The following is a 55,250-nucleotide window of genomic DNA, read 5'->3' on the forward strand; positions in this document are numbered from 1 at the left end:
CCCCCTGGCCCGCACCGGCGCTCGCCTACGGGTTCCAGAGCGCCAGCAGGAGCGCCACCAGCAGGCACAGGCCCGCCGCGCCGAAGCACAGCCGCACCGCCGTCGGCCGGGAACGCGGGGTCACTGGTCGCCGCCCTCGCCCCGACGGCCCCGATGCTCCGTCTCCGTACCCTCTCGGCGGTAGCGGTAACGCAGCCACAGCCCGGTCGCCACGGCGGCCGCGGTCGTGACCCCGATGGCCAGCGCCACGTCGGCCGGCCCGTCCGCCGAGCCCACCGGGCGGGCCCAGGCCGCCGCGGCCGGGGTGAGCACGAGCAGCAGCGTCCAGCAGAGGGCGGCGAGGGAGCGTGCGGTACCTGGCATGGAACCAGCGCAACCGCTCCCGGGGCCCCCGGCCAGCCGGGACGTCCGAACGGAGGAGGGAGGGAAGGAAGGAGGGAGGGAGGGGGATTCCGCGCTATCCCGAGGTGTGTCTGCCGGCGTCCCTGCGGGCCAGGTCACGGGAGCGGCGGGCCGGCCCCGTCCAGCCGCAGCTGCACACGGCCAGGCAGAACGAGCCGCGTTCCGCGGTGCTGGTGGAGTGGCCGACGGGCGGCTGAGCCGGTTCCGCGTGGTCTCGCGGGTCGGGCACAGCGGTAAGCGGAGCGACCGGGGTCGCCTTGGTGTGCGGGTCCACCCCTCCACGGTACCCGGGCCCGGGCGCGCCCGGTACGACCCCCGGAACTCGGCGGCCCGTTACGGGAAACCCCGGACCTCGTTAACCGGAGCGGGTGGGGGCCTCGGGCAAACAGCGGTCACGCGTTGGGGGTTGGCAGGCGATGGTGGTGCACCAGCACAGGCGACGGAGAAGGCGTGCGGGTGAGGCGGTGCTCGCCGTCTGTGCGGCCGTGGCCGTGGCGGCGCTCAGCGCGTGCGGCGCGGCGAGCGGCACGGGCACCGACGGCGGCAGCGGCCCGGGCGGCGGCAGCGCGAAGGGCGCCCGCGACGACCGGCCGCCGGGCGACCCGGCCGCCGCGGTCCGCGGCGCCGCCGACGCGCTGACCGCCGCCGGGAGCGCGCAGACCCGTACCGCCATGGAGATGGCCACCGGCGGCACCCGGGTGACCATCCGGGGCGAGGGCGGGGTCGACTTCCGCAAGCGGATGGGCCAGCTGCTGGTGATGCTCCCCGCCGACGTGAAGGGGCAGCCCGAGCACCGGCCCATCACCGAGCTGCTCGTCCCCGGCGCGCTCTACATGAAGAACCGGGGAGCCGGAGTCCCCGACGACAAGTGGGTCCGCCTCGACACCGCCACCCTCTCCGACGGGAACCTCGTCACCGGCGGCGCCACCGACCCGGTGGCCGCGGCCGAGCTGCTGCGGGGCGCGCAGGAGGTCACGTACGTCGGCGAGACCGACCTGGCCGGCACCAAGGTGCGCCACTACCGGGGTACGACGGACATCGCGCGGGCCGCGCAGAGCGCCTCGCCGGGCGTCAAGGGAGCCCTGGAGGCAGCGGCGAAAGGGTTCAGCAAGGACAGCGTCCCCTTCGACGCCTACCTCGACGAGGAGGGTCGGCTGCGCAAGGTCCGGCACCGCTTCACCTACGTCAAGAATGGCGTGATCGATGTCTCCTCGACCACGCTGCTCTACGGGTTCGGGACTCCGGTGACCGTCGTATTGCCCCCAAGCGGGGACATTTACGCCGGGAAGATCGCCGAGTAGCCGTCCGGGCGGGCTCAAGCGGTGCCTCCGGGCCATGGCGCCGCTATCCGGAAATGGTCCATCCGTGTCATGCGCGGAACGGGGCCCGCTCCCTAGGCTGGGATGCCGAGCGCCGACGGGCGAGGACGGCAGAGAGGGGTGACACGCGTGACTCCCGCAGGCGGCATGTCGGTGCACGATCACGTGGCGCTCGCCGAGATCGAGCTGTGCGGTGAACTGATCATCGCGGCCTCGGCGGCGGCCGAGGACCGGCTGAGCCAGGACCGGATCGACGAAGTGCTGATGAGCGTCTGCCCATAGCCGCGGTGGCCTCCGGGGCTGCGCCCCCGGACGGTGTCCGGGGGGCCGGCGCGGGCGGGAGGCCGTCAGCTGCGCAGCAGGCGGGCGATGGCCTTCGTGGCCTCCTCCACCTTCGCGTCGATCTCCGTGCCGCCCTTGACGGCGGCGTCCGCGACGCAGTGGCGCAGGTGCTCCTCCAGCAGCTGGAGGGCGAAGGACTGGAGGGCCTTCGTACTGGCCGAGACCTGCGTGAGTATGTCGATGCAGTACACGTCCTCGTCGACGAGGCGCTGGAGGCCGCGGATCTGGCCCTCGATCCGGCGCAGTCGCTTGAGGTGCTCGTCCTTCTGGTGGTGGTAGCCGTGGACGGCTCCGGAGCCCTCCGCCTCGATGGTGGTCATCGGTCCTCCCGTGGTCCGGAAAGAGGGGGTTATACCCCTCATGGGTATAGGGTACTTCGCCCAGGCCGGGGGGACAGGGGTCCGTAACGCCCACTCTGCCTGATGGAGGACACTGGGGAACCGCCGGTTAGCCGTGGCCGGGGGATGCGCCTAGCATCAGCCTGACCGAATCCAATGCACCCCGAGGACCTCACGTGCGATTTCGTCTGACCCCCAGGGAGACGAGCTTCTACGACATGTTCGCCGCATCCGCGGACAACATCGTCACGGGCTCCAAGCTCCTGATGGAACTGCTCGGAGCGGATCCCTCCGCCCGGGCCGAGATCGCGGAGCGGATGCGGGCGGCGGAGCACGCGGGCGACGACGCCACGCACGCGATCTTCCACCAGCTGAACTCGTCCTTCATCACGCCGTTCGACCGCGAGGACATCTACAGCCTCGCCTCCTCGCTCGACGACATCATGGACTTCATGGAGGAAGCGGTCGACCTGGTCGTCCTCTACAACGTGGAGGAGCTGCCCAAGGGCGTCGAGCAGCAGATCGAGGTGCTGGCGCGGGCGGCCGAGCTGACCGCCGAGGCCATGCCGCACCTGCGGACGATGGAGAACCTCACCGAGTACTGGATCGAGGTCAACCGTCTCGAGAACCAGGCCGACCAGATCCACCGCAAGCTGCTCGCACAGCTCTTCAACGGCAAGTACGACGCCATCGAGGTGCTGAAGCTGAAGCAGATCGTCGACGTCCTCGAAGAGGCCGCCGACGCGTTCGAGCACGTCGCGAACACGGTGGAGACCATCGCCGTCAAGGAGTCCTGAACCTCGTGGACACCTTTGCGCTGGTCGTGACCATCGGTGTCGCGCTCGGCTTCACGTATACGAACGGCTTCCACGACTCGGCGAACGCCATCGCGACCTCCGTCTCGACGCGGGCCCTGACGCCGCGCGCGGCGCTGGCGATGGCCGCCGTGATGAACCTGGCCGGTGCCTTCCTCGGCAGCGGAGTGGCCAAGACGGTCAGTGAGGGCCTGATCGAGACGCCGCACGGCAACAAGGGCATGTGGATCCTGTTCGCGGCCCTGATCGGCGCGATCGTCTGGAACCTGATCACCTGGTACTTCGGTCTGCCCTCGTCCTCCTCGCACGCCCTGTTCGGCGGCATGGTGGGCGCGGCGCTGGCCGGGGGGACCGAGGTGATCTGGTCGGGCGTGGTCGAGAAGGTCGTCATCCCGATGTTCGTCTCGCCCGTCGTCGGCCTGGTGGTCGGCTACCTGGTGATGGTCGTCATCCTGTGGATGTTCCGGCGGGCCAACCCGCACAAGGCCAAGCGCGGCTTCCGTATCGCGCAGACGGTCTCGGCGGCGGGCATGGCGCTCGGCCACGGTCTCCAGGACGCGCAGAAGACGATGGGCATCGTGGTGATGGCCCTGGTCATCGCGGACGTGTCGGCGGCCGGCGACCCGATCCCGGTGTGGGTGAAGATCGCCTGTGCCGTGATGCTGTCGCTGGGTACGTACGCGGGCGGCTGGCGCATCATGCGTACGCTCGGCCGCAAGATCATCGAGCTGGACCCGCCGCAGGGCTTCGCGGCGGAGACCACCGGTGCCTCGATCATGTTCGGCTCGGCGTTCCTCTTCCACGCGCCGATCTCCACCACCCACGTGATCACCTCGGCGATCATGGGCGTGGGCGCGACCAAGCGGGTGAACGCGGTCCGCTGGGGCGTCGCGAAGAACATCATCCTCGGCTGGTTCATCACGATGCCGGCGGCTGCGCTGGTGGCGGCGGTCAGCTTCTGGATCGTGAACCTGGCGTTCGTCTGAGCGCGGATGTGAAAGCGGGCCGGCTCCCCCCACCCAGGGGGAGCCGGCCCTTTTCTTTCGCCCTGCGGTGGCACCGCCATGCAGCACCGCAGGACGTCCAGGCGGGGTTCGGTGCTTAGCCGAAGCGGCCCGAGATGTAGTCCTCGGTCGCCTGGACGGACGGGTTGGAGAAGATCCGGTCCGTGTCGTCGATCTCGATCAGCTTTCCGGGCTGGCCGACGGCGGCGAGGTTGAAGAAGGCGGTGCGGTCGGAGACGCGGGCCGCCTGCTGCATGTTGTGCGTCACGATGACGATCGTGAAGCGCTCCTTCAGCTCCCCGATCAGGTCCTCGATGGCGAGGGTGGAGATCGGGTCGAGGGCGGAGCAGGGCTCGTCCATCAGCAGGACCTGCGGCTCGACCGCGATGGCGCGGGCGATGCACAGGCGCTGCTGCTGGCCGCCGGAGAGGCCGGAGCCCGGCTTGTTCAGGCGGTCCTTGACCTCGTTCCAGAGGTTGGCGCCCTTGAGGGACCGCTCCACGACGTCCGTGAGCTCGGACTTCTTGTAGCTGCCGTTGAGGCGCAGGCCCGCCGCCACGTTGTCGAAGATCGACATGGTGGGGAAGGGGTTGGGGCGCTGGAAGACCATGCCGACCGTGCGGCGGACCGCGACCGGGTCCACGCCGGGGCCGTACAGGTTCTCGTCGTCCAGCAGCACCTTGCCCTCGACGCGGCCGCCGGGGGTGACCTCGTGCATGCGGTTCAGGGTGCGCAGGAAGGTGGACTTGCCGCAGCCGGAGGGGCCGATGAAGGCCGTCACGGAGCGGGGTTCCACGGTCATCGAGATGTCGTCGATGGCCTTGTGGGTGCCGTAGAAGGCGGAGAGGCCGCTGACGTCGATTCGCTTGGCCATGAGGGGTCACTTCGCTTTCATACAGTCGCGTCAGCGACCGGTCTTCGGGGCCTTCCAGCGGGCTATGCCGCGGGCCACCAGATTGAGGATCATGACGAAGGCGATCAGGACGAGCGCTGCGGCCCATGCCCGGTCGTAGGAGGCCTCACTGCCGACCTTGTACTGCTCCCAGATGTAGAGGGGGAGCGAGGACTGGGCGCCTTCGAAGGGGTTGCCGTTGATCAGCTGGGTACCGAAGACCAGCAGCATGATCGGGGCGGTCTCGCCGGCGATGCGGGCGATGGCCAGCATGACGCCGGTCGCGATGCCGCCGATGGCGGTGGGGAGAACGACCTTGAGGATCACGCGCCACTTCGGGACGCCGAGGGCGAGGGCGGCCTCGCGCAGCTCGTTCGGGACGAGCTTGAGCATCTCCTCGGTGGAGCGGACCACGACGGGCATCATCAGGATCGACAGGGCCATCGAGCCGGCGAAGCCGGAGGGGCCGAAGCCGAGCGCCAGGTTCCAGGTCGTGAGGATGAACAGGCCCGCGACGATGGAGGGGATGCCGGTCATGACGTCGACGAAGAAGGTCACGGCCTTGGCGAGGCGGCCCTTGCCGTACTCGACCAGGTAGACGGCGGTCAGCAGGCCGATGGGCGCGGCGATCAGGGTGGCCAGGGCGACCTGCTCGATGGTGCCGAGCAGCGCGTGGTAGACGCCGCCGCCCTGCTCGAAGCTGGTGACGCCGTTCATCGAGTGGCTGAGGAAGGCGCCGTCGAGGGCCTTGGCGCCGCGGCTGATGGTGGTCCAGATCAGCGAGAGCAGCGGGATGACCGCGAGGACGAAGCAGACCCACACGAGGGAGGTCGCGACGCGGTCCTTGGCCTGGCGGCGGTTCTCGACGACCGAGCTGGCAACGTACGTGACGGCGACGAACAACAGCGCCGAGATCAGGCCCCACTGGACCTTGCTGTGCAGGTCGGCGGCGACGCCGGTGCCGCAGCCGAGGGCGACCGAGAGGGCCGCGATGCCGGCCGGTGCCCAGCGGGGCAGGCCGCCGCGGGTCAGGCCGGCGGGGGAGGAGGACTTGCGGGCCGGAGCGGGCCGGTGGTCCTGGAGTGCGTGGCTCATCAGGCGTTCGCCCCCGAGAAGTCCTTGCGACGGGCGATGATCAGGCGGGCTGCGCCGTTGACCAGCAGGGTGAGCAGGAAGAGGACCAGGCCGGAGGCGATCAGCGCGTCACGGCCGAACTCGTTGGCCTCGTCGAACTTCGCGGCGATGTTCTGCGCGAAGGTGCCGCCACCGGGGTTCAGGACGTGCAGCGAGATCAGGAAGCTCGGGGAGAGGACGGTGGCCACGGCCATGGTCTCGCCGAGGGCGCGGCCGAGGCCGAGCATCGAGGCGGAGATGACGCCGGAGCGGCCGAAGGGCAGCACCGACATGCGGATGACCTCCCAGCGGGTCGCGCCGAGGGCCAGGGCGGCCTCCTCGTTCATGCGCGGGACCTGGAGGAAGACCTCGCGGCTGACGCTGGTCACGATGGGCAGGATCATGATCGCGAGCAGGATGCCGACGGTGAAGAGCGAGCGGGCGACGCCGACCTGGGTCTTGTCGAAGACGTAGGTCCAGCCGAGGTACTCGTCGAGCCAGAGGTTCAGCCCGTTCAGCTGCGGCACCAGGAAGAGGGCGCCCCAGATGCCGTAGATGATCGACGGCACGGCGGCCAGCAGGTCGACCACGTACGCGAGGGGCGCGGCCAGCTTGCGCGGCGCGTAGTGCGAGATGAACAGGGCGATGCCGACGGCGATCGGAACCGCGATGGCCATCGCGATGATCGAGCTGACGACGGTGCCGAAGAGCAGGACGGCGATGCCGAAGACGGGCGGGTTGGCCGACGCGTTCCAGTCGAAGGTGGTGAGGAAGTTGCCCTCGTTCTTCGACAGCGCGATCGAGGCGCGGTAGGTGAGGAAGACGGCGATCGACGCCATGATCGCCAGGAGCAGGACGCCGGAGCCCTTGGAGAGGCCGGCGAAGATCTTGTCACCGGCACGGCCGGTGGACCTCGCGCTCCTGGAGACCGGCGGAGCCGGTTCTATGCGGGTGGGTGTGGTGGAAGCCATGGTCTTTCCGGTCTGTGTGGGGGGCGGGCCCCCTGGCGGCGGTGCACCGGATTTCCCCCGGGTGGAGGGGGAGGGTCCCGGGCCCCGGGCCGATCAGCGGATCGGCCCGGGCCGGGCGGGTGTTGCTAGGCCAGCGACTTGATGACTTCGCGGACCTTGGTGTTGATCTCGGCCGGGATCGGCGCGTAGCCGTTCTCGGTGAGGACCTTCTGGCCCGCGTCCGAGGCGGTGTACTCGAGGAAGGACTTCACGGTGCCGAGGGTCTCGGCCTTGTTGCCCTTGTCGCAGACGACCTCGTAGGTGACCAGGACGATCGGGTACGCGCCCTCGGCCTTGGTGGTGTAGTCGAGCTTCAGGGCCAGGTCGGAGCCGGTGCCGGTGACCTTGGCGGCGGCGATGGCCTTGGAGGCGTTCTCCGGGGTGGCCTTGACCGGGGCGCCGGCGCCGGTGTTGACGTCGACGGTCTTGATGCTCTGCGAGGTGGCGTAGGAGAGCTCGAAGTAGCCGATCGCGCCGTCGACGGCCTTGACCTGGGAGGCGACACCGGCGGAGCCGGAGGCGGCCTGGCCACCGGGGGCCGGCCACTTCTTGGCGGCCTCGTAGGTCCAGGCGTCGGGGGCGGCGGCCTTGAGGTACTTGCCGAGGTTCTCGGTGGTGCCGGAGTCCTCGGAGCGGTGGAAGGCCTGGATGGCGGTGGAGGGAAGCGTGACGCCGGGGTTCAGCTTCTTGATCGCCTCGTCGTCCCACTTCTTGATCTTGTCGTTGAAGATGTTCGCGAGGGTCGCGGCGTCCAGGTTCAGCTTGTCCACGCCGGAGACGTTGAAGCCGATGGCGATCGGGCCGCCGACCATCGGCAGGTTGATGCCCTGGCCGCCGGTGCAGACCTTCTTCGAGTCCTCGACCTGCTCGGGCTTCAGCGCCGAGTCCGAGCCGGCGAAACCGACGGTGCCCTGGTTGAAGGCGACGATGCCCTCACCGGAGGAGGAGGACTTGTAGTTCACCTCGACGCCGGAGCAGGCGGCCATGTAGTTCTTCACCCACAGGTCCACCGCGTTCTTCTGCGCGGAGGAGCCGGAGGCGAGGAGCTTGCCCTTGGCGCCTTCGCACTTGATGTCGCCGGGCGCCGGGGCCGAGGCCTTGGTGGTGCCGTCGGCGCCGGTCTTCGTGTTGTCGTCCGAGCCGCACGCCGTGAGGACCAGGGCGCCGGACACGACGAGGGCCCCGAGGGCGGAGGCACGAAGCCGGTTCTTGCGCTGAAGCTTCACTTTCGGGTGTTCCTTCCGAGGAGCCGCCGGCCGGTCTCTGTTTCGGGGCGGCGTGCGAAGAGGACTACGGGCTGCTGTGGTGCGGCGCCGTGTAATCCCGTTCGGCTCGCACCGTGCGCTACCGAAATTAGGCAGAACAGGTGAAGCGGTCGACCGCGCTTGGTGAACGGGGGGTGAACCATGGCGGACGGCCCGGTGCGGATGGGGTGGTTTGTACCCGGGCGCAATCGGGCGTTATCCGGCCGTTATGCCGCTGTTACCCGCTCGGGGCCGTTGCCCTGGCCGGGCGGGGTGGCCGGATTTCGCCGGTGTCCGGGGCGCCGCCCGCCCCGTCCAGCGTCTCAGACCGGGGCGGGCGGCGCCGGGCGCGGGCTGCCGCTGCGCGGGGCCGGTCCCCTACCCGCCCTTCCACCGTTCCCCGGGGCTCCGCCCCGGACCCCGGTACCGGACGCTCCGCGCCCGGTGCGCTCAAACGCCGCGCGGGCTGGAATTCCGCTGCGCGAAATGGCAGCGGCCCCGGGCAGTGGGGCGGCTACGGGACCGCGGGGGCCGGGTGCCAGATGTGGTGGAACGAGCGGCGGGCCGCCTCCACCGCGTGGCGCTGGTCGGCATGGAGCACGCCCAGCGCGTACGCCGTCGCCGGCGCGATCCGCGGGGTGCGGGCGGCCGCCGCCGAGGCGGTGGCGGCCTCCGAGGCGTCCCGGTGGAGGTCCAGTGCCTCTCCCGCCGCCGAGAGCCGGGCCACGTCCCCGCCCAGCACCTCCCGCGCGTACCGGTGCACCCGCAGCAGCCGGCGCACCTCGTGCCAGGATGCGTCCTCGTGTGCCGCGTACGGGGTGCCCTGCGCGGCGGGGAGCGCGGAGACGGCCCCCGCGAGCCGGGTGGCGGTCACCTCCGCCAGCGGTTCCAGCACGTCCGCGACCCGGCCCCGCGCCGCCACCGCGTCCAGCGGCACCTCCGAGGCCAGCACCGCCACCGCGTCCGCGACCGCGTGGAAGCGGGAGGACCCGAGGGCCTGGAGGGTGGCCGAGTGCGCCCGCGTGCGCGCCAGCGTGAGCTGCCGCTCCAGCAGGGCGCCGGCCCGCGCCGAGCCCACCGTGAGGGCGCCCGGCGCGCCCGCCGCGCCCCGCGGGGCCGGCAGGTCGGGGGACCCCGACAGCCGCTGCAGGGCCTCCATCAGCCGGGACAGCCGGGCGGCGTAGGCGTGTTCGTCGGCCAGCGTGGACGACAGCCAGACCAGCTCCGTGCGCAGCGAGTCCGCCCAGCGCGTCTCGGTGACCGCCCGGAACGTGCTCAGCGATCCGGCGATCCGGCGCGCCGCGCCCCGCAGCCCGTACGCCGCCTCGCTGCTCTCCGCCGCGTCGGCGGCGGAGCCGCCCGCCGCGCCGGCTTCGTGCAGGCGCAGCGCGCGCAGGAAAGCGGTGGCCTGGGACCGCAGGTAGACGCCGAGCACGTCACCTGCGGTCAGGTCGTCATGGTTTGGCAGAGCCACGCCGGCGCCTCCGGGCGTCTATGAGCATCTCCTGTACGTGCCGCAGCGGCTGGCCTTCGGCGTCGGTGCTGTGCCGGGTCCATTCGCCGTCCGGGCCCAGGTGCCAGGAGGAGGTGGCGTCGGACATGCCGGTCTCCAGCATCCGGTCCAGGGCCGCGCGGTGGGCCGGGTCGGTGACCCTGACCAGTGCCTCGATGCGGCGGTCGAGGTTGCGGTGCATCATGTCGGCGCTGCCGATCCACACCTCGGGCTCGCCGCCGTTGCCGAAGGCGAAGACCCGGGAGTGCTCCAGGAAGCGGCCGAGGATCGAGCGGACCCGGATGTTCTCCGACAGGCCGGGGACGCCGGGGCGCACGGCGCAGATGCCGCGCACCCAGATGTCGATGGGCACGCCCGCCCGGGAGGCCCGGTAGAGGGAGTCGATGAGGGCTTCGTCGACGATCGAGTTCATCTTCAGCCGGACCGACGCCGGGCGGCCGGACCGGTGGTGGTCGGCCTCCTTGTCGATGCGTGAGATCAGCCCGTCGCGCAGGGACTTGGGGGCGGTCAGCAGCCGGCGGTAGGTCTCGCGGCGGGAGTACCCGGACAGCCGGTTGAAGAGGTCGGACAGGTCCGCGCCGACCTGGGGGTCGGCGGTGAGCAGGCCGAGGTCCTCGTAGAGGCGGGCGGTCTTGGGGTGGTAGTTGCCCGTGCCGACGTGGCTGTAGCGGCGCAGGGTGTCGCCCTCCTGGCGGACGACGAGGGAGAGCTTGCAGTGCGTCTTGAGGCCGACGAGGCCGTAGACGACGTGGCAGCCGGACTCCTCCAGCTTGCGTGCCCACTTGATGTTGGCCTGCTCGTCGAAACGGGCCTTGATCTCGACGAGTACGAGGACCTGCTTGCCGGACTCGGCGGCGTCGATCAGTGCGTCGACGATGGGGGAGTCGCCGGAGGTGCGGTACAGGGTCTGCTTGATCGCGAGGACGTCCGGGTCCGCGGCGGCCTGTTCCAGGAAGGCCTGTACGGAGGTGGAGAAGCTGTCGTACGGGTGGTGCAGCAGCACGTCGCGCTCGCGCAGCGCGGCGAAGATGTCGGGCGCGGACGCGGACTCCACCTCGGCGAGGTCCCGGTGGGTGCCGGCGACGAACTTCGGGTACTTCAGCTCGGGCCGGTCCAGGGAGGCGATCCCGAAGAGGGCGGTCAGGTCGAGCGGGCCGGGCAGCGGGTACACCTCGGCGGCGCTGACGTTCAGCTCCTGTACGAGGAGGTCCAGGACGCCGGGGTCGATGGACTCCTCGACCTCCAGGCGGACGGGCGGCCCGAAGCGGCGCCGCATGAGCTCCTTCTCCAGGGCCTGGAGGAGGTTCTCGGCGTCGTCCTCTTCCACTTCGAGGTCTTCGTTGCGGGTCACGCGGAACATGTGGTGCGCGAGCACCTCCATGCCGGGGAACAGCTCCTCCAGGTGCGCGGCGATGACGTCCTCCAGGGGGACGTAGCGCTGCGGGGAGGCCTCCAGGAACCGGGAGAGGATCGGCGGCACCTTGACGCGGGCGAAGTGGCGGTGGCCGCTGACGGGGTTGCGTACGACGACGGCCAGGTTGAGGGAGAGGCCGGAGATGTACGGGAACGGGTGCGCGGGGTCCACGGCCAGCGGGGTGAGCACCGGGAAGATCTGGTTGCGGAACAGGGTGAAGAGCCGCGCCTGCTCCTTCTCGGTGAGGTCGGGCCACCGGATGAGGTGGACGCCCTCCTCGGCGAGCTGGGGGGCGATGTCGTGCTGGAAGCACGCGGCGTGGCGGGCCATGAGCTCGCGCGAGCGGGTCCAGATCAGGTCCAGCACCTCACGGGGCTGGAGGCCTGAGGCCGAACGGGTGGCGACGCCGGTCGCGATGCGGCGCTTGAGGCCGGCGACGCGGACCATGAAGAACTCGTCGAGGTTGCTCGCGAAGATCGCCAGGAAGTTGGCGCGCTCCAGCAGCGGGGTCGCGGGGTCCTCGGCGAGTTCGAGCACCCGCTCGTTGAAGGCCAGCCAGCTGCGCTCCCGGTCGAGGAACCGGTTCGCGGGGAGCTCGCCGGTGTCGTCCTTGTCCTCGTAGGCGTCCAGGTCGGCGTCGAGGTCGGGATCGAGGTCGACGTGGCCGGTCACGCGGGCGGCGTGGGGCCGGTGGGCGGCTATGGAGCCGAGGCGGGGCTTGGCGCCGCTGTCGCCGCCGGCCTCTTTGCCGGTGCCGGTGCCGGTGGCGTTTCCGGTCGCGTTTCCGGTTGCGGGAGCGTGAGACGAGTGCTGTGCGGGGACCTCGGTGGGGCCTGCGCTGGGCTGGTGGCTCATGACTCCATTCTTCCGCGCACGCGGCAGGACAGGCGCGTCGGAAGGGTCTGCCGTGAGGCGGAGTCGGGGCTGCATGACGTGAGGCTCGCAAGCACGTCTGAATGCCCGGTTAATGGCGTATGGCTTCTAGGGTCGGGGGCGGCGACCGCTGACCGGCGGCCGTCCGCCCGGGCCGTGAGCGGATGCTCCCCGCTGGTTTGAACGTGTTCGGAACATCGCGCGGCCGGGTGCGGTGCACCGGTCCTTATTTCGGGCATACGCGGTTCTGTCGGGCTTCTCAGCCGGGATTCAGAAAGCTTTCATGATCCGTGGGCAGAGTCGGAGACATGACCGAGAGCTTCCGCCGCGAAGGCGAGTACCCCCAGGAGAACGGCCCGGCCCGGAACGCGCCCTTCGGGGACGACTGGCAGCGGGGGCGCGAGCGGCTGGCGCGGGACGCCGGGGCCGCCGGCTATCCGCCGCCGCCCCCGTACCCGCCAGCGGCGGCCGCCCCCGCTCCGGGGTGGCACGAGGCGCACCAGCCGCCCGTCATCCAGGGCGAGACCGTCCCGGCGGACGGCGGCAGCGGCAGCGGCAGGGGTGGCGGGTGGGACGCCTGGGGCTCCGCGGCCGCCGCCGGCCCGGCCGGCCCCGCGCACGCGGCCCGCGCCAAGCGGCCCGTCGCGCTGCTCGCCGCCGTCGCCCTCGCGGCGGCCGTGGTCGGCGGCGGAACGGCCGTCGCCGTGCAGCAGTTCCTCGGCCAGGCCGGCGCCGTCGTCGGCGGCGTGAACGGCACCAACGTCTCGCAGTCCAGCAACGGCACCGTCTCCGGCGTCTCCGAGCAGGTCAGCCCGTCCGTCGTCCGCATCGACACCCGCACCGGCTCCGGCCAGGGCACCGGCTCCGGCATCGTGCTCACCGCCGACGGCGAGATCGCCACCAACAACCACGTCGTCAACGGCGCCTCCGAGATCCAGGTGACGACGAGCGACGGCAAGAAGTACCCCGCCAAGATCGTCGGGACCGACCCCGGCAAGGACCTCGCCCTCATCAAGCTCCAGGGCGCCAGTGGACTCAAGCCCGCCAAGCTCGGCGACTCCGACCGGCTCAAGGTCGGCGACCAGGTCGTCGCCATCGGCTCCCCCGACCGCCTCACCGGCACCGTCACCAGCGGGATCGTCTCGGCGCTGAACCGCGAGGTGAACGTGCCGAAGTCCGAGGACGGCCGGCAGCAGAGCCCGCAGCGGCAGCGCGGCGGCGGCTGGCCGTTCTCCTACGACGGGCAGCAGTTCAACGGCGACACCGGCTCCAGCACCACCTCGTACAAGGCCGTCCAGACCGACGCCTCCCTCAACCCCGGCAACTCCGGCGGCGCCCTCGTGAACATGAACGGCGAGATCGTGGGCATGCCCTCCGCGATCTACTCGCCCTCCAGCGACGGCGCCGGTGCCGGCAGCGTCGGCCTCGGCTTCGCCATCCCGGTCAACACGATCAAGGCCGACCTCGACTCCCTCCGCAAGGGCGGCAGCGGCGGCGGCGGGAGCAGCCAGAACAACGGCTCCGACGGCAGCGGCAGCGGCAACGGCTTCGGCATCTCCTTCTGACACCCTGGGACGTGCCCCGCGCACCGACCACCACCCCTGGGGGACCCCGACCATGAATCCCGCCGAAGGCGACCCGCAGCGCATCCTCGTCGTCGACGACGAGCCGGCCGTGCGCGAGGCCCTGCGCCGCAGCCTCGCCTTCGAGGGGTACGAGGTGCGGACCGCCGTCGACGGGCTCGACGCCCTCGACCAGGCGGCCGCGTACGCCCCCGACCTGATCGTCCTCGACATCCAGATGCCCCGGATGGACGGCCTGACGGCCGCCCGCCGGCTGCGCGCCTCCGGCAGCGTCACCCCGGTGCTGATGCTGACCGCCCGCGACACCGTCGGCGACCGCGTCACCGGCCTCGACGCGGGCGCCGACGACTACCTCGTCAAGCCGTTCGAACTGGACGAGCTCTTCGCCCGCGTGCGCGCCCTGCTGCGCCGCAGCTCCTACGCCGCCCCCGCCGCCGGCCCGGAACCGGCCGGGGACGCCCTCGCCTTCGGCGACCTGCGCATGGACCTCGCCACCCGCGAGGTCACCCGGGGCGGCCGGCCGGTGGAACTGACCCGTACGGAGTTCACGCTGCTGGAGATGTTCCTGGCCCACCCGCGCCAGGTGCTGACCCGCGAGCAGATCCTCAAGACCGTGTGGGGCTTCGACTTCGAGCCCAGCTCCAACTCCCTGGACGTGTACGTGATGTACCTGCGCCGCAAGACCGAGGCGGCCGGCGAGCCGCGCCTCGTGCACACCGTGCGCGGGGTCGGGTACGTCCTGCGCGCCGGCGAGGGCGGACCCGAATGACGGGTCCCGCCGACCGGTTCCGCGCGCTGCCGCTGCGCTCCCGGCTGGCACTGCTCGTCACCGTCGCGGTCGCCGTCGCCGTCGCGGCGGTGGCCGGGGCGTCCTGGGTGATGGTGCGGGCGCAGCTGAACGACCAGCTCAACCAGTCCCTGATGGCCACCGACCCCAGCGAGCAGGTGCTCCGCACCCTGCGCGAGGGCTGCACGCTGCGCCCACCGCCGAACCAGATGGACATCGCCGGCGACCTGAACGCGACCGTGCAGATCGTCACCGCCGAGGGCGGCCGCTGCTGGGTGAGCGGACGGACCGACCTGCCCGCCACGCAGACCGACAAGGACGTCGCGGCGGCCCGCAGCAGCGCCCGGCTGCACGACGCCACCACCGCCGACGGCGACAGGATGCGCGTCTACACGATCGGCCGGCGCCTCACCACCGGCGGGCCGACCTTCGGGATCTCCATCGCCAAGCCCCTCGCCGACATCGACAAGCCCCTGTCCACCCTGGCCTGGGTGCTGCTCCTGGTCTCCGGCATAGGGGTCGTCGGCGCGGGCGCGGCCGGCCTGTGGGTGGCCCGGACGGGGCTGCGGCCCGTGGACGAGCTCACCGGTGTCGTCGAGCACGTCGCCCGCACCGAGGACCTGACCGTGCGCATCCCGGACGAGGGCGACGACGAGATCGCCCGCCTGTCGCGGTCCTTCAACGCGATGACCGCCGCGCTCGCCTCCTCCCAGGAACGCCAGGCCCAGCTGATCGCGGACGCCGGACACGAGCTGCGTACGCCGCTCACCTCGCTGCGCACCAACATCGAGCTGCTCGCGCGCAGCGAGGAGACCGGCCGGGCCATCCCGCCCGAGGACCGCCGGGAGCTGCTCGCCTCGGTCAAGGCGCAGATGACGGAACTCGCCGCGCTGATCGGGGACCTCCAGGAGCTGTCCCGCCCGGACGCGGCCCCGCACGCCCCGCTCGGGGTGGTGGCCCTGCACGACATCGCCGCCTCGGCGCTGTCCCGGGCCCGGCTGCGCGGACCCGAGCTGCGGTTCGGCTCCGCCCTGCAGCCCTGGTACGTACGGGGCGAGGCGGCGGCGCTGGAACGGGCGGTGGTCAACCTGCTGGACAACGCCGTCAAGTTCAGCCCGCCGGGCGCTGCCGTCGAGGTCTCGCTGCGCGCGGGCGAGCTGACCGTACGCGACCACGGGCCGGGCATCCCGCCCGAGGACCTCCCGCACGTCTTCGAGCGGTTCTGGCGCTCCGAGACCGCCCGCGCCCTGCCCGGCAGCGGGCTGGGCCTGTCCATCGTGGCCCGTACGGCGGCCCGCTCGGGCGGCAGCGCCGAGCTGCGCGCCGCCGCGGACGGCGCGGGCGGCACGGAGGCGGTGCTGCGCATCCCGGGCGCGCCGTCGCCGCCGCCGTCGGAGCAGCCGTCGCCGGGGCAGCCGTCGCCGGGGCCGCCGGGGCCACCGGGGCCGCCGTGGCCGTCAGTTGTGCCGGAGCAGTGAGGCGACCAGGCCGGAGCGGGTGTTCGGGAAGTCCATCGGGACGATGCCGAGGCCGGTGCGGCCGGTGAGTTCGGAGCCGTCGACGAAGCCGTGGACCTGCGGGTTCAGCCGGTCGGAGTTCCAGCGCGGGGGCATGTACGCGGCGGTGCTGACGTAGTTGACGAAGAGCCGGCCGGGCTCCCGGACGGCCTTGCGGAAGTGGTCCTCGATGCGGACGCGCTTGGCGAAGGGCTCGGTGTTGTAGTCGTCCTGGATGTCGAAGACGCCGCCGTCGCCGTAGCGCAGGCCCGGCAGGCCGGCGTTGTCGGCGAGGAGGACGACCCTGCCGCGGGCCTGCCCGAGGGTGGGGAGGGTGTCGGCGATCCGGAAGAGGGGGCGCCAGCCGCGGTGGTCGAGGTAGTCGTCGAAGACCGCGCGGAAGGCGGTGTCGGAGTCGGTGGAGTACTCCTGCTTGACGCGCATCAGGACCGTCTCGGAGGGGTGCGCGGCGAGGAAGTCCCGGCAGGCGGCGAGGACGTCGCCGAACATCAGGTCCTGGAAGAACGCGCCGTGGTGGATGGCGAACGAGCCGCCCGTGACCCGGCAGCGGACGTCGAGGAAGCGGATGCCCGAGTCGAGCTGCTGGGCGATGGAGGTGTTCTGGCAGGCGACGTAGAGGCCGCCCTTGGTGGCGCCGGAGTCGTGGGTGCCGGGGATGGTCATCCGCTGGAGGGCGGTGGAGTCGGCGAGGCCGGCCATCCAGTCCTGGGTGCCGAGGGCCTTGGCGGCGGGGGCCGGGGCCGCTGAGGCCGGTGCCGCCGCGCCGAGTCCGAGGAGAGCGCCCGTTCCGACGGCCGCGGCGCCGGCGAGGAAGGCCCGCCGGTCCGGTGCCGTGCGTGTGCCCGTGGCCGCGCGTGCTCCCGGACGCCTACGCGTACGCGTACCCGTGCCTGCATCCGTGCCCGTGCCCGTGCCCGTGCCTCTGCCCATGTCCATGCCCCGCCCCTTCGCCGACCCGTCGATGGGACCGGATTATGGCGTGCGGGACCGGTGTTTGCTACCCGTCGGTAGGTGCGGGCTCTTCCAGCAACTCGACCATCCTGCGCAGCCCTTGGGTGAGCTCGGCCCCCGTCGGCGCCTGCCCGGGGTCGGTCAGGGCCTGCACCATCACCCCGCTCAGCAGTGCGAGGTGCACCGACCCGAGGGCCCGTACGTCCTCGTCGGTCACCGCCTCCTCGGACACCCCGGCCAGGTGCGCGGCCACCATCCGCCGGGAGCGGCGCTGCCCCTCGGCCAGGATCGCCAGCAGCTCGGGCGAGGACTGGGCGTGGACGAAGGCCTCGATGTTGGCGATCCACAGCCAGCGCATGTCGAGGAAGTCGCGGATCTTGCGGTCCCAGGTGTCGCCGTACCGCTCCGCCGGGGTGTCGCCCTGGCCGGTGAGCCGGCCGGAGCCGGCGGCCCAGTCGTCCATGGCGGCGAACAGTGCCTGGTTGAGCAGCGCCTCGCGGGACCCGAAGTGGTAGCCGATCGCGGCCATGCTCACCTGGGCCGCCGTGGCGATGTCGCGCACGGTCGTGCGCGAGTAGCCCTTCTCCTCAAGGCAGCGGCGCGCGCCGGCCAGCAGGTCCTCGCGATTTCCCATGGTCCGGATGGTATCCGCGCCCCTCCCGCCCAGGGTTGGGCACGCGCCCAAGACGAGCGTATTGCGCGCCTGCCCAAACGCTGGCAGAGTGAGGCCCGCAACCACCACGGGCAACGGAAACGGGGACAACGAACCATGCGCGACACGCTGGACATCGACGGCCGCACCCTCTCGTACCTGGACTTCGGCGGCACCGGCCGACCGCTCCTCGCCCTCCACGGCGGAATGTCCGAAGCCGCCGCCTTCACCGGCCTCGCCGCCGCCCTGGGCGACCAATGGCGGGTCATCGCCCCCGACCAGCGCGGCCACGGCGACTCCGACCGCGCCCCGCACTACCGCCGCGAGGGGTACGTCGCCGACGCCGTCGCCCTCCTCGACCACCTCGGGCTCAGCGAGCCCGTCACCGTCCTCGGCTACTCCCTCGGCGGTCTCAACGCCTACCACCTGGCCGCCGCCCACCCCGACCGGGTCGGCGCCCTGATCGGCGTCGACGCCACCGTCGCCGTCGACATCCCCGCCGGCCCGCAGTGGTTCGACTTCCTCGGCGCCCTGCCCTACTCCGCGCCCACCCGCGAGGAACTCCTCGGCGCCGTCGACCCGGCCGCCCTGCCCTTCGTCGCCGACGGCGTACGCCCGCTCGCCGCCGGCGGCGGCTGGCGGCTCGCGTTCCACGGGCAGGACATGCTCGACTCCATCCGTGCCTGCGCGGGCGACCACTGGGACACCTGGACGGCGAGCCCCTGCCCGGCCCTGCTCGTCCACGGCCGCCAGAGCCAGGCGCTGACCCAGGACGTCGCCGACGCCATGGTCAGCCGGCGCCCGGGCACCTCGTACACGGCCCTGGAGGGCGACCACTTCGTCCCCTTCACCGACCCGGAGGGCTTCCACGCGGCCGTCGGGAAGTTCCTGGCGACCCTCTGACACCCCGCACCGCCAAAGCCCGAGGGGGCGGCGGGCCGATACCGGCCCACCGCCCCCTCGGGACGTGCGTACTGCTCGTACTGCTCGTGTCCTGCTACTTGACGACCTTGATGCGGTCCGCCGCCGGCGGGGCGATCGGGGTCGCCGCCGTCGACTTCGCCAGGTAGGCGTTGAAGGCGTCCAGGTCCGACGCGCCCACCAGCTTGTTCTTGTGCTCCTTCAGGACGGTGAAGCCGTCACCGCCGCCCGCGAGGAACTCGTTCATCACGACCCGGTAGGTCTTGGCGGGGTCGATTGCCGCGCCGTTCAGCTTCACCGAGTCCACGACGATCCGGTCCGCGCCCGTCTTCGTCATGTCCAGGGTGTACGTGAAGCCCTTCGAGACCTGGAGGATCTTCGGGTTCGGGCCGTTGACCGTACCGCTGACCTGCTGCTGGAGCGCGGTGATCAGCTGCGCGCCAGTCAGGTCCACGACGTTCATCAGGTTGTTGAACGGCTGCACCGTGTACGACTCGCCGTACGTCACGACACCGTCGCCCTCCTCACCCGCGGCCTTGTAGGCCAGGTCGGCACGGATGCCGCCCGGGTTCATGATGGCCAGCTGCGCGCCGCCCTTGTCCGCCGGAGCCGTGGCCTCCAGCTGCGCGTCCGCGATCAGGTCGCCGAGCGGCTTCTCCGGCGACTCCGAACCGCGGCCCGGGATGTCGGCCGAGATGTAGCCCATCGGACGGTTCGCCACCGGAGCGGCCAGCGCCTTCCAGCGGGTGATCAGCTCGGACATGTCCGCGGCCTTCGGCTGCTCACGGCCGACGATCTTGTTCACCGGCTTCGGCGACAGGACCGGCGTCCGGACGATGTCCTTCGTCGCCCGGTCGTACGTGAGGGTGGTGTCCGTGAACAGCCGGCCGTAGGAGGCGGCCGAGGTCACCGTACGGGGGTTGCCCGCCGGGTCCGGGATGTTGCAGCTGTACGCCTGGTGCGTGTGGCCCGTCACCAGCGCGTCGACCTTCGGGTCGACGTTCTTGGCGATGTCCACGATCGCACCCGAGATGCCCGCGCCGGCGCCCGGCACGTCGCAGTCGTAGTTGTACGCGCCGCTCGCGGGCAGACCGCCCTCGTGGATCAGCGCCACGATCGACTTCACGCCCTGCTTGTTCAGCTCGGCCGCGTACTTGTTGATCGTCTCGACCTCGTCGCCGAACTTCAGGCCCTTGACGCCCTCGGCGGTGACGACGTCCGGCGTGCCCTCCAGGGTGACGCCGATGAAGCCGATCTTCACGTCCCCCTTCTTCCAGACGAAGGTGGGCGACATCAGCGGACGCTTGGTCTTCTCGTCCGTCACGTTCGCGGCGAGGTACTGGAACTGCGCCCCGGTGAAGGTCTTGCCGTACTCGAAGCAGCCTTCGGTCGGGTGACAACCGCCGTACGCCATCCGGCGCAGCTCGGTCCTGCCCTCGTCGAACTCGTGGTTGCCGACGCTCGACACGTCGAGGTTCAGCTTGTTGAGCGCCTCGACGGTGGGCTCGTCGTGGAAGAGACCGGACAGCATCGGGCTGCCGCCGATCATGTCACCGGCTGCGGCCGTGACGGAGTACGGGTGGCCCTTGCGGGCCTCGCGCAGGCTGGTGGCGAGGTACTCGACGCCACCTGCGGGTATGGCCTTGGTGGTGCCGTCTGCCTGACGTTCGCTCACGGTGCCGGACGAGCCCTGCGGGGGCTCCAGCGTGCCGTGGAAGTCGTTGAACGAGAGCATCTGTACGTCGACGGTGCGCGCCTTGGGAGGCGTACCGCCACCACTCGCGGCACCGGCCGGCAGTGCGGCGGCGACCATCGCGCCGGCGCCCGCCGTGAGGGCGAGAGCGCCGATGGTCAACCGGCGGGCCGTACGGGGCCGTTGTGGCTTCGCTGACATTTATTCCCCTTTGTGGACAGCGAGACAACATTTTGGGAGGTGCCCGCAGCCTATGGTCAACGCGCGTAGCACGACAGGGGGTAGCGGGTTGCGAGCTGGTTACGCGCGGCCGTCGGGCGGCGCGCCGTAGGCTCGGAGCATGACTGACGCAGCAGCGGCCCTGGAGCCGGGACGGCAGATTGAGATCCTCGACGAGCTGACGGAGGAGCAGGCCGACTCCGTACTGGACCTGATCGGAGAGGCGGCCCGCACCGACGGCACCACCGCCGTCTCCGAACAGGGCCGCCTCCAGCTGCGCGGCGGACCGCGCGAGGGGATCCGGCACTTCCTCCTCACCGACGGCGGGCGGCTGTGCGGGTACGGGCAGCTGGAGGACACCGACCCGGTGGAGGCCCCGGCCGCCGAACTCGTCATCCACCCCGCCCTGCGCGGACGCGGCTACGGCCGGGCCCTGGGCACCGCCCTGCTGCACGCCTCCGGCAAGCGGATCCGGGTGTGGGCCCACGGCGGCAAGTCCGCCGCACGGCACCTGGCCCAGGTGCTCGGGCTGACCCTCTTCCGCGAACTCCGACAGCTGCGCCGCCCCCTGGGCCCCGACGCCGCCCCGCTGCCCGACCCGGTCCTCCCGGCCGGCGTGACCGTCCGCACCTTCGTGCCCGGCCAGGACGACACCGCCTGGCTCGCCGCCAACGCCGCCGCCTTCGCCCACCACCCGGAGCAGGGCGCGCTCACGCAGCGGGACCTGAACGACCGGATCGCGCAGCCGTGGTTCGACGCCAAGGGCTTCTTCCTCGCGGAGCGGGACGGCGAACTGGTCGGCTTCCACTGGACGAAGGTCCACGCCGAGGAGCAGCTGGGCGAGGTCTACGTGGTCGGCGTCCGCCCGGGCGCCCAGGGCGGCGGCCTGGGCAAGGCCCTCACCGCCATCGGCCTCCGCCACCTGGCGGAGTCCGGCCTGCCGACGGCGATGCTGTACGTCGACGCGGACAACCCGGCGGCCCTGGCGGTGTACGAGGGCCTGGGCTTCGCGACGCACGAGATCGACCTGATGTACCGGACGGAGAGCTGAGCCCTGGGGCCGATCCGGTTCGGGCCCGCTATCTCCCCCTCGACCCCGTGGGGTCGAGCGGTGTTTGCCCACCCGCCCCCTTGTCTGCGGGCCGGTGGCCGGGGGAGCGGGATCCCCTCGGGCGGTCTCAGAGCGGATTGGGGGCTTCCCGTCAGTCCCATCGTCCTTCCGTGTCGTGCCGGCCTGTAAAGGGCGCTCCTTCGTCGCGTCGCTACGCGATCGCCTTCGGCGACCCTTGACAGACCGACCCGCCCCGGAAAGCCGAAAGACTGCCGGGAAACCCCCAAAGAAACGGCACGGTCCAACGTTGGAGGAGCGGCTCCCTCAGCGATGAGACGGCGGAGCCGGGCGTCGGCCGGCCGAGCATCCGGGCCCTCAGCAGCCGAGATCCCGAGCCGAGGCCCGGCTACCCGCACGAGAGGGCGAACAGAGCCCCCTGGGAATCCGACGGGCGCGACAGATCGCTACGCGCTCCTCATTTCTCAGCGTCCGACGACCGCCCGTGGCTGATACCTGCACGAGAGGACGAACAGAGCAGCCCAGGAATCCGACAGGCGCGACAGATCGCTACGCGCTCCTCTCGGCTCGGCGGCCGGCGGCCGTCTGGGGCTGATCGTCTACGGGTTCGATGTTGGTGGCGGCAGTGGTGAACTCACGGCCGGAGGCATCTCGGATGTAGGCGAGTTCCGTCCAGTGCTCGGTGAGGGTGTCGGAGACGTTCTCGTTGATCACAGCCATCAGTTCGCCTTCGACGCCGGAGGCAATGTCGCGGACGCGGCGGCGCAGGAGCCGGTGGGGCACGTATTCGTACTGCTCACTCACCCGACACCTCTGAGAAGCTGTTCAGGAAACGCATCCAGCCGCTGTGGGCCCGGTCCAGCAGATCGGCGCTGGGCTCGATCAGGAAGGGTGCCTTCCCCGAGGGGCCGTCAGGACCGTCGGTACTGGGTACGTCGCGCGTGCAGCTGTGTTTGATGCGGCTGGTCACGGGTTACTCCCTGCCCTCGTCAATGAGTGGTGGAGCGGAACTCTTCGCAGCGCTCCCATTCGAACCCGGCGGCCGCCCAGGCGTGACCCACCATGTCGGGTGGCGCCCAGGCCGAACCACTGCCGCGTCCTATAGGACCGCCCTATATTTCCCGCATGGAGCCCGAGTTGGATGTGTGGATGCACCCCGAATTACGGGCGGCCGCAGCCGCTGAGGACTGGGCTGCCCTGTTGGGGACGTGGCGGAAGCTGACGCGGAGCAGCCAGAGCCAGCTCGGTGCCCTCGTGGGCTTGGCCCAACCCGATGTGTCCGCCATCGAGAACCGTCGGCGCGCGGTGACCTCGGCCGAGGTGCGGCAGCGCATCATCGACGGGCTCGACGTGCCCCTGGAACTGCTCGGTGCCCGGTACGAGGACCTGCCGCTTCCCTCGCTTGTGCTGCCCGGAGTGGTGTCGGAGGCCGACGGCGAACGCTTGGGCGCGGTGAGACAGGGCGGGATGCGACTGGATGCCGCTTCTGTCGACGCGATGGACGCCTTGTTGGCCGCGCATCGGCGGGCCGAGGACACGGTGGGGTCGCGCACCGTTGCGCCGCTGGTTCTGGCGCAGTTCAGGGAAGTGGCCGGGCTGTACGGACAGGCTCGCGGGGCTCTGGCCGACCGGGTGGTGAGGTTGCTGGCCGAGTACGCCCAGTTCCTGGCGTGGATGGCGCAGGACCAGGACAAAGCCCCCGTGGCACTCGGGTGGTTCGACCGGTCCTACGACTGGGCATTGGAGGCCGGCTACGGCGACCTGGCGGCCACCACCCTGAGCATGAAGGCGCACCTGGCGTGGTCGGGAGGCAGTGGCCGCCGGTGTGTGCGGCTGGGTGAGGCTGCTGCTTCTCTTCCGGGGGCGAGCGAGGCCACTCGGGCCATGGCGGTGCAGATGGCGGGGCGGGGATACGCGCTGGAGGGTGAGCGCGACGAGGCGTACTCCCGACTGGACGAGGCGCAGCGGATCATCGCCGGTGCCGTCGACGCGCCTCCGTGGCTCTACTTCTACGGTGAGCCATGGTTCGCGGCCCAGCGCGGCATGGCAGACCTGCACCTGAAGGACTGGGACGGTGCGGTCGGGAACCTGACCTCGGGGCTGGCCGGCTTCGCCCCGTCATTCCGCCGGGACCGGGCCTGGTACGGATCCTGCCTCGCCCACGCATACGCGGGCGCCGGAGAGGCCGAGGCCGCCCTGACCGAGGCCCTGGGCGTGATCCACGACGCCTCGGAGGTCGGCCGCCCGCACGCGTGGGCCGAGCTGCACAAGGTGGGCGCCATCCTGCTGCGCAGAGGGGCCCGGGAAGGCCGAACGTTGGTGGGTATGCTCGCCCAGCTCGACTGACCTCGTCCTCTGGTGCGGCTATCAGCCCAAGGCGGTCGCCGGCCGCCGGGCCGAGAGGAGCGCGTAGCGATCTTGTCGCGCGAGTCGGCTTCCCGCAGCGCTGTGATCAACCTCTGGGGCGCGTACCAGCCCCAGACGGCCGCCGGCCGCCGAGATCCGAGGAGCGCGTAGCGATCTGGCGCGCCTCTCTGCTCCCTGGGCCGCTCATTTCGCCCTCGGGTGCAGGTATCAGCCACGGGCGGTCGTCGGACGCTGAGAAATGAGGAGCGCGTAGCGATCTGTCGCGCCCGTCGGATTCCCAGGGGGCTCTGGTCAACCTCTCGTGCGGGTAGCCGGGCCTCGGCTCGGGATCTCGGCTGCTGAGGGCCCGGATGCCCGGCCGGCCGACGCCCGGCTCCGCCGTCTCATCGCTGAGGGAGCCGCTCCTCCAACGTTGGACCGTGCCGTTTCTTTGGGGGTTTCCCGGCAGTCTTTCGGCTTTCCGGGGCGGGTCGGTCTGTCAAGGGTCGCCGAAGGCGATCGCGTAGCGACGCGACGAAGGAGCGCCCTTGACGGACCGGCCCGAACCGGAAGGACGATGGGACTGACGGGAAGCCCCCAACCTTCTCTGAGACCGTCCGAGGGGATCCCGCCCCCCACCCCACCGGCCCGCAGACATGGGGGCGGGTGGGCAAACACCGCCCCACCCCACGGGGTCGAGGGGGAGATAGCGGGCCCGCGCCCCCGCCCCCTACCGGCAGCCGCAGCTGCGGCGGATCACCAGGGCCGACGGGAACTGCTTCAGGCGTTCGCGGCGGGAGCCGGCCACGCGGAGGGCGTCGTCCAGGACGAGGTCCACCGCCGCGCGGGCCATCGCCGGGCGGTCCGAGGCGATCGTCGTCAGCGGCGGGTCCGTCAGGGCCGCCTCCTTGACGTCGTCGAAGCCGGCCACCGCCAGCTGCTCGGGGACGTCGATGCGCAGCTCGCGCGCGGCGCGGAGCACGCCGATGGCCTGGTCGTCCGTCGCGCAGAAGATCGCCGTCGGCCGGTCCGGGCGGGCCAGGACCTCCAGGGCGACCCGGTACGCGTCGTAGCGGTTGTAGGGGGCCTCGATGAGCCGGCCCTCGACGGACCGTCCGGCCTCCAGCATGGCCCGGCGCCAGCCCTCGACGTGGTCGGCGACCGGGTCGCCGACCGACGGGGTGTTCTCGATGCCGCCGATGCAGGCGACGTACTCGTGTCCGTGTTCCAGCAGGTGCCGCGTCGCGAGCTGCGCGCCGCCGATGTCGTCCGTGACGACCGCGACGTCGTCGATGGCCTCCGGACGCTCGTGCAGCAGCACCACCCGCGCGTCCCACGCGTCGATCTCCGAGGCGGCGCGCTCGCTCATGCCCTGGCTGACGAGGATCAGCCCCGACACCCGCATCCCGAGGAAGGCGCGCAGGTAGTGGACCTCGCGCTCGTCCCGGTAGTCGGAGTTGCCGACCAGGACCATTTTCCCGCGTTCGGCGGCGGCCTGTTCGACCGCGTGCGCCATCTCCGCGAAGAACGGCTGGCGGGCGTCGGGGACGATCATGCCTATGAGGTCGGTGCGGCGTGACGCCATGGCCTGGGCCACGCGGTCGGGCCGGTACCCCAGCTCCTTGATCGCGGCGAGTACACGCTCGCGCGTGGCCGGGGCGACCGGCCGGGGTCCGTTGTTGATGACGTAGCTCACGACGGCGGTAGAAGTACCCGCAAGTCGCGCTACGTCATCCCGCGTCACCTTGGCCACGCGCGGAAGTCTACGCGGGGTGACCTACCTCTGGGCAGGGTGTTTGGCCGACTGGATGGTCACAGGAGCTTCCTCCGAACGGGCTACGGGTCCGCTCGTGCGGTCCGCGGCCTGCGCCGCGGTCTTTCCCGGGGCCTGCTTGGCGGCGGCTTCGGCGGCCGCGCGCTCCACCTTCTCCGGGGTGACGAAGCGGTAGCCGACGTTGCGCACGGTGCCGATCAGGGACTCGTGCTCGGGGCCGAGCTTGGCCCGCAGCCGCCGTACGTGGACGTCGACCGTCCGGGTGCCGCCGAAGTAGTCGTAGCCCCAGACCTCCTGGAGGAGCTGGGCGCGGGTGAAGACCCGGCCGGGGTGCTGGGCGAGGTACTTCAGCAGCTCGAACTCCTTGAAGGTGAGGTCGAGGACCCGGCCCTTCAGCTTGGCGCTGTACGTCGCCTCGTCGACCGACAGGTCGCCGTTGCGGATCTCCATGGGGGAGTCGTCCGAGCCCAGCTGCTGGCGGCCGGTGGCCAGCCGCAGCCGTGCCTCGACCTCGGCGGGGCCGGCGGTGTCGAGGAGCACGTCGTCGATGCCCCAGTCGGCGGTGACGGCGGCGAGGCCGCCTTCCGTCACGACGAGGATCAGGGGGCAACCGGGTCCGGTGGACCGCAGCAGCTGGCACAGCGACCGCACCTGCGGCAGGTCGCGGCGGCCGTCGACGAGGATCACGTCGGCGCCGGGGGTGTCCACCAGGGCCGGTCCCTCGGCGGGGGCCACCCGGACGTTGTGCAGCAGCAGGCCGAGTGCGGGCAGCACCTCGGTCGACGGCTGAAGGGCATTGGTCAACAGGAGGAGAGAGCTCATGCCCGGCCACCTGCCCGGTTCGGGCGGCCGTGCTCCTGTTTGCTTCGCTGGTCCATCACGTCGGTTCCTCCTCGGTCCCGTCGAGGACGTGCGCTGTACTGCTTCGTACGCCTGGCCTGGCATCCGCCGCGGCCCCCGCGCCCTGGGGTCCGGATGGATACCACTGTTCTCGGTCCGTTCAACGTGCTGAAAGCACAAAAGGACCCGGGGGCTACGTTGCCCGGATCCTCTACGCCGCCAGAATAGCCCACCGGCCCTTTCGGGGCCGAGGGCTGCCGTGCACCGCATTCTGTGGTTCGCGCCACGCCTTCCTCCTGCGTATGCCCTGGTTTCGCCGGATCGAGCGGTCCGCCGACCGGTCCTGCGGGGCCTCCGGGCGCACGGACGGCGCGCTGAGGCACGCCGGGGTGACGGGCCGGAGGGGTCATCATGGAGGCCGACGGTAGAGAGCCGACGGAGCCGACCACGGGACCGCCCGGTCGGCCGAGCGATAGGAGCTGCAGTGGCAACCGGAACCATCCGCTACTGGGCGGCGGCGAAAGCCGCTGCCGAGACGGCGGAGGAGCCGTACTCGGCGCGCACACTGGCCGAGGCGCTCGACGCCGTGCGGGACCGCCATCCGGGGGAACTGACCCGGGTCCTGCAGCGCTGCTCCTTCCTCGTGAACGACGAGCCCGTGGGCAAGCGCCCGCACGATGCCGTCCTGCTGACCGAGGGGGGCACCGTCGAGGTGCTCCCGCCGTTCGCGGGCGGGTGAGCGGATACCGATGAGCACTCCCGAAGAGCAGCAGCGGCAGCAGCGGCAGGCCGCCGAGCAGGACCCGTACGCCACCCAGACCTGGCAGTCCGACACCTGGGAGACCGGGTACCAGCCGGTGCAGCCGCCGCTGGGCTCGGTGCCCGGCCAGCCGGCCGCCCCGGCGCCGGCGCCGGGGCCGCAGGGGCAGTGGGGGCAGACCGGCGGTGGGGTGCCGTGGCCGGACGCCACCGGGGGCGGTGTGCCCTCCGCGGCCGCCGCCGAGACCGCGTACCTGCCGCCCGTGCCGGCACAGCAGCAGCCCGCGGCGCCCGAGGGCTGGTTCCGCGACGAGCAGCCGCAGCAGCCGCAGCAGCCGCCGGCTCCCGCGCAGGGCGGCGGCTGGTCCGCCGACGCGGCCGCGCAGACGGCGTACCTGCCGCCCGTGCCGGCGCAGCAGGCTCCGCAGCCGCAGCCGCAGCAGTCCGCCGTGCCCGACGGCTGGTTCCGCGACGAGCCGGCGCGGGCGCCGCAGCCGCAGGCTCCGGCCGTGCCGTGGCCGGACGCCACCGGGGGCGGTGCGGCCGCTTCCGCGGCTGCCGCCGAGACGGCGTACCTGCCGCCGGTGCAGCCGCAGTCCGCCGCCGCCGAGACGGCGTACCTGCCGCCCGTGCGGGAGTCCGCCGGGGCGGCGGAGCAGACCGCGTACCTGCCGCCGGTGCAGCCGCAGTCCGCCGCGCCGGACGGCTGGTTCCGCGACGAGCCGGCGCGGGCGCCGCAGCCGCAGGCTCCGGCCGTGCCGTGGCCGGACGCCACCGGGGGCGGTGCGGCCGCTTCCGCCGCCGCCGAGACCGCGTACCTGCCGCCGGTGCAGGCCCAGGGGCCCGCGCCCGACGCGGCGTGGGGCGCCTCCGGCTCCGCCGCCGAGCAGACGGCGTACCTGCCGCCGGTGCGCGAGCCCGCCGGGGGCGCCGACGCCGCCGCGCAGACGGCGTACCTCCCCCCGGTCCCGCCGGAGCCGCAGGCGCAGCAGGCGCAGGGCACCGGCACCGTGCCCGGTCCGTCCGCCGAGTACTCGCCGCCGACCCTCGGCGGCAACACCCTGCGCGCCGTCGATCCGGCCCAGGCCCGCGCCGAGGGCCGGTCGCCGATCATCGACCCCGGTCCGCAGTCGGCGATACTGACCGCCGCGCTGGGCCTGCTGATGGCCGGTGCCGCCGCGTTCGGCCAGTGGGCGCTGCTCGTCCCGCTGATCGCCCTCCAGGGGCTCACCGCGGCCGGCTGGTTCCGCCTCAACGGCATGTGGCCGGCCCGCCAGGGCATCGTCTTGGCCTTCGCCGGGGCCCTCGTCGCCGACGGCGCGGTGCTCGCGCTGGACGGCACGTACGCCCCCGGAGCGATCATCGGCACGCTCGGGGCCTGGGTGCTGCTGACGCTGGTGCTCCAGCTGCGCAGCCACGCGGACCCGGACGAGCGGATGTACGGGCTGATGGCCTCGGTGGCCTCCGCCGCGCTGGCCATCGTCTGTGCGGGTTTCCTCGCCGCGGACTGGGAGCCGGTGACCACCGGTGCCGTCGCCGTCGCCGTCGCGGTGTTCGCGCGGGCGCTGCCGCTGCCCACCCCGGCCTCCGTCGGCGTCTCGCTGGCCGCCGCGGCCGGTGCGGGCATCGCGGTGGGCGGGCTGACCGGGCTGGGCGCCGGCGGGGCGCTGGTGGGCCTCGCGGCCGGGGTGTGCGCCCTGATCGGGCTGCGCGTGGCCGCGTACGACTACCCGTCGAAGTTCGTCCACATGACGGCCGGTGTCGCGCTGCCGCTGGCCGCCGCGGCCCCCGTCGTCTACCTGATGGGCCGGGTGGTCGGCTGAGGCCGCCAGGGGGTCCCGCCCCGCCGCTGACACCGCCCTCACGGCCGACCATGGTCCACTGGGACGTACGTACCGACTAGTTGGGGGAGGGACACGTGCGTTTCATACGTGTCGTGGTGATCATCGGCGTGGTGCTGGGAGGGCTGTTCGTGGGCGTCGACCGCTGGGCGGTCGGCTATGCCGAGAACCGGCTGGCCGACCAGGTCCGGTCCCGCCAGGGCCTCGCGGGCAGTGCCGAGGTGGAGATCCACGGTTTCCCCTTCCTGACGCAGGCGCTCAGCCGCGACCTGGAGCAGGTCGACCTGAAGCTCGACGGCGTCGACGTCACCGCCGACGGCCGCAAGACGCGGCTGTCGGAGCTCAAGGCCTCGTTCCACGAGGTGAAGCTGAACGAGGGCTACAACGGCGGTACCGCCAAGCGGGCCGAGGGCTCCGCGCTGATCTCGTACGAGGACCTCACCAAGGCCTCGCAGAACGGCGTGGTCCTCACCTACGGCGGGGCGCCGAACAAGGTGAAGGTCACCGCGACCCTGGACTTCCTCGGCAAGACCATGACCCGCAGCGTGGTGTCCACCGTCGCCCTCGTCGACGCGGGCGGTTCCAAGGTCGTCCGGGTCCGCGCGGACGCCGTCCCGGGCGAGGGCATCCCGGGCATCGAGAGCGCGGTGCGCAAGCGGACCGACTTCGACCGGCGCATCGACGACGGCCTGCCGGCCGGGCTGAAGCTCGCCTCGCTGACCTCGGACGAGTCCGGTGTGCACCTCGCCCTGAGCGGTTCGGACGTGTCCCTGGCCGGATCGTGAGACGGAGCGGTCCGATCCGCAGAAGGACGGGCCGCGCGACCAGCCCCGGAAGGCCTTCGGAAGGCCGTCCGGGGCTTTCTCGTCCCGGAATACGGACGATCCTGTCTCGACATATGACACGCCGGTGACAGGGCGGCCGGTTCGTCCCTACGATCCATGGCTATGAAGCATCAGCAGGCGGACCTCACGAAGCGGCGGGCAGTAGACCTGTGTCGCGTCGCCGCCATGCTCTGTCGCTCCATGTGAGGTGTGAGCCTTCCGCTCCACCGGCCGGACCGACGGCCCTTCATCCGCGTGACCGCACCGCCGCGCACCAGCCTCCCGCCCCCCTGACGCCTCCCCGCGCAGGGTCCGAGAGCCGCACCCGGAACGGCACGCACCAGCACAGCCCGCTTCGCAGCAGCCCCAGCACAGCCCCGCCGCAACTGCCCCGGAGGAGAACACCATGAGCCGCAGCGACGTCCTCGTAGACGCCGACTGGGTCGAAGCCCACCTGAACGACGCCAACGTCGTGATCGTCGAGGTGGACGAGGACACGTCCGCGTACGACAAGAACCACATCACCAACGCCGTCCGGATCGACTGGAAGCAGGACCTCCAGGACCCGGTGCGCCGCGACTTCGTGGACCAGGAGGGCTTCGAGAAGCTCCTCTCCGCCAAGGGCATCTCCAACGACGACACCGTCGTCCTCTACGGCGGCAACAACAACTGGTTCGCGTCCTACGCCTACTGGTACTTCAAGCTCTACGGCCACCAGGACGTCAAGCTCCTCGACGGCGGCCGCAAGAAGTGGGAGCTCGACTCCCGCGACCTGGTCGACGGCAAGGACGTCCCGAACCGCCCGGCCACCGAGTACAAGGCCAAGGCCCAGGACACCTCCATCCGCGCCTTCCGCGACGACGTCGTGGCAGCGATCGGCTCCCTGAACCTGGTCGACGTCCGCTCGCCCGACGAGTTCTCCGGCAAGCTGCTCGCCCCGGCGCACCTGCCGCAGGAGCAGTCGCAGCGTCCCGGCCACGTGCCGAGCGCCCGCAACATCCCGTGGTCGAAGAACGCCAACGACGACGGCACCTTCAAGTCCGACGAGGAGCTGACCGCCCTCTACGAGGCCGAGCAGGTGGACCTGGCGAAGGACACCATCGCCTACTGCCGCATCGGCGAGCGCTCCGCGCTCACGTGGTTCGTGCTGCACGAGCTCCTGGGCCAGGAGAACGTCAAGAACTACGACGGCTCCTGGACCGAGTACGGCTCGCTGGTCGGCGTGCCGATCGAGCTCGGCCCCAACAAGTAGTCCCGGCGGCGGGGGCGGGCACGCGACGCCCGCCCCCGCGCCCCCGCAGCAGCAGAACCTCTCTAGGACAGGACAGAGAACATGTGTGGAGCACAGATCGGCGGGCCCGACCTCGCGACGCTGAAGCCCGGTGAGACCGCGATCCAGGGTCAGGTGACCAAGGACGGCGAGCCCATCAGCGGCTACGTCCGCCTGCTGGACTCGACCGGCGAGTTCACCGCCGAGGTCCCCACCTCCGCGACGGGCCAGTTCCGCTTCTACGCGGCCACCGGCTCGTGGACCCTGCGGGCGCTCGTCCCGGGGGCCCAGGCCGACCGTGCCGTCGTCGTCGCCGAGGCCGGCGGCGTGACGGACGTCGCCATCGCGGTCTGAACGCTTCAGACCGACAGCTGAACCGGCCGAAGGGCCGCACCCCCGGGGGTTGGACGCCACTGGAACGGGGTGCGGCCCTTCGCGCCGTCCGCCCTTGTGCTCACGGGGGCCCGCCCTAGGCTGGAAACATGTACGCGCGGCGCCGGCGCGCCTATTTCTGGCTCATGGGCGGATGCCTGTTCCTCTTCGTCTCCGCCTGGTCCTTCGTGCGCCTGTTCTCGGTCGAGGCGGCGGTCGCGCTGTGCGTGGTCGCCATGGTCATTCCGCCGGTCGCCGCGATGGTGGCGAACCGGCGGGGGCCGGACGACCGCTGGTGGGACGACCCCTCGGGCGATCCGAAATCGGACGAGTGGTGGGACGAACTGGACGGAAAGCGGCATCGGGAAGACTGAAAGCCGCCTATATAAAAGCGTAATAAAGATGCGTACAACGGCCCCCCGCCCCAGGGTGTCGTGGATGTGCGCGGGCGAACGAACGATCCCGCGGCTCCAGTCCTGTGGGGGACCCCGTCTTGGAAAACGAAATCCAGGAATCGGGTACTCCGGAAATTCCGCCGGTTGATCCGGCAATTCCGGACGTAACCGTTCCGACCCGCGCCCCGCGCCGTCGCGGGCGCGGCCGTACGACGCTGCTGATCGCCGCCGCCCTCGTCCTGGGCGCGGTCGCCGGCACCGTCACCGGCTACGCCGTCCAGTACCAGCGCCCGCCCACGGCCCTGCCGCCGCTGGCGCAGCAGAAGCTGGACACGCCGAAGGCGCTGGCGCCGGACGACGCGACGACGGCCAAGTCGATCAACGCCAACCGCTGGCACAAGACCGACGGCGACCTCACGGAGCTGCTGATCGAGGCGCCGGCCGGGGCGAAGGTCGAGGAGAGCGGCTACGACACCCTCGACTCCTTCGCGACACGTTTCGACAGGTCGGACGCCGCCCTGCGCAGCTTCGCCAAGGACGGGTTCAGGCGTGCCGCGACGACCCTCTGGATGACGGACGACGTCCTGGTCGAGGTCCGGCTGGTGCAGTTCCGCGACTTCTCCGGCGCTAACGGCTACCAGAAGTCGCAGTCCGCCTACATGGACAACAAGGAGTACGCGGGCAACGACGGCGTGGCGATCCCGGGCGTCCCCGCAGACCTCGGACACGTCTGGGTGGCATCGGAAATCCGCGAGAAGCCCGGCTACCTTCCCATCCGCGAGGGCCGGGCCCTCGTCCGCCGGGGCGACATCGTCCTCGACCTCTTCTACGTCGACAGGCGCGGCCGCCGGTTCGCCGAGAGCGATGTCATTGACCTGGCCAAGCGACAGCTGGAGCGACTTTGAATCCTCCCCTCCCTGAAGGGAGGGGATTCCTCGCCCTCCAGGGCTGATGCGGGGATTTCTGGCTCACGCTGCCAGGCGGGGCAGCGCCCCGTCTGGTCTTACGCGATCAGCACCAGCCGGGTTGAGACCAGCCCGGGCCAGCATGACGCGTGCGGAGTTCTTGTCCCTGGGGGACACGGCTCCGCACGCGGTGCAGGCATACGTTCGTGTCGAGAGAGGCAGTGCGTGCTTGGTTCTCGCTCCGCACTGGGCGCAGTCCATCGTGGTGTGCGCGGGGTGTACCAGGTGCACGGCACGGCCGTGCTTGCGGCCCATCTCGATCAGGGCCGTCTTGGTGGCGCCGATCGCGGCGTCGGCGGCCTTCTTGGCCATGGTGGACTTGGCGAGGAACTTCGGTCGGAAGTCCTCAACGGCCAGGGCATCATGGTCGCGGACCACGGACTTGGCCCACTTGCGGCCGGTGTCCTGGCGTTGCCGGGCCACCTTCTTGTGCAGCTTCGCAGCTTGCCGCTTCGCCCGCTGGTAGCCCTTCGAGGCGGGCTTGCCCTTCGCCGGTTTCCGGCGGGCCATCATCCGCTGATACCGCGCGAGGCCGGCGGCGGCCTTCTTGCCGTGCTCGGCGTGCGGGAGGTCGTGGGCATCGCTGGTGGTGGTCGCGATCTCCTTCACGCCCCAGTCGACACCGATCACGGCGCCGGTTTCCGGAAGCGGCTCGACCTCGGCGGGAACGACGAACGAGCAGTACCAATGCCCGATGGAGTCCTGGTAGACCCGCACGCTGGACGGTTTGGCCGGGAGGTGCCGCGACCAGACCACGGTCAAGGCGATGCCGCCCGCCAGGTGCAGTCTTCCGTCCTTCAGCCGGAAGCCGCGCTGGGTGTAGCTGAGGGACGGCAGGGCTTCGCGCTTCTTCTTCCACTTCGGCATCCCGGCCCGCTGCCGCTCCGGCAACCGGTCCTTGATGTCCTTCTGCGCCTTGATCCGGGACTTCCCGAAGTCCCGGATCACCTGCTGCTGCGGAACCGAGGACCCATCGCGCAGCCAGGCATTCGTCTTACGGGCCTCGGTCAGCATCTTGTCGAGCTGCGCCGGGCCACAGGTCCGCTTGTTCGTCCCCTCGGGCCGTTCCTTGTTCCACAGGTGCGTCTGTTTCGACTTCGCGCAGGACTCGTTCCAGATCCACCGGCACCGGTCCCACTCCGCCATCAGGGCGGCGAGAGCGGTGGACGACATGCGGACGCGGAAGGTCCATCGGGCATGCCCGGCACCCCCCGCTAACGCTGTCGTCGCCATCACAACAACCTATCCCCGACCACTGACAACAACCGAAAGAGCAGGTCAGGCCAGATGACAACCGAGCTCCAGTCCTTGGTGCCTCCGCCCCAGGGACCCATTCCTCCCCGGCCTGAAGGCCGGGGCCTCCTGGGAGAAGTCCGGTGACCGAACCGCAGACCGAAACGACCCCGGCTTCCAAGACGCCGACCGCCCCGCCCGGGCCTGTGCGCACGGGTGACCGTAGGAAGACGGCCGCCTTCATCGCGGCGGGCGTGGCCGTCGTGGTCCTCGTCGGCGGTGGGGCCTGGGCGTCCTCCGCCATCGCGGACGCCGACCGGACCGCGCCGACCGCCTACTGGGCGGAGGGCGACGGGAAGCTGCCCGAGGCCGAGAAGCCGGAACCTGTGCCCGCGAACGCCCTCTCGGGCAAGCTGCTCCCGGTCCCCTCCGGGTTCGTCCTGGGGCCCGACCTCGCGGGCGAGGGAAACGACTTCTCCATCTCCGGTGAGAAGGCCGTCGAGGGCCTCAAGGAAGCCCGCAAGGGCCTGTCCAGCTCGGAGCGCAAGAAGCGCGACGACCTGCTCGCGGACCTCAGGCTCAAGGGCATGGCCGGGCGGAGCTACGTCGGCGACAGCGGCAGTCCCGTCGTGGAGATCCGCATCATGCAGGCCGACCCGAAGGCCGTGGGGGCGTTCTCCGAGGTCAGCAAGAAGCTCCTCGACCTTGCAGGCGGCGGCCGCGACAACCCGAAGGTGGACGGCTTCCCGGACGCCAAGTGCGCCGTGCTGGCAGAGGGCGAGAACAGGCAGGAGAAGATCGACTCCCTCTACTGCGTAGCCGTCCAGGGCGATGTGATGGTGAACTTCCGCGCCTACTCGTCCCGGTTCTCGGTCGACGGACCCAAGGCTGAGTTCTCCACGTCCGACGCCACCGGGTTCCTCAAGAACCAGCTGTCCCGCCTGAAGTCCCCCGGGGAGTCCGTGTGACCGCGCAGAACACCACCACCGCCCCGGCCCCCGAGGCCCCCGAGGAGCGGCGCGGGCTGCGCGCCGCCCTGCGCTGGACCGCCGCCGTCCTCGTCTTCGCCGCCGCCGGCGCGGGGACCGCGTACGGCATCACGCGGGCCGACCGCACCGACGTCCCCGGCCTGTCCACCGAGGCGGACGGCCGCTGGACGTACCCGGCCCTGGCCAAGCCCACCCTGCCGCCCGGCGCGGCGCTGCCCTTCGCCACGGACAACAAGGACGGCATCCACTACGCCGGCCTCACCCAGCTCCTCCTGCCCGCCCCCCTCGGCTCCACCCCCGACACCGGACTGAAGCTGGAGAAGGACTCGGCCGTCACCGTGGACACCCTCCTGGAGGAGTACGAGGGCACCGCGCGCGCGAAGATGAAGCAGGGGTTCACCGACAACGGGCTGCGCCAGATCGCCGCCCGCGGCTGGACCACCCCCGACGGCACCCGCACCCGCGTCTACCTGCTGCGCTTCCACGCCTCGGGACTCGCGGTCACCTTCACGGGCTGCGGTCCCGACATGAACCTGAGCGGCGTGAACCGCATCGAGACGGACGACGCCTGGGGCAGGGCCCGCGGCGCCCAGGCGGCCCCCGACCCCACCGGCGTCACCGTCCTGGAGGAGCCCGTCCCGTTCGGCGACGAGCAGGTCCGGGCCGGGTGCGTCCAGTCGGGCGACATCCAGGCCGTGATCCTGCAGAGCCGCAAGGGCGGGGCCACGGCCGTCCCGCTCCACCAGGCGGTGATCCTGCAGCAGCAGCTGCTGGGCTGAACCGGCGGGGGCGGCCGCTACGGCCTACCTCACACCGTGCGCCGGGCCCCGGGCCAGTAGGCTTGGGGACCGGCCCCGTCCACCCGCACCGAATCCTCCGAGGAGCACCCCGTGCTTGAGGCAGTCTTCACCTCCCTGCTGGTCCTGGTCTGCGTCGGCGTCCTCGCCTTCACCGGCCTGGCCGTCAAGAAGCTGTACCAGGGTCAGCGCTGAGCATCCGCCCTGCCGACCGCCCCGGAACCCCTCCCACAGATCGCCTGAGCAGCCAACCATGATCCAGATCCCTTCCGACCTGAACCCGGGCCTCGTCCCCCTCGCCTTCCTCCTCGGCACCTGGGAAGGCGCAGGCGTGTTCGACTTCCCCGGCGAGGAGAAGTGCAACTTCGGCCAGGAAGTCGTCTTCAGTCACGACGGCCGGGACTTCCTGGGGTACACCTCCCACACCTGGGTGCTCGACGCCGAGGGCAACAAGGTGCGCCCCCTGGAGTCCGAGTCGGGCTACTGGCGCATCGACAAGGACCGCAAGGTCGAGATCGTCATGGTCCGCGACCAGGGCGTCGTCGAGGTCTGGTACGGCGAGCTCGCCGACCAGAAGCCCCAGATCGACGTGGTCACCGACGCGGTCGCGCGTACCGCCGCGTCCGGCCCGTACAGCGGCGGCAAGCGCCTCTACGGCTACGTGAAGAGCGACCTCATGTGGGTCGGCGAGAAGGCCACCCCCGACGTCGAGCTGCGCCCCTACATGTCGGCCCAGCTCAAGAAGGTCGTCACCCCGGAGGAGATCGCCGACATGGCGCGCAACCTCCCGGAGCTCCCCGAAGACGGCATCGCCTTCTTCCGCTGAGCCCGCGAGCCCGCGAGGCCGTGAGCCCGCGAGCCCGCGAGCCCGCGAGGCCGTGAGCCCGCGAGCGCACGCACGACAGGGGGACCGCGGTCTGACCGCGGTCCCCTTTCCGCGCTTACACTGGCCGGGTGGTGACCACCGACTGGAAGAGCGATCTGCGGCAGCGCGGCTACCGGCTGACACCGCAGCGCCAGCTCGTGCTCGAAGCGGTCGACGCCCTGGAACACGCCAGCCCCGACGAGATCCTCGTGGAGGTCCGCAAGACGGCCTCCGGGGTGAACATCTCCACCGTCTACCGGACCCTGGAGCTCCTGGAGGAGCTCGGCCTGGTCTCCCACGCCCACCTCGGGCACGGAGCCCCCACCTACCACCTCGCCGACCGGCACCACCACATCCACCTCGTCTGCCGCGAGTGCACCGGCGTCATCGAGGCCGACGTGGACATCGCCGACGAGTTCACGGCCAAGCTCCGCGCCACCTTCGGCTTCGAGACCGACATGAAGCACTTCGCGATCTTCGGGCTCTGCAAGAAGTGCGCGGCGGCCAAGCGCCAGGAAGCCTCTCCCTAGCGCCGTCGTAGGCTGGTGGCATGACCAGCAGCCCCTTGCTCCATCTTCCCGGCGCCGTAGCGGCCGAAGGCCGTGACGAGGGCGTCGCCGCCCACTACGGAGAGCTCTACGGCGAACAGCGCGCCCTCGCCGACGGCCGCGGCTTCGTCGACCTCTCCCACCGCGGGGTCGTCACCGTCACCGGCGCCGACCGGCTGAGCTGGCTGCACCTGCTGCTCACCCAGCACGTCAGCGACCTCCCCGCCGGCCAGGCGACCGAGGCGCTGATCCTCTCCGCCAACGGGCACATCGAGCACGCCCTCTACCTCGTCGACGACGGCGAGACCGTCTGGGCGCACGTCGAGCCCGGGACCCAGGAGGCCCTCCTCGGCTACCTGGAGTCGATGAAGTTCTTCTACCGCGTCGAAGTCGCCGACCGCACGGCCGACTTCGCCGTCGTCCACCTCCCGGCCGGCTCCATCGCCGAGCCCGGGAAGGAGCACGTCGTACGCGAGACCGCGCACGGCCGGGACGTCTTCCTGCCCCGCCCGCAGCTCGAGGCCTTCGCCGCCGCCCACGGCCCCGCCGCCGGGCTCCTCGCCTACGAGGCGCTGCGCGTCGAGGCGCACCGCCCGCGCGTCGGCGCCGAGACCGACCATCGCACCATCCCGCACGAGCTGGGCTGGATCGGCACCGCCGTGCACCTGCAGAAGGGCTGCTACCGGGGCCAGGAGACGGTGGCCCGCGTCCACAACCTGGGGAAGCCCCCGCGCCGCCTGGTCTTCCTGCACCTGGACGGCTCCGAGGTGCTGCTCCCGGCGCACGGGACGCCCGTACGGCTCGCCGCGGACGGGGAGGACGGCCGGCAGCTCGGCTTCGTCACCACCGCCGTCCGCCACCACGAGCTCGGCCCGATCGCCCTGGCGCTGGTCAAGCGGAACGTCCCGGTCGACGCCCCGCTGCTGGCCGGGAACACGGCCGCCGCGCAGGAGGTCGTCGTGGCGCCCTGACCGCCGCGCGTCCGCTACACGTCGATGACGATGGTGAACGGGCCGTGGTTCGTCAGCGAGACCCGCATGTCCGCGCCGAACCGGCCCGTCGCCACCGTCGCGCCCAGCGCCCGCAGCTGCGCCACGACCTCGTCGACCAGCGGCTCCGCCACCGGCCCGGGCGCGGCCGCGTTCCACGTGGGGCGGCGGCCCTTGCGGGCGTCCCCGTACAGCGTGAACTGGGAGATCACCAGCAGCGGCGCGTCCACGTCGCTACAGGACTTCTCCGCCTCCAGGATCCGCACGGACCACAGCTTGCGCGCCAGCACCGCCGCCTTCTCCGGGGTGTCGTCGTGGGTCACCCCCACCAGCACGCAGAGCCCCTCGCCGACGATCTCGCCGACCGTCTCGCCCGCCACGACGACGCTCGCGCCGTCCACCCTCTGCACCACTGCTCGCATACCACCTGTGTACCAGGAGTGCATCCGTCCGGGGCCGATCGGGTGGACTGGGACTGCGTACGCACCACGGAGAGTGGCACCATGCTCGCAGGCGGTGCCCCCAGCACCGGTCGAGGGGACGGATACAACGTCATGAACACTTCTGGTACCTCCGCACCTGCACCCGCGTCACCCGCTCCGGACACCCCCGCGGGCGCCGCGGGGCGGCCTCCCGCGCAGCGCACCGGCGAGCCGCTGGGGCCGACCACCCCCGCCACCGCCCTGGGCCTGCCCGAGCTGCGGGCGCTGCGCCGCGACGCGCAGCGCGACGAGGCCGACCTGAGCTACGTGCGCAGGCTCCTGCAGGGCCGCATCGACATCCTGCGCGCCGAACTGGCCCGCCGGACGGCCACCGAGGCGCCGGTGGTGGACCGGCTCTCGGAGATCCTCGCCGACGCCCCGTCGACCCGCAGCGCCTCCGCCCGGCACGTCACCCTCGGCACTCCGCACAACGAGGAGTTCCGGCGGCTGGCGGCGGAGATGCTGTCCGACGTGGAGCTGTCCGACCTGGAGGCGCGCACCGACGGGGAGCTGCACGACGCGATGGGCCGGCTGGTCCGCTACGAGCAGCAGGTCTCGCGGCGCCGGCAGCAGCTCCAGCGGATGGCCGACGACTCCAGCGCGGAGATCACGCGCCGCTACCGCGAGGGCGAGGCGCAGGTGGACGACCTGCTGGCGTAGGGCGGGGACGGCGGCGGGGACGGCGGCCGGGGCGGCGGCGGGGCGGCGGCCGGGGGCCGGTGCGTGGCCGCGGAAATTGGGGCGACCGGTGCCGGGCGCGGCGGTTAGCGTGGCCGGTCATGAGCGCTGACGTGCGGCCGATCGCCGCATCCGAACTGCCCGCCTGGCTCACCACGCTGAACTCGGGCTTCCTGACTCCGGGCACCCCGACGGAATCCGATGTGGCCCAGCGCGCCGCGCACACCGATCTGGCGCGCGTACAAGGGGCCTTCGACAAGGAGACCGGCCGGTGCGTGGCCACCTTCCGCTCCTTCGCCCAGGAACTGACCGTGCCCGGCGGTGCCGCCGTCGGGAGCAGTGCGATCTCCAACGTGGCCGTGCTGCCCACCCACCGCCGCCAGGGCCTGCTGACGCGGATGATGGAGGCCGAACTGGCCGCCGCGCACGCGCGCGGTGACGTCCTGTCGACCCTGATCGCCGCCGAGTACCCGATCTACGCGCGCTACGGCTACGGCGCCGCGACCGTCCACGCCGAGTGGGAGGTCGACGTCGCCCGCACCGGCCTGGACCGCAGCCGTCCGGCGCCGGTCGACGGCGGCCGGATCGACCTGGTCGACGCCGCCGAGGTGCGGCGCGTGGGGCCCGCCCTGCACGAGCGGCTGCGGGCCGCCCGGCACGGCATGGTCGACCGGGACGCGCGCTGGTGGAGCCTGAAGACGGGCCTGGAGCAGATGTCGCACCGTCCGTACCGGGAGAAGATGCGGGCCGTGTACCGGGACGCGGCCGGTGAGGTGGCGGGGCTGGCCGTCTACCAGGCCGACGACCACTGGACGGACGCGAAGACCCCGCTGAACACCGTCCAGGTCGTCGACTTCCTCGCGGCGACCCCGCAGGCCGAGCGGGCGCTGTGGCACTTCCTGTGTTCCATCGACTGGGTGCTGAAGGTGCGCAGCGGCAACCGCGCCCCCGACGACCTGCTGCCGGAGCTGCTGCCCGACGCGCGGGCGGCCCGGCCGGTGTCGGCGGCCGACTTCCTGTGGGTGCGCGTCCTGGACGTCGTACGGGCGCTGGGGGCGCGGACGTACGAGGTGCCCGGGGTGCTGGTGCTGGAGGTCGAGGACGCCACGGGCCCGGCGGGCGGCCGCTACCGGCTGGACGCGGGCGCCGGCACGTGTACGCGTACCGAGGAGCCGGCCGGGGTGCGGCTGGACGTGTCCGCGCTGGGGTCCCTGTACCTGGGGGACGCGTCGGCGGTGCGGCTGGCCGCGCTGGGCCGGGTCGCCGAGCTGGAGCCGGGGGCCGTCGCGCTGGCCGACGCGGTGTTCCGGACCGCGCGCCGGCCGTGGTGCCCGGACGTGTTCTGAGGCCCGGGCGGGCGGTGACATGACGGACCTGGCCGTCCGGCCGGGTCCGGGCGCCGCCGGGGGCCTATCGTCGGCACCGGCAGAACCAAGAGGATTGAGCTACGTGACTTCGATTGTGGAACGGCTGCGCGCGGCCGGCTGCGTCTTCGCGGAGGAGGAGGCCGACCTGCTGGTCGCGGCCGCCACCGACGACGGGCACCTGGCGGGCATGGTCGCCCGCCGGGTGGACGGCGAACCGCTGGAGCACGTCGTCGGCTGGGCGGAGTTCTGCGGACTGCGCGTGGAGGTGGGCGCGGGGGCGTTCGTACCGCGCAGGCGCACCGAGTTCCTGGCCCGGGAGGCGGTGGAGCTGGCCCGCCCCGGTGCGGTCGTGCTGGACCTGTGCTGCGGTGTCGGCGCGCTCGGCGCGGCGGTGGCGGCCCAGGTCCCGGGCGGGGTCGAGCTGCACGCGGCCGACATCGACCCGGCGGCGCTGGCGTACGCGCGGCGCAACGTGGCCCCGTACGGCGGTGCGGTGTGGGAGGGCGACCTGTACGCGGCGCTCCCCGCGGGGCTGCGGGGGCGGGTGGACGTGCTGATGGTCAACGCCCCGTACGTGCCGACGGGGGAGATCGGGCTGATGCCGCCCGAGGCCCGCGACCACGAGCCCCTGGTGTCCCTCGACGGGGGCGCGGACGGCCTGGACGTGCACCGCCGGGTCGCGGCGGGGGCGCTGGAGTGGCTCGCGCCGGGCGGGCACCTGCTGATGGAGACCAGTGCCAGGCAGGCGCCGCTGACGGCGTCCGCGCTGACCGGGGGCGGTCTCGTGGTGCGGGCGGTCAGCTCGGAGGAGCTGTACGCGACGGTGGTCATCGGACGGGCGCCGGCTCCGGCTGCCTGAGGAAGCAAGGGGAGGGGCGGAAGTGGACGACGTCGTGGACGTGGGCGGGGCCGTGGGCGCGGGGGGCGGTGGCGGGGCTGGGCTGACGGAGCTGTTCGAGGAGCACCGCAGCCGTCTGCGGGCGGTCTCCTACCGGATGCTCGGTTCGCTCAGCGAGGCCGACGACGCCGTCCAGGAGACCTGGCTGCGGCTGGACCGCACGGACGTGAGCGGGGTCGAGAACCTCGGGGGCTGGCTGACGACGGTGGTCTCGCGGATCTGCCTCAACCTGCTGCGTTCGCGCGAGGCGCGGCGCGAGGACCCGGTGGAGCGGCTGGAGACGAGGGTCCCGGACCCGCTCATCAGCCCGGTGCGGCGGATCGACCCCGAGCAGGAGGTGCTGCTCGCCGACTCGGTGGGGCTGGCGCTGATGGTGGTGATGGAGTCGCTGGCTCCGGCGGAGCGGCTGGCGTTCGTCCTGCACGACATGTTCGCGGTGCCGTTCGACGAGATCGCGCCGCTGATCGAGAAGTCCGCCGCGGCGACCAGGCAGCTCGCCAGCCGGGCGCGCCGCAAGGTGCAGGGGCAGGCCCCGGCGCCCGACGCGGACCTGGCCCGTCAGCGGGAGGCGGTGGACGCGTTCTTCGCCGCCGCGCGCGACGGGGAGTTCGAGGCGCTGGTCGCGGTGCTCGACCCGGACGTGGTGCTGCGTTCCGACGGAGGTGTGGGCGGCCGGCAGACGGTGGTCTTCACCGGTGCGCGGGCGGTGGCGAGCCAGGCGGCGAGCTACCGCGCGCTCACGCCGTTCGTGCGGCCCGCGCTCATCAACGGCGCGGCCGGGGTGGTCGTCGTACCGAAGGCGAACGCCGTGGCCGTCATGGCCTTCACGGTCGTCGGGGGGAAGATCGTGGCGATCGACGTGCTGTCCGACCTGGCCCGGCTCAAGGAGCTCGACCTGTCGGCGCTGGAGGGCTGAGGCGGCGGGGCCGCCGCCCCGCCCCGGCCGTCAGACGGTCAGGGCGAGGGCGACGGCCATCGGCGCGGAGTAGACCACCGGGAAGACGACGTGGGCGTAGTCCCGGGCCCGCAGGGTGATGATGACGGCGCCGATGAAGTACAGGACCAGGCCGATGCCGGCGGCGATCCCGATGGCGGGGACGACGAACCCGGCGAGGAGGCCGAGGCCGCCGGCGAGCTTGGCGGTGGCGAGCAGGTTCCACGTCTTCTCGGGGACGCCGTACTGGACCAGGGGCTCGACCGTGTACTTCGAGCGGGTGTAGAGCGAGACGGCCGAGTAGACGGCCATGACGGCGGCGATGACGGTGAAGACGGTGGCGGTGGTGGACATCGGGGGCTCCTTCGGGGCGGTCTCGCTTGCTGCGACATCCCTTTGACCCGCCGCGCCGCGCGGATGTGACAGCCCGCCGGGAATTCTTTCCGGCGGGCTGTTCGGGGGGTGTGCCCGGGGGTGTGCCGGGGTCGTGCCGGGGGTGCTGCGGGGGTGTCAGGCCCGTGCGGGAACGGCCGTCCTGCCGAGGAATTCGGCGACGCGGATGAAGCCGTCACCGCCGTGGCCGTGGGCGATGGCCCGCTGCGCCAGGCCCTCGGTCGCGCGCATCAGGGCCGCTTCGATGCCGTGCTCCTCGGAGGCGTGGATGATGTGCGCCATGGACGAGGCCCCGGACGTCAGCGGGTTGAGCCGGCCCGAGTAGCTGCCGCTGTCCACGTCGGCGGCGAACTCCTCGAAGAGCGGCGGCAGGATCGCGGCGATGCCCTGGGCGAAGGGGGTCAGTTCCCCGGCGCTGACGCCCTCGGCCTTCGCCACCGCCAGGGCGTGGGCGTAGCCGGCCATCGAGGTCCAGAAGATGTCCAGCAGGGCGATGTCGTACGCGGCCGCGCGGCCGATGTCCTCCCCGAGGTGGGTGTGGGTGCCGCCGAGGACGTCGAGTACCGGCCGGTGTTCGCGGTAGAGGTCCTCGGGGCCGCTGTGGATGAACACCGCGTCCGGGGTGCCGATGGTGGGGGTCGGGGTCATGATCGCGCCGTCGAGGTAGCGGATGCCGTGGGCGTCGGCCCAGGCGCCGGTGTCGCGGGCCCGGGCGGGGGTGTCGGCGGTCAGGTTGACGAGGGTGCGGCCCTTCAGGGCGGCGGTGACGGCGTCGGGCCGCAGGATCGCGTCGGCGGCGTCGTAGTTGACCACGCAGACCACGGTCAGCGCACTGGCGGCGACCGCCTCCTGAGCCGACGCGGCGGGGATGGCGCCCCGTGCGACGAGGTCCTCCTCGCGGCCGGGGGTGCGGTTCCAGACGGTGGTGCGCACCCCGGCGTCGAGGAAGGCGCCGGCCAGGGCCCGGCCCATGGGGCCGAGACCGAGCACGGTGACGGTGGCCTGCTGGGTGGACGTGGACGTGGACATGGACGTGGACATGAAGAACTCAACTCCCGTGGAAACATGGGTGGTGCGAGAAGGAATCGGCAGGAGAGGGACGGGGAGATGACGCGAAGCCGCGCACAGGATCCGAACGTCTGCGGGGTCACCGCCGCGATGGCGGTGATCGACGGGAAGTGGAAGACGTCCCTGCTCTGGATGCTGGAGGACGGTCCCCAGCGTCCGGGGGAGCTGCGGCGCCGGATGCCGGGCCTCAGCGAGAAGGTGCTGACTCAGGCGCTCCGCGAGATGGAGGCCGACGAGATCGTGCACCGTGAGGTGCACGACGTGCTGCCGTTGAAGACCGAGTACTCCCTGACCGGCTTCGGCCGGGCACTCGCGGAGGCGGTGGCGCCGCTGTCCGACTGGGGTCACCAGCGGCTGGACCGTATGGCGGAGTCCCGCCGCGCGGCTTCCTGATCCCTTCCTCCCGGCCGCTGGACCAAGCTTCGCCGGGCGGCGTCGGCCCGCCAAGTACCCACCTTTTTGTGGGTACCCGGGAGCGGGTGCCGGGGCGGGGGCGGGTCGGCGCGGGGGCGGGGGGCCTTCGCCGGGCCGGCCTAGCCGAGGAGGAGCGGGACGCGCGCGCCCCAGTTTCCCCGGCCTCCGAGAGCGCGGGCCCCCTCGGCCGCGCTGGGGGCGCGCCGGCCGGTGCCGACCAGCAGCGCGTCCTTCGTCGCGGAACCCTGCCGGGAACGCCGCCCCGGCGAATCCGCTCCAGCAGCGCCCCGGGCCCCGGCGAGGGCCTCGGCGGGCGGGCCGCGGCGCGTGCGGGAGGTGCGCGACCAGGTCGAGGTGGTGCAGCGTCCACTCCAGGACGTACGCGGACAGGTAGTCGCCGGCGGTGAGCACCTGACCGCGGGTCCCGACGCGGGCCGAGGGGTCCGCGAGGGCACCGGCGCGTCCGGCGGCGGAGCCGACGTCGTCGAGGTGGAACTTGAGCAGCCAGGGCTCCCCGTACGCGGCGGCCAGCCGCACGGTCAGCGCGTCGAGCGGGTCCTGCCCGTCGGGGGCGGCGCCGACCTCCCAGTAGCCGGCCGCGTCCCGGGTGGGTTCCGCGTCGGAGGGCGTCGCGAGGGTGATCAGCACGTCCTGGGCGTCGATGACCAGGTGGCACACCAGGTCGCGAACGAGCCACCCGCGGCAGCCGGACGGCCGGCCGAAGTCCTCGTCGGCCAGGTCGGCGACCGCCGCGCGCAGCGCCGCCCACGACAGGGAGAAGAGGTCCACGCCCGCAAGCTAGCACCGGGCGGTCCGGGGTGGTGCGGACCCCGGCCGGGTGGGAGCTATTGCTAGCAAGCGCTTGCAATAGTTAGCGGGGTGGGGCAGGATCGGGGCATGGCATCGCTCAACGTCGGAAACCTCGGCGAATACCTCCGCGAGCAGCGGCGGCAGGCCCAGCTCTCGCTGCGGCAGCTGGCCGACGCGGCGGGGGTGTCGAATCCGTACCTGAGCCAGATCGAGCGCGGGCTGCGCAAGCCGAGCGCGGACATCCTCCAGCAGCTGGCCAAGGCGCTGCGGATCTCCGCCGAGACGCTGTACGTGCAGGCCGGGATCCTCGACGAGCGGGACCGGGACGAGGTGGAGACGCGCGCCGTCATCCTCTCCGACCCGTCGATCAACGAGCGGCAGAAGCAGGTGCTGCTCCAGATCTACGACGCGTTCCGCAAGGAGAACGCGCTGGAGGCCGACGAGGCTCCCGGCGAGGACGCGGCCGGCAGCACCGGTGACGACGCCGCGATGCCCCCTACGAATTGACTGTGATCCGGGAGGACCCGCACATGGCCATCGCCGATGACCTGAAGAAGACCCTCACCGACCCCACCCCCCTCTACTTCGCCGCCGGCACGGCCGACCTCGCCGTCCAGCAGGCCAAGAAGGTGCCCGCGCTCATCGAGCAGCTGCGCGCCGAGGCCCCCGCGCGCATCGAGGCCGTGAAGAACACCGACCCGAAGGCCGTCCAGGAGGCCGTCGCGGCCAAGGTCACCGAGGTCTTCGGCTCGATCGACCCGAAGAAGCTCGGCGAGACCGCCCAGGACCTCGCGCTGCGCGGCGTCGGCGTCGCCGCCGAGTACGCCGTCCGGGCCAAGGAGACCTACGACAAGGTCGCCGAGCACGGCGAACAGACCGTACGCGCCTGGCGCGGCGAGGTCGCCGAGGAGATCGTGGACATCGCCGGGGCCGTGGAGCCGGAGCCCGCGCGGGAGCCGGCGCAGGAGCCGGCGCAGGAGCCCGCCGCGGCCGAGGCGTCGGCGGAGTCCGCCGGTGAGGAGAAGCCCGCCGCGAAGAAGCCCGCCGCGCGTCGCACCGCGGCCAAGAAGGCCGCCGCCGGGACCGGCGAAGAGGCCTGAACGACCCCGTAACGACGCTGTTCCGGGCCGGGCACCCGGCGGGTGCCCGGTTCGTTGTCGTTTGGGAAGGCGGCTCCGGCGGTAGCGTGGAGCAGTGGAGCCAGTGGTGCCGGATGCGAGAAGGCGGTCGAGACGATGCTGATGCAGGGGTTCGATAACGGGGTGCTCCCGTTGCTCGGCTACGCCATGCTGGCGCTCGCCGTCGCGGCCTTCGTGCTGGCGCTGCTGGCGCGCGAGGACGCGTACCGGGCCGCCGAGAAGCAGACGAAGACCTTCTGGCTGGTCATCCTCGGGATCACCGTCCTCGTGGACTTCTTCCTCGGGATGCTGTTCCTGCAGATCGCCGGCCTGGTCGCCAGCATCGTCTTCTTCGTCGACGTCCGCCCCGCCCTCAAGCAGGTCTCGGGCGGCGGCCCGCGCCGAGGCGGCAGCAGCAGCGACGGCCCCTACGGGCCGTACAACGGCGGCCGCTGAGCCCTTATCCCGCCGCGCGGGAGAGCAGGACCACGGCGACGTCATCGGTGAGCTCGCCCCCGTTGAGGCGGCGGGCCTCGGTGACGGACGCCTCCAGCAGCGCCTCGCCGCTCAGGCCGCGCTCGATGTGCCGGTTGATCATCTCGACCATGCCGTCCTGCCCGAGGCGCTCGCGGCCGTCGCCGATACGGCCCTCGATCAGCCCGTCGGTGTAGAGCATCAGGCTCCAGGTGCCGCCCAGGTCGACCTGGCGGCGGGGCCAGCGGGCCCGGGGGAGCAGCCCGAGCGCCGGGCCGCTGTTCTCGTACGGGAGCAGCCGCGCGGGCTTGCCCGGCCTCGATATCAGCGGGGCCGGATGCCCGGCCAGGCACAGCCCCGCGCGCCGGCCGTCGGGGGAGATGTCCACCGTGCACAGGGTCGCGAAGATCTCCTCGCAGGGCCGCTCCACCTCCAGGACCTCCTGGAGGGTGGCGAGCAGGTCGTCCCCGCACAGCCCGGCCAGCGTCAGCGCGCGCCAGGCGATGCGCAGCTCGACGCCGAGGGCCGCCTCGTCGGGGCCGTGCCCGCAGACGTCGCCGATCATGGCGTGGACGGTGCCGTCGGGGGTGCGGACGGTGTCGTAGAAGTCGCCGCCGAGCAGGGCCCGGCTGCGGCCGGGGCGGTAGCGGGCGGCGAAGCGGAGGTCGGAGCCGTCCAGGAGCGGGGTGGGGAGCAGGCCGCGCTCCAGGCGGGCGTTCTCCTGGGCGCGAAGTTTCGATTCTGCGAGCTTGTACTGGGCGATGTCCGCCCGCTTTCTCTCCACGGCGTAGCGGATGGCGCGGCTCAGCAGCCGGCCGTCGAGCTCGTCGCGGTAGAGGAAGTCCTGGGCGCCCACGCGTACGGCCTCGGCGGCGCGGTCGGCGTCGGCCTCGCCGGTCAGGACGAGCACGGCGTGCCGGGGGGCGATGCGGAGCACCTCGCGCAGGGCGCCGAAGCCGTCCTCGTCGGGGCCGGGCAGGGCCAGGTCGAGCAGTACGCAGTGCACGTCGGGGGTGAGCAGCCGCGCGGCCTCGGTGAGGTTGCGGGCGCTGCGGATCCGGATCCGGTGGCCGTCGGCGTCGAGGATCTCGGGGACGGTGAGGCCGCCGGCGGGGTCGTCCTCCACCACCAGCAGCGTCAGCGATGCCGCCGGGGCCGCTGCCGCTGCCGCTGCCGCTGCCGCTGCCTGCGGTGCGGGGGTGTCCCGCTGCCGCGGTACGGGTGCGGGTGCGGGTGCGGGTGCGGGCATCGTCTCCGGTTCCTTGCCTCCCCCCGAAGGTGCGCTCATGCCGGTGACCCTAGCGGGCGGGTGCGGCCGAGCGGAATGGCCGCCGCGGGAGGGCCGCCGTCATATGCCCCTATCGCGGGGGAAAACCGCGCCCCCGGGATGACCAACGTCACGACCCCCCACCCCGACATCCCGCCCACCGAGACCCCACGCGACGCCGGTGCCCGGACCAGCGCGGGGCGCCCCGGGGCCGACCGCTCGGCGGCGCGCTGCGGTGTGGACGCGGGCGCCGGCGCGGCTCGCCGCTGCGCGGAGCGGTCCCCTACCCGCCCTTCCACCGTTCCCCGGGCTCCGCCCAGACCCGCGCCTCAAACGCCGGCGGGGCTGGGATGTGCGGGCTCCGCGCCTCGGGCGTCGGTGGGGCTGGTTGTGCGGGCTCCGCGCCTCAAGCGGTGGTGGGGCTGGTTGTGAGGGCTCCGTGCCTCGATCGGCGGTGGGGCTGGAGGTGTCGGCCGTCGCCCGGGGGCTGGAGTGTGCGGAGCGCACTTCCAGCCCCGCCGGCGTTTGAGGCGCGGGCGCGGTAGCGCCGTGTAGTGGCCCGGGCCTGCGCGCAGCGCACTGCGGAGCCTGGGGTCCGGGGCGGGAGCCCCGGGCCCGGGGTCCCGGGGCCCCCAGGGGCCCCGGGGTGTGGATCACCGCCCGGCCAGGGCTTACGCGTCGGGGCGGACCACCGCCTTGATCGGCATCGAGCCCGCCCCCGCCATCGTCACCGTGCGCCCCGGCCGCGGGGCGTGGACCATCGCGCCGTCGCCGACGTACATGCCGACGTGGCTCGCGTCGTCGAAGTAGATGATGAGGTCCCCCGGCCGCATGTCCTTGACCGCCACCTTCGGCAGCAGCCGCAGCTGCTCCTGCGAGGTGCGCGGGATCCCCCGCCCCGCCGCCAGCCAGGCCTGCGAGGTCAGTCCGGAGCAGTCGAAGGAGTTCGGTCCCGTCGCGCCCCAGACGTACGGCTTGCCGATCTGCGCCGTGGCCCACTGCACGGCCCGCTTGCCCGCGTCCGTGGCGGCGCCGTTGACGTCCTTCATCGCGCCCGACGACAGCCACGCCGTCTGCGCCTTGTACTGCGCTTCCTGCTCCAGCTGGATCAGCCGGGCCTTCTCCTCGGCCTCCAGCCTGTTCTCCAGGGCCTCCGCCGTCTTGATCTTCTCCTCGATCTCCTTCTTGGCGGCTTCCTTCTTGGCCCTGTTGTCCTCCATCTTCTGCCAGAGCGCGCCCGCTTCCTTCGCGTACCGCTCCAAGTCCGTCTGCGTGCGGTTCAGTTCCGACAGCAGGTCCGTGGTGGCCTTCTCGCCCTGCCGCAACCGGCCCGTCCCGTCCAGGTAGTCGGCCGGGCTGTCGCTCAACGCCAGTCGCGCGCCCGGCGGCAGGCCGCCCGAGCGGTACTGGGCGCGGGCGGCGGCGCCCGCACGGTCCTTCAGGGAGGAGATCCGGTCCTGGCCCGCCACCACCAGGTTGGCGATCTGCACGATCCGCTCGGACTGGGCCTTCGTCTCGCCCTCCGCGAGGTTGTACGCGTCCGTCGCCGAGCCGGCCTGCCGGTAGAGGTCCTCTATCTCCTTGCGGACCTGCTCCAGGGACTTGGCGCCCGGCTCGGGCGCGGGAGCCGCCGGAGCGGCGGGGGCCGAGGGAGCAGAGGGGGCCGAGGGCGCGCCCGGGGCGGCGTACGCGGTACCCGCGAGGCCCGGGGCCGCCAGTATCGCCATGGCGCACAGCAGTGTGAGAGCGGACGCTCCCTGCCGACGTGACGACGCTCGCTTCACGGTCCCCATGGCTCCCCCAGGCACCCCGGGTCAGACCGACGTCCCCGGACAAGCAAGGCGAACCGGACCGGACATCAGATCTGACTATTCATCAGTAACTTGGCACTGTCACCGGGATGGTGCCACGACTCGGTGAATTCCAACACCCTCCGGATGCCTCCCCGATCATGACCGCCACCGCCCCGGCCGTCCCAGCCGACTCAACGGACCGCTCCCAACGCCGGTTCCCCACCGCGCGAGGTTCACCCCGCCGGGCGCAACGCCTCCCACAGCACCGTCAGTTCCCCCTGCCGCCACCGCACCGGCCCGTCCGCCAGCGGCCAGTCCGCGGCCAGCGCCCGCGCCGTCCGGATCCACCGCTGCCGCGCCCCGTACGAGGCGTACGGAGCCGCCGCCGCCCACGCCCGGTCGAAGTCGCGCAGGAACGCGTACACCGGCTCACCCGGCACGTTCCGGTGGATCAGCGCCTTCGGCAGCCGCTCCGCCAGGTCCGACGGCCGCTCCAGCGAACCCAGCCGCGTCGCGAACGTCACCGTCCGCGGCCCCTCCGGCCCCAGCGCCACCCACACGTGCCGCCGGCCGATCTCGTCGCAGGTCCCCTCCACCAGCAGCCCGCCCGGCGCCAGCCGCCCGCACAGCCGTTGCCACACCTCCGCGACCTGCTCCTCGTCGTACTGCCGCAGCACGTTCGCCGCCCGGATCAGCGCCGCATGCCCCACCGGATCCCCGGCCGTGCCGTCCAGCGGCACCTCGAAGCCGCCGTGCCGGAAACTGAGCCCCTCCCGCTCGTACGGCTTCGCCCCCGCCACCCGCGCCGGCTCGATCTCGATCCCGACCACCCGCACCGCCGGCGCCGCCTCCCGCAACCGCGCCAGCAGCTCCACCGCCGTCCACGGCGCGGCCCCGTACCCCAGGTCCACCGCCACCGGCGCGTCCGCCCGGCGCAGCGCCGCCCCGTGCGCGGCCGCGATCCAGCGGTCCATGCGGCGCAGCCGGTTCGGGTTCGTCGTCCCGCGCGTCACGGTGCCCACGGGGCGCTTCGAGGACGGCGGAGTGCTGCGGGAGACCATGCGCCGAGCGTAAGCGGAGCGCGCGGCCAAGATAAAAATCCGGCAAACGACCAGGAACATCCGGGCTCCCGGAATGCGGCGGACCGCCATCCGGGTTGCACTCCTTGCAGGGCGCCGACCGCGCTCCCGCAGCCATGCCGCCCCACCGGCGCTGCCGACCCGCCGCCGGAGCGGGCCGCAGAGGACCGTCGACCGTCGTCCGAGCGAGAGGAACTGCTCCCTTGAGCCAGTACGTGTCCCGTCTCGGCGGCAGCATCAGCGGACGCATCGCCGCCGCCCGCGCCACCCGCCCCGACGCCCCCCGCCTGCGCCTCCCGGCCGTCGGCCACCACCGCAAGCCCCGCCGCGTGGCCATGCTCAGCGTGCACACCTCACCGCTGCACCAGCCCGGCACCGGTGACGCCGGCGGCATGAACGTCTACATCGTCGAGCTCGCCAAGCGCCTCGCCGCGATCAACATAGAGGTCGAGGTCTTCACCCGCGCCACCACCGGCGGCCTGCCGCCCGTGGTCGAACTCGCCCCCGGGGTCCTCGTACGGCACGTCGACGCAGGCCCCTACGAAGGCCTCGCCAAGGAAGAGCTGCCCGCCCAGCTGTGCGCCTTCACCCACGGCGTCATGCAGGCCTGGGCCGGCCACCGCCCCGGCTACTACGACCTCGTCCACTCCCACTACTGGCTCTCCGGCCACGTCGGCTGGCTCGCCGCCGAACGCTGGGGCGTCCCGCTCGTCCACGCCATGCACACCATGGCCAAGGTCAAGAACGCCGCGCTCGCCGAGGGCGACACCCCCGAGCCCGCCGCCCGCGTCATCGGCGAGACCCAGATCGTCGCCGCCGCCGACCGGCTCATCGCCAACACCGCCGAGGAGGCCGAGGAACTCGTACGCCACTACGACGCCGACCCCGCCAAGGTCGCCGTCGTCCCACCCCCGGCGTCAACCTCGACCGCTTCACCACCGGGGACGGACGCGCCGCCGCCCGCGCCCGCCTCGGCCTGCCGCAGGACGCCGTGATCCCGCTCTTCGCCGGCCGCATCCAGCCCCTGAAGGCCCCCGACATCCTGCTCCGCGCCGTCGCAGAGCTCGTCGACCGCGACCCCTCGCTGCGCCGCCGCCTCTTCGTCCCCGTCGTCGGCGGCCCCAGCGGCAGCGGCCTCGCCAAGCCCGAGGGCCTGCAGAAGCTCGCCGCGAAGCTCGGCATCACCGACCTCGTCCACTTCCACCCGCCGGTGGCCCAGGACGGCCTCGCCGACTGGTTCAGGGCCGCGTCCGTGCTGGTCATGCCCTCGTACAGCGAATCCTTCGGCCTCGTCGCCATCGAAGCCCAGGCCACCGGTACGCCGGTCCTCGCGGCGGAGGTCGGCGGGCTCCCCGTCGCCGTCAACGACGGGGTCACGGGCATCCTCGTACCCGGCCACGACCCGGTGGACTACGCCCGCGAGCTGCGCCGCTTCGTCGACGACCCCGGCCTCACGGACCGCATGGGCGCCGAGGCCGCGCGGCACGCGCAGTTCTTCGGCTGGGACACCGCCGCCGGCGGCACCGCCGACGTGTACACCGCCGCCATGCATGATCATCGCCGTCGCGTACGCTCCCACCATGGCTGACGCTGACACCGCCGCGATCATCGAGTCCACGCTGGCCGGCGCGGAGCTGAGCTGGGAGAGCCCCGAACCGGGGTCGTACGTCGTCCAGCTCCCCGGCACCCGCAAGCTGAGCACCACGTGCTCGCTCCGCATCGGCCGGCACTCCCTGTCGGTCAACGCCTTCGTCATCCGCCACCCCGACGAGAACGAGGCCGGCGTCCACCGCTGGCTGCTGGAACGCAACCTCAAGCTGTACGGGATGGCGTACGCGGTGGACCCCCTCGGCGACGTCTACCTCACGGCCCGGCTCCCGCTGTCGGTCATCACCCCCGAGGACCTGGACCGCCTCCTGGGCACCGTCCTGGAGGCGGCGGACGGGGCGTTCAACACCCTGCTGGAACTCGGCTTCGCGAGCGCGATCCGGCGCGAGTACGAATGGCGGGTCTCGCGGGGGGAGTCGACCCGCAACCTGGACGCCTTCAAGCACCTGACCCGCCCCACCGCCTCTCCTTCTTGACGCGCCGCTCGCACGGCCCGGCCCCTGGGGGCCACGCCTTTTCCACGCGCCGCTCGCACGGCTCGGCCCCTGGGGGCCTCCCCGGCTTCGCGCCGCTGCGCCGGACTCCGTCCGTCGGGCGTGGGGCGGGGCCGGTTCGCGTGGCTGGTGCCGGTGGGCGTGCCGCTGCACGGGGCTGGGTCCCCTACCCGCCCTTCCCCCGTTCCCAGGGGCTCCGCCCCTGACCCCGCGCCTCAAGCGCCGGCGGGGCCGGAGGACAAGGGCTGCGCCCCTGGCCCCGTTCCGGGCGCTGCCGCGCCCGGGGGCGCTCAAGTGCCGCGCGGGCTGGAATTTCGCTGCGCGAAATCCAGCCCCGCGGGCATCCCGGCGACGGCCGGCACATCCCGGCCCCGGCCGGCACATCCCAGCCCCGCCGGCGTTTGAGGCGCGGGGGTCTGGGGGCGGAGCCCCCAGGGGGTCCGGGGCGCAGCCCCGGGGAACGGGCGAAGGGCGGGGCGGGGAGCAGCCCGCGCAGCGGCACCCGCGGCCCCGCACCCCGCCCGGCCTGCCGCAGACGGCCCCGCCTCGCCCGCCCGGCCGGCTAGGCCTCGGCGGCGGCCGGGGCCGGCTCCGCCACCCGCACGGGCGCGGCCGCATCCGTGTGCCCCGCTCCCTCCGGGAGCCCCCGCATCAGGAGCCAGTACCCCGCCCCCGCCACCGTCCCCAGGACACCCGTGGCCCCCCACAGCCACCCCGCCCCGTACCGGTCGATCACGAGCCCGGCCATCAGCGGAGCCACCAGCGCCGCCACCGCCCAGGACATCGTGTACATCCCCTGGTACCGCCCGCGCCCGTGCACCGGCGACAGCCGTACCACCAGCCCCATCTGCGTGGGCGAGTTCACGATCTCCGCCAGCGTCCACACGCACACCGTCAGCGCGTACGCCCACAGCGACCCCGCGAAGGCCGTCATCGCGAACCCGTACCCCGCCAGCAGCGCCGAGATCACCAGCAGCCGGCTCGGGTCGCGGTGCTCGATGAACCGCGTCACCGGGATCTGGAGGATCACGATCAGCAGCCCGTTCGCCGCCACGACCAGCCCGTAGTCCCCCGGCGAGAAGCCCGCCTGGCCCATCGCGACCGGCAGGCCCACCGAGCCCTGGGTGAAGATCAGCGAGATCAGGAACGACAGCCCGACCACCGCCATGAACCGCCCGTCCCGCAGCACGGTCCCCAGCCCGATCTCCGGCTCCGGCTCCGCCCCCTCCTCCGCCTCCTCCTTCACCGGACGCGACTCCGGCAGCTTCGCGAACACCAGCACCGCGCACAGCAGCGTCAGCGCCGCCTCGCCCAGGAAGCCGGCCAGGTAGCTGTACTCCGCGACCACGCCCGCCACCACCGAGCTGATCCCGAAGCCCAGGTTGATCGCCCAGTAGTTCAGCGCGAAGGCCCGTACCCGGTCCTCGGGCGGGACGATGTCCGCCATCATCGCGGAGACCGCCGGGCGCGAGGCGTTCGACGCCATGCCCACCAGGCCCGCCACCGCCGCGATCGCCGCCGGGTGCTCCATGAAGCCCAGCAGCGCCACCGACAGCGCCGTCGACACGTTCGCCGCCAGCATCGTCGGTCGCCGGCCCAGCCGGTCCGTCATCACGCCCGCCACCAGCGAGGACACCACCCCGCCCAGACCGTGCAGGGCGACCACGAGCCCCGCGAAGGAGGCCGAGTAGCCCCGGTCCAGGGTCAGGTACAAGGTCATGAACGTGGCGACGAAAGCCCCGAGCCGGTTCACCAGCGTGCTGGCCCACAGCCACCAGAAGGCGCGCGGCAGCCCCGACACGCTCTCCCGGGCAGCCCGTCTCAAACTGGCAGCGGACATACGGATTCCCCCGAAGACGTAAGCACCAATCGATCTCCTGGCACGTTACGAACGC

At 72.3% G+C, this 55,250-nt stretch carries 54 protein-coding genes and 2 pseudogenes; 32 read left to right on the forward strand and 24 right to left on the reverse strand.

The window, feature by feature from the left end:
* Nucleotides 1–120 precede the first annotated feature (120 nt).
* Complete coding sequence (locus tag SSNG_RS18780) at nt 121–363, reverse strand: hypothetical protein (protein WP_007265447.1); 243 nt, start codon at nt 361–363, stop codon at nt 121–123.
* 503 nt (nt 364–866) lie between these two features.
* Here SSNG_RS18780 and SSNG_RS18785 point away from each other — a divergent pair.
* Together SSNG_RS18785 and SSNG_RS42185 are read left to right on the forward strand one after the other, a co-directional pair.
* Nucleotides 867–1,703, forward strand: coding sequence for a hypothetical protein (locus tag SSNG_RS18785; protein ID WP_007265449.1), 837 nt, complete (start codon nt 867–869; stop codon nt 1,701–1,703).
* Nucleotides 1,704–1,850: 147 nt separating this feature from the next.
* Nucleotides 1,851–2,003 (forward strand): hypothetical protein, encoded by a 153-nt coding sequence (locus tag SSNG_RS42185; protein WP_165364948.1) that lies wholly within the window; start codon nt 1,851–1,853, stop codon nt 2,001–2,003.
* A 65-nt stretch (nt 2,004–2,068) separates the two neighbouring features.
* Here the strand turns inward: SSNG_RS42185 and SSNG_RS18790 are convergent, their stop codons facing one another.
* Nucleotides 2,069–2,383, reverse strand: a complete 315-nt coding sequence (locus SSNG_RS18790; protein ID WP_042801353.1) for a metal-sensitive transcriptional regulator — start codon at nt 2,381–2,383, stop codon at nt 2,069–2,071.
* 194 nt (nt 2,384–2,577) lie between these two features.
* Here SSNG_RS18790 and SSNG_RS18795 point away from each other — a divergent pair, with 194 nt between their 5' ends.
* Complete coding sequence (locus SSNG_RS18795) at nt 2,578–3,198, forward strand: DUF47 family protein (protein ID WP_007265452.1); 621 nt, start codon at nt 2,578–2,580, stop codon at nt 3,196–3,198.
* 5 nt (nt 3,199–3,203) lie between these two features.
* Entirely contained in the window at nt 3,204–4,202 is a 999-nt protein-coding gene (locus SSNG_RS18800) for an inorganic phosphate transporter (protein ID WP_007265453.1), read from the forward strand.
* A 115-nt stretch (nt 4,203–4,317) separates the two neighbouring features.
* On the opposite strand, the gene pstB is transcribed toward SSNG_RS18800, so the two are convergent.
* The 6 genes from pstB to SSNG_RS18830 all read right to left on the reverse strand — a co-directional run bounded on the left by pstB (nt 4,318) and on the right by SSNG_RS18830 (nt 12,261).
* Nucleotides 4,318–5,094 carry a phosphate ABC transporter ATP-binding protein PstB gene (gene pstB, locus SSNG_RS18805; protein ID WP_007265454.1) on the reverse strand — a complete coding sequence of 259 codons (777 nt, stop codon included), beginning with the start codon at nt 5,092–5,094 and terminating at the stop codon, nt 4,318–4,320.
* A gap of 30 nt (nt 5,095–5,124) precedes the next feature.
* Nucleotides 5,125–6,207: a phosphate ABC transporter permease PstA gene (gene pstA / locus SSNG_RS18810; RefSeq protein WP_007265455.1), complete on the reverse strand. Its 1,083-nt coding sequence runs from the start codon at nt 6,205–6,207 to the stop codon at nt 5,125–5,127.
* Nucleotides 6,207–7,196, reverse strand: a complete 990-nt coding sequence (pstC, locus tag SSNG_RS18815) for a phosphate ABC transporter permease subunit PstC (protein WP_007265456.1) — start codon at nt 7,194–7,196, stop codon at nt 6,207–6,209. Before pstC ends, pstA begins: the two co-directional genes overlap by 1 nt.
* A gap of 125 nt (nt 7,197–7,321) precedes the next feature.
* The gene (gene pstS, locus SSNG_RS18820) at nt 7,322–8,461 is read right to left on the reverse strand and encodes a phosphate ABC transporter substrate-binding protein PstS (protein ID WP_007265457.1); all 1,140 of its coding nucleotides are present in this window, start codon (nt 8,459–8,461) and stop codon (nt 7,322–7,324) included.
* Between the two features lie 532 nt (nt 8,462–8,993).
* Nucleotides 8,994–9,953, reverse strand: coding sequence for a CHAD domain-containing protein (locus SSNG_RS18825; RefSeq protein WP_007265458.1), 960 nt, complete (start codon nt 9,951–9,953; stop codon nt 8,994–8,996).
* The gene (locus SSNG_RS18830; RefSeq protein ID WP_007265459.1) at nt 9,934–12,261 is read right to left on the reverse strand and encodes an RNA degradosome polyphosphate kinase; all 2,328 of its coding nucleotides are present in this window, start codon (nt 12,259–12,261) and stop codon (nt 9,934–9,936) included. Before SSNG_RS18830 ends, SSNG_RS18825 begins: the two co-directional genes overlap by 20 nt.
* 326 nt (nt 12,262–12,587) lie before the next feature.
* On the opposite strand from SSNG_RS18830, the gene SSNG_RS18835 reads away from it, so the two are divergent.
* The 3 genes from SSNG_RS18835 to SSNG_RS18845 are packed head-to-tail and all read left to right on the forward strand — an operon-like array spanning nt 12,588 to nt 16,127.
* Nucleotides 12,588–13,844 carry a trypsin-like peptidase domain-containing protein gene (locus SSNG_RS18835; protein ID WP_007265460.1) on the forward strand — a complete coding sequence of 419 codons (1,257 nt, stop codon included), beginning with the start codon at nt 12,588–12,590 and terminating at the stop codon, nt 13,842–13,844.
* A 52-nt stretch (nt 13,845–13,896) separates the two neighbouring features.
* A complete protein-coding gene (locus tag SSNG_RS18840; RefSeq protein WP_007265461.1) occupies nt 13,897–14,631 on the forward strand; it encodes a response regulator transcription factor in 735 nt (244 codons plus the stop codon).
* Nucleotides 14,628–16,127: a HAMP domain-containing sensor histidine kinase gene (locus SSNG_RS18845; RefSeq protein ID WP_007265462.1), complete on the forward strand. Its 1,500-nt coding sequence runs from the start codon at nt 14,628–14,630 to the stop codon at nt 16,125–16,127. Before SSNG_RS18840 ends, SSNG_RS18845 begins: the two co-directional genes overlap by 4 nt.
* Here the strand turns inward: SSNG_RS18845 and SSNG_RS18850 are convergent.
* Nucleotides 16,107–17,102 carry a phosphatidylinositol-specific phospholipase C gene (locus SSNG_RS18850; RefSeq protein ID WP_241695082.1) on the reverse strand — a complete coding sequence of 332 codons (996 nt, stop codon included), beginning with the start codon at nt 17,100–17,102 and terminating at the stop codon, nt 16,107–16,109. The genes SSNG_RS18845 and SSNG_RS18850 overlap by 21 nt on opposite strands.
* Before the next feature lie 61 nt (nt 17,103–17,163).
* Nucleotides 17,164–17,751, reverse strand: coding sequence for a TetR/AcrR family transcriptional regulator (locus SSNG_RS18855; RefSeq protein WP_007265464.1), 588 nt, complete (start codon nt 17,749–17,751; stop codon nt 17,164–17,166).
* Nucleotides 17,752–17,886: 135 nt separating this feature from the next.
* On the opposite strand from SSNG_RS18855, the gene SSNG_RS18860 reads away from it, so the two are divergent.
* Nucleotides 17,887–18,672, forward strand: coding sequence for an alpha/beta hydrolase (locus SSNG_RS18860; protein ID WP_007265465.1), 786 nt, complete (start codon nt 17,887–17,889; stop codon nt 18,670–18,672).
* A gap of 94 nt (nt 18,673–18,766) precedes the next feature.
* On the opposite strand, the gene SSNG_RS18865 is transcribed toward SSNG_RS18860, so the two are convergent.
* On the reverse strand, nt 18,767–20,584 hold the full coding sequence (locus tag SSNG_RS18865; protein ID WP_050779665.1) for a bifunctional metallophosphatase/5'-nucleotidase: 1,818 nt from the start codon (nt 20,582–20,584) through the stop codon (nt 18,767–18,769).
* 139 nt (nt 20,585–20,723) lie between these two features.
* On the opposite strand from SSNG_RS18865, the gene mshD reads away from it, so the two are divergent.
* Nucleotides 20,724–21,653 (forward strand): mycothiol synthase, encoded by a 930-nt coding sequence (gene mshD, locus SSNG_RS18870; protein ID WP_007265467.1) that lies wholly within the window; start codon nt 20,724–20,726, stop codon nt 21,651–21,653.
* A 567-nt stretch (nt 21,654–22,220) separates the two neighbouring features.
* On the opposite strand, the gene SSNG_RS18875 is transcribed toward mshD, so the two are convergent.
* Both SSNG_RS18875 and SSNG_RS42190 read right to left on the reverse strand, forming a co-directional pair.
* Nucleotides 22,221–22,475, reverse strand: a complete 255-nt coding sequence (locus SSNG_RS18875) for a hypothetical protein (RefSeq protein ID WP_007265468.1) — start codon at nt 22,473–22,475, stop codon at nt 22,221–22,223.
* Nucleotides 22,468–22,641, reverse strand: coding sequence for a hypothetical protein (locus SSNG_RS42190; protein WP_165365007.1), 174 nt, complete (start codon nt 22,639–22,641; stop codon nt 22,468–22,470). The genes SSNG_RS18875 and SSNG_RS42190 overlap by 8 nt, the downstream gene beginning before the upstream one ends.
* A 155-nt stretch (nt 22,642–22,796) precedes the next feature.
* Between SSNG_RS42190 and SSNG_RS18880 the strand changes: the two genes are divergently transcribed.
* Nucleotides 22,797–24,017: a helix-turn-helix domain-containing protein gene (locus tag SSNG_RS18880; RefSeq protein ID WP_007265469.1), complete on the forward strand. Its 1,221-nt coding sequence runs from the start codon at nt 22,797–22,799 to the stop codon at nt 24,015–24,017.
* A 730-nt stretch (nt 24,018–24,747) separates the two neighbouring features.
* On the opposite strand, the gene SSNG_RS18885 is transcribed toward SSNG_RS18880, so the two are convergent.
* Nucleotides 24,748–25,770, reverse strand: a complete 1,023-nt coding sequence (locus tag SSNG_RS18885; RefSeq protein WP_007265470.1) for a LacI family DNA-binding transcriptional regulator — start codon at nt 25,768–25,770, stop codon at nt 24,748–24,750.
* Nucleotides 25,771–25,794: 24 nt separating this feature from the next.
* Nucleotides 25,795–26,613: a response regulator transcription factor gene (locus tag SSNG_RS18890; protein WP_007265471.1), complete on the reverse strand. Its 819-nt coding sequence runs from the start codon at nt 26,611–26,613 to the stop codon at nt 25,795–25,797.
* Between the two features lie 502 nt (nt 26,614–27,115).
* On the opposite strand from SSNG_RS18890, the gene SSNG_RS18895 reads away from it, so the two are divergent.
* From SSNG_RS18895 to SSNG_RS18925, 7 genes are all read left to right on the forward strand, one after another.
* Nucleotides 27,116–27,370 carry a MoaD/ThiS family protein gene (locus SSNG_RS18895; RefSeq protein ID WP_007265472.1) on the forward strand — a complete coding sequence of 85 codons (255 nt, stop codon included), beginning with the start codon at nt 27,116–27,118 and terminating at the stop codon, nt 27,368–27,370.
* Nucleotides 27,371–27,974: 604 nt separating this feature from the next.
* Complete coding sequence (locus SSNG_RS39950; RefSeq protein WP_347232502.1) at nt 27,975–29,213, forward strand: hypothetical protein; 1,239 nt, start codon at nt 27,975–27,977, stop codon at nt 29,211–29,213.
* A 95-nt stretch (nt 29,214–29,308) separates the two neighbouring features.
* Entirely contained in the window at nt 29,309–30,016 is a 708-nt protein-coding gene (locus tag SSNG_RS18905) for a DUF2993 domain-containing protein (RefSeq protein WP_007265474.1), read from the forward strand.
* A gap of 445 nt (nt 30,017–30,461) precedes the next feature.
* Entirely contained in the window at nt 30,462–31,307 is an 846-nt protein-coding gene (locus SSNG_RS18910; RefSeq protein ID WP_007265475.1) for a sulfurtransferase, read from the forward strand.
* An 81-nt stretch (nt 31,308–31,388) separates the two neighbouring features.
* Nucleotides 31,389–31,679, forward strand: coding sequence for a DUF1416 domain-containing protein (locus SSNG_RS18915; RefSeq protein ID WP_007265476.1), 291 nt, complete (start codon nt 31,389–31,391; stop codon nt 31,677–31,679).
* A 128-nt stretch (nt 31,680–31,807) separates the two neighbouring features.
* Entirely contained in the window at nt 31,808–32,071 is a 264-nt protein-coding gene (locus SSNG_RS18920; RefSeq protein ID WP_007265477.1) for a DUF3099 domain-containing protein, read from the forward strand.
* A gap of 119 nt (nt 32,072–32,190) precedes the next feature.
* Nucleotides 32,191–32,997 carry a hypothetical protein gene (locus SSNG_RS18925; RefSeq protein ID WP_007265478.1) on the forward strand — a complete coding sequence of 269 codons (807 nt, stop codon included), beginning with the start codon at nt 32,191–32,193 and terminating at the stop codon, nt 32,995–32,997.
* Nucleotides 32,998–33,060: 63 nt separating this feature from the next.
* Here SSNG_RS18925 and SSNG_RS18930 read toward each other — a convergent pair whose 3' ends face one another.
* Nucleotides 33,061–34,290 (reverse strand): RNA-guided endonuclease TnpB family protein, encoded by a 1,230-nt coding sequence (locus SSNG_RS18930; protein ID WP_007265479.1) that lies wholly within the window; start codon nt 34,288–34,290, stop codon nt 33,061–33,063.
* Between the two features lie 143 nt (nt 34,291–34,433).
* Here SSNG_RS18930 and SSNG_RS18935 point away from each other — a divergent pair, with 143 nt between their 5' ends.
* The 5 genes from SSNG_RS18935 to SSNG_RS18960 all read left to right on the forward strand — a co-directional run bounded on the left by SSNG_RS18935 (nt 34,434) and on the right by SSNG_RS18960 (nt 38,460).
* On the forward strand, nt 34,434–35,258 hold the full coding sequence (locus SSNG_RS18935) for a hypothetical protein (protein ID WP_128637027.1): 825 nt from the start codon (nt 34,434–34,436) through the stop codon (nt 35,256–35,258).
* A complete protein-coding gene (locus tag SSNG_RS18940) occupies nt 35,255–36,058 on the forward strand; it encodes a hypothetical protein (protein ID WP_007265481.1) in 804 nt (267 codons plus the stop codon). The genes SSNG_RS18935 and SSNG_RS18940 overlap by 4 nt, the downstream gene beginning before the upstream one ends.
* Nucleotides 36,059–36,329: 271 nt before the next feature.
* On the forward strand, nt 36,330–36,902 hold the full coding sequence (locus tag SSNG_RS18950) for an FABP family protein (RefSeq protein WP_007265482.1): 573 nt from the start codon (nt 36,330–36,332) through the stop codon (nt 36,900–36,902).
* Between the two features lie 128 nt (nt 36,903–37,030).
* Nucleotides 37,031–37,471 carry a Fur family transcriptional regulator gene (locus tag SSNG_RS18955; protein WP_007265483.1) on the forward strand — a complete coding sequence of 147 codons (441 nt, stop codon included), beginning with the start codon at nt 37,031–37,033 and terminating at the stop codon, nt 37,469–37,471.
* Nucleotides 37,472–37,491: 20 nt separating this feature from the next.
* A complete protein-coding gene (locus tag SSNG_RS18960) occupies nt 37,492–38,460 on the forward strand; it encodes a glycine cleavage T C-terminal barrel domain-containing protein (protein ID WP_007265484.1) in 969 nt (322 codons plus the stop codon).
* Between the two features lie 14 nt (nt 38,461–38,474).
* On the opposite strand, the gene dtd is transcribed toward SSNG_RS18960, so the two are convergent.
* Nucleotides 38,475–38,900: a D-aminoacyl-tRNA deacylase gene (gene dtd / locus SSNG_RS18965; protein ID WP_042801357.1), complete on the reverse strand. Its 426-nt coding sequence runs from the start codon at nt 38,898–38,900 to the stop codon at nt 38,475–38,477.
* Nucleotides 38,901–39,032: 132 nt separating this feature from the next.
* On the opposite strand from dtd, the gene SSNG_RS18970 reads away from it, so the two are divergent.
* From SSNG_RS18970 to SSNG_RS18985, 4 genes are all read left to right on the forward strand, one after another.
* Nucleotides 39,033–39,620, forward strand: coding sequence for a hypothetical protein (locus SSNG_RS18970; protein ID WP_042801359.1), 588 nt, complete (start codon nt 39,033–39,035; stop codon nt 39,618–39,620).
* A 119-nt stretch (nt 39,621–39,739) separates the two neighbouring features.
* The gene (locus SSNG_RS18975) at nt 39,740–40,984 is read left to right on the forward strand and encodes a GNAT family N-acetyltransferase (RefSeq protein ID WP_007265487.1); all 1,245 of its coding nucleotides are present in this window, start codon (nt 39,740–39,742) and stop codon (nt 40,982–40,984) included.
* 103 nt (nt 40,985–41,087) lie between these two features.
* On the forward strand, nt 41,088–41,864 hold the full coding sequence (locus SSNG_RS18980) for a putative protein N(5)-glutamine methyltransferase (RefSeq protein ID WP_347232455.1): 777 nt from the start codon (nt 41,088–41,090) through the stop codon (nt 41,862–41,864).
* Nucleotides 41,865–41,904: 40 nt separating this feature from the next.
* On the forward strand, nt 41,905–42,819 hold the full coding sequence (locus SSNG_RS18985) for a sigma-70 family RNA polymerase sigma factor (RefSeq protein ID WP_050779888.1): 915 nt from the start codon (nt 41,905–41,907) through the stop codon (nt 42,817–42,819).
* 30 nt (nt 42,820–42,849) lie between these two features.
* On the opposite strand, the gene SSNG_RS18990 is transcribed toward SSNG_RS18985, so the two are convergent.
* The gene (locus SSNG_RS18990) at nt 42,850–43,191 is read right to left on the reverse strand and encodes a DoxX family protein (RefSeq protein ID WP_007265490.1); all 342 of its coding nucleotides are present in this window, start codon (nt 43,189–43,191) and stop codon (nt 42,850–42,852) included.
* Between the two features lie 156 nt (nt 43,192–43,347).
* Nucleotides 43,348–44,271 (reverse strand): NAD(P)-binding domain-containing protein, encoded by a 924-nt coding sequence (locus SSNG_RS18995; RefSeq protein ID WP_241695083.1) that lies wholly within the window; start codon nt 44,269–44,271, stop codon nt 43,348–43,350.
* A 66-nt stretch (nt 44,272–44,337) separates the two neighbouring features.
* On the opposite strand from SSNG_RS18995, the gene SSNG_RS19000 reads away from it, so the two are divergent.
* Nucleotides 44,338–44,691 (forward strand): helix-turn-helix domain-containing protein, encoded by a 354-nt coding sequence (locus tag SSNG_RS19000; RefSeq protein WP_007265492.1) that lies wholly within the window; start codon nt 44,338–44,340, stop codon nt 44,689–44,691.
* 140 nt (nt 44,692–44,831) lie between these two features.
* On the opposite strand, the pseudogene SSNG_RS39955 reads toward SSNG_RS19000, so the two are convergent.
* Nucleotides 44,832–45,501 (reverse strand): annotated as a pseudogene (locus tag SSNG_RS39955) (maleylpyruvate isomerase N-terminal domain-containing protein).
* A 108-nt stretch (nt 45,502–45,609) separates the two neighbouring features.
* Between SSNG_RS39955 and SSNG_RS19005 the strand changes: the two are divergent.
* From SSNG_RS19005 to SSNG_RS19015, 3 genes are all read left to right on the forward strand, one after another.
* Nucleotides 45,610–46,029 (forward strand): helix-turn-helix transcriptional regulator, encoded by a 420-nt coding sequence (locus SSNG_RS19005; protein WP_042801362.1) that lies wholly within the window; start codon nt 45,610–45,612, stop codon nt 46,027–46,029.
* Nucleotides 46,030–46,052: 23 nt separating this feature from the next.
* Nucleotides 46,053–46,622 carry a hypothetical protein gene (locus SSNG_RS19010; RefSeq protein WP_042803733.1) on the forward strand — a complete coding sequence of 190 codons (570 nt, stop codon included), beginning with the start codon at nt 46,053–46,055 and terminating at the stop codon, nt 46,620–46,622.
* Between the two features lie 135 nt (nt 46,623–46,757).
* Nucleotides 46,758–47,096, forward strand: coding sequence for a DUF2516 family protein (locus SSNG_RS19015; protein ID WP_007265496.1), 339 nt, complete (start codon nt 46,758–46,760; stop codon nt 47,094–47,096).
* A 4-nt stretch (nt 47,097–47,100) separates the two neighbouring features.
* On the opposite strand, the gene SSNG_RS19020 is transcribed toward SSNG_RS19015, so the two are convergent.
* The 3 genes from SSNG_RS19020 to SSNG_RS19030 form a co-directional block, all read right to left on the reverse strand.
* On the reverse strand, nt 47,101–48,402 hold the full coding sequence (locus tag SSNG_RS19020; RefSeq protein WP_007265497.1) for a fused response regulator/phosphatase: 1,302 nt from the start codon (nt 48,400–48,402) through the stop codon (nt 47,101–47,103).
* 650 nt (nt 48,403–49,052) lie between these two features.
* Nucleotides 49,053–50,108 carry an NlpC/P60 family protein gene (locus SSNG_RS19025; protein ID WP_042801364.1) on the reverse strand — a complete coding sequence of 352 codons (1,056 nt, stop codon included), beginning with the start codon at nt 50,106–50,108 and terminating at the stop codon, nt 49,053–49,055.
* A gap of 299 nt (nt 50,109–50,407) precedes the next feature.
* Complete coding sequence (locus tag SSNG_RS19030; protein WP_007265500.1) at nt 50,408–51,235, reverse strand: hypothetical protein; 828 nt, start codon at nt 51,233–51,235, stop codon at nt 50,408–50,410.
* Nucleotides 51,236–51,489: 254 nt separating this feature from the next.
* Between SSNG_RS19030 and mshA the strand changes: the two are divergent.
* Both mshA and SSNG_RS19040 read left to right on the forward strand, forming a co-directional pair.
* Nucleotides 51,490–52,841: pseudogene (gene mshA / locus SSNG_RS19035) on the forward strand (D-inositol-3-phosphate glycosyltransferase).
* Nucleotides 52,834–53,337, forward strand: a complete 504-nt coding sequence (locus SSNG_RS19040) for a YbjN domain-containing protein (RefSeq protein WP_007265502.1) — start codon at nt 52,834–52,836, stop codon at nt 53,335–53,337. The pseudogene mshA and the gene SSNG_RS19040 overlap by 8 nt, the downstream one beginning before the upstream one ends.
* A gap of 580 nt (nt 53,338–53,917) precedes the next feature.
* On the opposite strand, the gene SSNG_RS19045 is transcribed toward SSNG_RS19040, so the two are convergent.
* Nucleotides 53,918–55,195, reverse strand: a complete 1,278-nt coding sequence (locus tag SSNG_RS19045; protein ID WP_007265503.1) for an MFS transporter — start codon at nt 55,193–55,195, stop codon at nt 53,918–53,920.
* Between the last annotated feature and the right edge of the window lie 55 nt (nt 55,196–55,250).

It is taken from the genome of Streptomyces sp. C, assembly GCF_000158895.1.
In the GTDB taxonomy this organism is placed as follows: Bacteria; Actinomycetota; Actinomycetes; order Streptomycetales; family Streptomycetaceae; genus Streptomyces; species Streptomyces racemochromogenes.

Excerpts from the sequence above, each read along its gene's own strand:
- SSNG_RS18850 (WP_241695082.1), bottom strand. The coding sequence starts at position 17,102 with ATGGACATGGGCAGAGGCACGGGCACGGGCACGGGCACGGATGCAGGC.
- SSNG_RS18970 (WP_042801359.1), top strand. The coding sequence starts at position 39,033 with ATGAACACTTCTGGTACCTCCGCACCTGCACCCGCGTCACCCGCTCCG.
- SSNG_RS18840 (WP_007265461.1), top strand. The coding sequence starts at position 13,897 with ATGAATCCCGCCGAAGGCGACCCGCAGCGCATCCTCGTCGTCGACGAC.
- dtd (WP_042801357.1), bottom strand. The coding sequence starts at position 38,900 with ATGCGAGCAGTGGTGCAGAGGGTGGACGGCGCGAGCGTCGTCGTGGCG.
- SSNG_RS18830 (WP_007265459.1), bottom strand. The coding sequence starts at position 12,261 with ATGAGCCACCAGCCCAGCGCAGGCCCCACCGAGGTCCCCGCACAGCAC.
- SSNG_RS18995 (WP_241695083.1), bottom strand. The coding sequence starts at position 44,271 with ATGTCCACGTCCATGTCCACGTCCACGTCCACCCAGCAGGCCACCGTC.
- SSNG_RS18915 (WP_007265476.1), top strand. The coding sequence starts at position 31,389 with ATGTGTGGAGCACAGATCGGCGGGCCCGACCTCGCGACGCTGAAGCCC.
- SSNG_RS18920 (WP_007265477.1), top strand. The coding sequence starts at position 31,808 with ATGTACGCGCGGCGCCGGCGCGCCTATTTCTGGCTCATGGGCGGATGC.
- SSNG_RS18930 (WP_007265479.1), bottom strand. The coding sequence starts at position 34,290 with ATGGCGACGACAGCGTTAGCGGGGGGTGCCGGGCATGCCCGATGGACC.
- SSNG_RS19040 (WP_007265502.1), top strand. The coding sequence starts at position 52,834 with ATGGCTGACGCTGACACCGCCGCGATCATCGAGTCCACGCTGGCCGGC.
- pstA (WP_007265455.1), bottom strand. The coding sequence starts at position 6,207 with ATGAGCCACGCACTCCAGGACCACCGGCCCGCTCCGGCCCGCAAGTCC.
- SSNG_RS18780 (WP_007265447.1), bottom strand. The coding sequence starts at position 363 with ATGCCAGGTACCGCACGCTCCCTCGCCGCCCTCTGCTGGACGCTGCTG.
- pstB (WP_007265454.1), bottom strand. The coding sequence starts at position 5,094 with ATGGCCAAGCGAATCGACGTCAGCGGCCTCTCCGCCTTCTACGGCACC.
- SSNG_RS19015 (WP_007265496.1), top strand. The coding sequence starts at position 46,758 with ATGCTGATGCAGGGGTTCGATAACGGGGTGCTCCCGTTGCTCGGCTAC.
- SSNG_RS18865 (WP_050779665.1), bottom strand. The coding sequence starts at position 20,584 with ATGTCAGCGAAGCCACAACGGCCCCGTACGGCCCGCCGGTTGACCATC.
- SSNG_RS19030 (WP_007265500.1), bottom strand. The coding sequence starts at position 51,235 with ATGGTCTCCCGCAGCACTCCGCCGTCCTCGAAGCGCCCCGTGGGCACC.
- SSNG_RS19000 (WP_007265492.1), top strand. The coding sequence starts at position 44,338 with ATGACGCGAAGCCGCGCACAGGATCCGAACGTCTGCGGGGTCACCGCC.
- SSNG_RS18890 (WP_007265471.1), bottom strand. The coding sequence starts at position 26,613 with ATGAGCTCTCTCCTCCTGTTGACCAATGCCCTTCAGCCGTCGACCGAG.
- SSNG_RS18990 (WP_007265490.1), bottom strand. The coding sequence starts at position 43,191 with ATGTCCACCACCGCCACCGTCTTCACCGTCATCGCCGCCGTCATGGCC.
- SSNG_RS18845 (WP_007265462.1), top strand. The coding sequence starts at position 14,628 with ATGACGGGTCCCGCCGACCGGTTCCGCGCGCTGCCGCTGCGCTCCCGG.
- SSNG_RS18880 (WP_007265469.1), top strand. The coding sequence starts at position 22,797 with ATGGAGCCCGAGTTGGATGTGTGGATGCACCCCGAATTACGGGCGGCC.
- SSNG_RS18950 (WP_007265482.1), top strand. The coding sequence starts at position 36,330 with ATGATCCAGATCCCTTCCGACCTGAACCCGGGCCTCGTCCCCCTCGCC.
- SSNG_RS18790 (WP_042801353.1), bottom strand. The coding sequence starts at position 2,383 with ATGACCACCATCGAGGCGGAGGGCTCCGGAGCCGTCCACGGCTACCAC.
- SSNG_RS19045 (WP_007265503.1), bottom strand. The coding sequence starts at position 55,195 with ATGTCCGCTGCCAGTTTGAGACGGGCTGCCCGGGAGAGCGTGTCGGGG.
- SSNG_RS19010 (WP_042803733.1), top strand. The coding sequence starts at position 46,053 with ATGGCCATCGCCGATGACCTGAAGAAGACCCTCACCGACCCCACCCCC.
- SSNG_RS18975 (WP_007265487.1), top strand. The coding sequence starts at position 39,740 with ATGAGCGCTGACGTGCGGCCGATCGCCGCATCCGAACTGCCCGCCTGG.
- SSNG_RS18855 (WP_007265464.1), bottom strand. The coding sequence starts at position 17,751 with ATGGGAAATCGCGAGGACCTGCTGGCCGGCGCGCGCCGCTGCCTTGAG.
- SSNG_RS18860 (WP_007265465.1), top strand. The coding sequence starts at position 17,887 with ATGCGCGACACGCTGGACATCGACGGCCGCACCCTCTCGTACCTGGAC.
- pstC (WP_007265456.1), bottom strand. The coding sequence starts at position 7,196 with ATGGCTTCCACCACACCCACCCGCATAGAACCGGCTCCGCCGGTCTCC.
- SSNG_RS19005 (WP_042801362.1), top strand. The coding sequence starts at position 45,610 with ATGGCATCGCTCAACGTCGGAAACCTCGGCGAATACCTCCGCGAGCAG.
- mshD (WP_007265467.1), top strand. The coding sequence starts at position 20,724 with ATGACTGACGCAGCAGCGGCCCTGGAGCCGGGACGGCAGATTGAGATC.
- SSNG_RS18960 (WP_007265484.1), top strand. The coding sequence starts at position 37,492 with ATGACCAGCAGCCCCTTGCTCCATCTTCCCGGCGCCGTAGCGGCCGAA.
- SSNG_RS18910 (WP_007265475.1), top strand. The coding sequence starts at position 30,462 with ATGAGCCGCAGCGACGTCCTCGTAGACGCCGACTGGGTCGAAGCCCAC.
- SSNG_RS19025 (WP_042801364.1), bottom strand. The coding sequence starts at position 50,108 with ATGGCGATACTGGCGGCCCCGGGCCTCGCGGGTACCGCGTACGCCGCC.
- SSNG_RS18835 (WP_007265460.1), top strand. The coding sequence starts at position 12,588 with ATGACCGAGAGCTTCCGCCGCGAAGGCGAGTACCCCCAGGAGAACGGC.
- SSNG_RS19020 (WP_007265497.1), bottom strand. The coding sequence starts at position 48,402 with ATGAGCGCACCTTCGGGGGGAGGCAAGGAACCGGAGACGATGCCCGCA.